This is a genomic window from Mucilaginibacter phenanthrenivorans (genome assembly GCF_024721155.1).
Lineage (GTDB): Bacteria > Bacteroidota > Bacteroidia > Sphingobacteriales > Sphingobacteriaceae > Mucilaginibacter > Mucilaginibacter phenanthrenivorans.
In genome coordinates this window covers 114,300-171,179 of the sequence record NZ_JAHVAP010000003.1, presented here as the reverse complement: position 1 = coordinate 171,179, position 56,880 = coordinate 114,300, and the positions used below count along the sequence as shown (strand labels likewise).

58 protein-coding genes and 1 tRNA gene (2 of these 59 running past the window's edge) are annotated in these 56,880 nt (G+C 43.6%); 38 read left to right on the top strand and 21 right to left on the bottom strand.

The genetic code is table 11. The features are described 5' to 3' along the window. Nucleotides 1-802, bottom strand: the 5' portion of a protein-coding gene (locus KXD93_RS07350; RefSeq protein WP_258136322.1) for a tetratricopeptide repeat protein. It extends 602 nt beyond the left edge of the window; 802 of the gene's 1,404 nt are visible here — the first part of the coding sequence; the start codon lies at nt 800-802; its stop codon lies off the left edge, out of view. Nucleotides 803-1,040: 238 nt separating this feature from the next. On the opposite strand from KXD93_RS07350, the gene amaB reads away from it, so the two are divergent. The 9 genes from amaB to KXD93_RS07305 all read left to right on the top strand — a co-directional run bounded on the left by amaB (nt 1,041) and on the right by KXD93_RS07305 (nt 9,579). Then, the gene (gene amaB, locus KXD93_RS07345) at nt 1,041-2,582 is read left to right on the top strand and encodes an L-piperidine-6-carboxylate dehydrogenase (protein ID WP_258136321.1); all 1,542 of its coding nucleotides are present in this window, start codon (nt 1,041-1,043) and stop codon (nt 2,580-2,582) included. Nucleotides 2,583-2,694: 112 nt separating this feature from the next. Then, complete coding sequence (locus KXD93_RS07340) at nt 2,695-4,329, top strand: S8 family serine peptidase (RefSeq protein ID WP_258136320.1); 1,635 nt, start codon at nt 2,695-2,697, stop codon at nt 4,327-4,329. Nucleotides 4,330-4,509: 180 nt separating this feature from the next. Next, nucleotides 4,510-5,493, top strand: a complete 984-nt coding sequence (locus tag KXD93_RS07335) for a pyruvate dehydrogenase complex E1 component subunit beta (protein ID WP_258136319.1) — start codon at nt 4,510-4,512, stop codon at nt 5,491-5,493. Nucleotides 5,494-5,641: 148 nt separating this feature from the next. Continuing rightward, complete coding sequence (locus tag KXD93_RS07330; protein ID WP_258136317.1) at nt 5,642-6,163, top strand: hypothetical protein; 522 nt, start codon at nt 5,642-5,644, stop codon at nt 6,161-6,163. 6 nt (nt 6,164-6,169) lie between these two features. After that, nucleotides 6,170-6,388, top strand: a complete 219-nt coding sequence (locus tag KXD93_RS07325) for an alkylphosphonate utilization protein (RefSeq protein WP_258136316.1) — start codon at nt 6,170-6,172, stop codon at nt 6,386-6,388. A gap of 1 nt (nt 6,389) precedes the next feature. Then, complete coding sequence (locus KXD93_RS07320) at nt 6,390-6,596, top strand: hypothetical protein (protein ID WP_258136315.1); 207 nt, start codon at nt 6,390-6,392, stop codon at nt 6,594-6,596. 29 nt (nt 6,597-6,625) lie between these two features. Then, nucleotides 6,626-6,853: a hypothetical protein gene (locus KXD93_RS07315; RefSeq protein ID WP_258136314.1), complete on the top strand. Its 228-nt coding sequence runs from the start codon at nt 6,626-6,628 to the stop codon at nt 6,851-6,853. Between the two features lie 10 nt (nt 6,854-6,863). Then, entirely contained in the window at nt 6,864-7,067 is a 204-nt protein-coding gene (locus KXD93_RS07310; RefSeq protein WP_258136313.1) for a hypothetical protein, read from the top strand. Between the two features lie 241 nt (nt 7,068-7,308). Then, the gene (locus KXD93_RS07305) at nt 7,309-9,579 is read left to right on the top strand and encodes a Tex family protein (protein ID WP_258136312.1); all 2,271 of its coding nucleotides are present in this window, start codon (nt 7,309-7,311) and stop codon (nt 9,577-9,579) included. A gap of 211 nt (nt 9,580-9,790) precedes the next feature. Here KXD93_RS07305 and KXD93_RS07300 read toward each other — a convergent pair whose 3' ends face one another. Next, nucleotides 9,791-10,267 (bottom strand): Lrp/AsnC ligand binding domain-containing protein, encoded by a 477-nt coding sequence (locus KXD93_RS07300; protein ID WP_144913134.1) that lies wholly within the window; start codon nt 10,265-10,267, stop codon nt 9,791-9,793. A gap of 152 nt (nt 10,268-10,419) precedes the next feature. Here KXD93_RS07300 and KXD93_RS07295 point away from each other — a divergent pair. Further along, nucleotides 10,420-10,531 (top strand) — tRNA-Asp (locus tag KXD93_RS07295). 372 nt (nt 10,532-10,903) lie between these two features. Here the strand turns inward: KXD93_RS07295 and KXD93_RS07290 are convergent. Further along, nucleotides 10,904-11,473 carry a porin family protein gene (locus KXD93_RS07290; RefSeq protein ID WP_258136311.1) on the bottom strand — a complete coding sequence of 190 codons (570 nt, stop codon included), beginning with the start codon at nt 11,471-11,473 and terminating at the stop codon, nt 10,904-10,906. 187 nt (nt 11,474-11,660) lie between these two features. Between KXD93_RS07290 and KXD93_RS07285 the strand changes: the two genes are divergently transcribed. Both KXD93_RS07285 and KXD93_RS07280 read left to right on the top strand, forming a co-directional pair. Beyond that, nucleotides 11,661-11,876 (top strand): hypothetical protein, encoded by a 216-nt coding sequence (locus KXD93_RS07285; protein ID WP_258136310.1) that lies wholly within the window; start codon nt 11,661-11,663, stop codon nt 11,874-11,876. A gap of 63 nt (nt 11,877-11,939) precedes the next feature. Continuing rightward, nucleotides 11,940-13,688 (top strand): S41 family peptidase, encoded by a 1,749-nt coding sequence (locus KXD93_RS07280; RefSeq protein ID WP_258136309.1) that lies wholly within the window; start codon nt 11,940-11,942, stop codon nt 13,686-13,688. 208 nt (nt 13,689-13,896) lie between these two features. On the opposite strand, the gene KXD93_RS07275 is transcribed toward KXD93_RS07280, so the two are convergent. Beyond that, nucleotides 13,897-14,814, bottom strand: a complete 918-nt coding sequence (locus tag KXD93_RS07275; RefSeq protein WP_258136308.1) for a tetratricopeptide repeat protein — start codon at nt 14,812-14,814, stop codon at nt 13,897-13,899. A 113-nt stretch (nt 14,815-14,927) separates the two neighbouring features. On the opposite strand from KXD93_RS07275, the gene KXD93_RS07270 reads away from it, so the two are divergent. From KXD93_RS07270 to KXD93_RS07260, 3 genes are all read left to right on the top strand, one after another. Beyond that, nucleotides 14,928-16,139 (top strand): serine hydrolase domain-containing protein, encoded by a 1,212-nt coding sequence (locus KXD93_RS07270; protein ID WP_258136307.1) that lies wholly within the window; start codon nt 14,928-14,930, stop codon nt 16,137-16,139. Between the two features lie 83 nt (nt 16,140-16,222). Next, complete coding sequence (locus tag KXD93_RS07265) at nt 16,223-16,573, top strand: YbaB/EbfC family nucleoid-associated protein (RefSeq protein ID WP_258136862.1); 351 nt, start codon at nt 16,223-16,225, stop codon at nt 16,571-16,573. Nucleotides 16,574-16,653: 80 nt separating this feature from the next. Then, complete coding sequence (locus tag KXD93_RS07260; RefSeq protein WP_258136306.1) at nt 16,654-17,331, top strand: metal-dependent hydrolase; 678 nt, start codon at nt 16,654-16,656, stop codon at nt 17,329-17,331. Between the two features lie 98 nt (nt 17,332-17,429). Here KXD93_RS07260 and KXD93_RS07255 read toward each other — a convergent pair whose 3' ends face one another. Both KXD93_RS07255 and KXD93_RS07250 read right to left on the bottom strand, forming a co-directional pair. Next, entirely contained in the window at nt 17,430-18,692 is a 1,263-nt protein-coding gene (locus KXD93_RS07255) for a glucose-1-phosphate adenylyltransferase (RefSeq protein ID WP_258136305.1), read from the bottom strand. Beyond that, nucleotides 18,689-20,110 (bottom strand): glycogen synthase, encoded by a 1,422-nt coding sequence (locus KXD93_RS07250; protein ID WP_258136304.1) that lies wholly within the window; start codon nt 20,108-20,110, stop codon nt 18,689-18,691. Before KXD93_RS07250 ends, KXD93_RS07255 begins: the two co-directional genes overlap by 4 nt. Nucleotides 20,111-20,545: 435 nt before the next feature. On the opposite strand from KXD93_RS07250, the gene KXD93_RS07245 reads away from it, so the two are divergent. Then, nucleotides 20,546-22,117 (top strand): M28 family metallopeptidase, encoded by a 1,572-nt coding sequence (locus KXD93_RS07245; protein WP_258136303.1) that lies wholly within the window; start codon nt 20,546-20,548, stop codon nt 22,115-22,117. A 102-nt stretch (nt 22,118-22,219) separates the two neighbouring features. On the opposite strand, the gene KXD93_RS07240 is transcribed toward KXD93_RS07245, so the two are convergent. The 3 genes from KXD93_RS07240 to KXD93_RS07230 all read right to left on the bottom strand — a co-directional run bounded on the left by KXD93_RS07240 (nt 22,220) and on the right by KXD93_RS07230 (nt 24,761). Beyond that, nucleotides 22,220-22,669, bottom strand: a complete 450-nt coding sequence (locus KXD93_RS07240) for an RES family NAD+ phosphorylase (RefSeq protein ID WP_258136302.1) — start codon at nt 22,667-22,669, stop codon at nt 22,220-22,222. Nucleotides 22,670-22,675: 6 nt separating this feature from the next. Then, nucleotides 22,676-23,173: an Xre family toxin-antitoxin system antitoxin gene (locus tag KXD93_RS07235; protein ID WP_258136301.1), complete on the bottom strand. Its 498-nt coding sequence runs from the start codon at nt 23,171-23,173 to the stop codon at nt 22,676-22,678. A gap of 187 nt (nt 23,174-23,360) precedes the next feature. Beyond that, nucleotides 23,361-24,761, bottom strand: coding sequence for an MBL fold metallo-hydrolase RNA specificity domain-containing protein (locus tag KXD93_RS07230; RefSeq protein ID WP_258136299.1), 1,401 nt, complete (start codon nt 24,759-24,761; stop codon nt 23,361-23,363). Nucleotides 24,762-24,861: 100 nt separating this feature from the next. On the opposite strand from KXD93_RS07230, the gene KXD93_RS07225 reads away from it, so the two are divergent. The 5 genes from KXD93_RS07225 to KXD93_RS07205 all read left to right on the top strand — a co-directional run bounded on the left by KXD93_RS07225 (nt 24,862) and on the right by KXD93_RS07205 (nt 28,473). Further along, nucleotides 24,862-25,326: a hypothetical protein gene (locus tag KXD93_RS07225; RefSeq protein WP_258136298.1), complete on the top strand. Its 465-nt coding sequence runs from the start codon at nt 24,862-24,864 to the stop codon at nt 25,324-25,326. 14 nt (nt 25,327-25,340) lie between these two features. Continuing rightward, on the top strand, nt 25,341-25,712 hold the full coding sequence (locus tag KXD93_RS07220) for a BlaI/MecI/CopY family transcriptional regulator (protein WP_258136297.1): 372 nt from the start codon (nt 25,341-25,343) through the stop codon (nt 25,710-25,712). Nucleotides 25,713-25,714: 2 nt separating this feature from the next. After that, a complete protein-coding gene (locus tag KXD93_RS07215) occupies nt 25,715-27,394 on the top strand; it encodes a M56 family metallopeptidase (RefSeq protein WP_258136296.1) in 1,680 nt (559 codons plus the stop codon). Between the two features lie 115 nt (nt 27,395-27,509). Beyond that, nucleotides 27,510-27,911, top strand: a complete 402-nt coding sequence (locus tag KXD93_RS07210) for a hypothetical protein (protein WP_258136295.1) — start codon at nt 27,510-27,512, stop codon at nt 27,909-27,911. A 154-nt stretch (nt 27,912-28,065) separates the two neighbouring features. Next, a complete protein-coding gene (locus tag KXD93_RS07205; protein WP_258136294.1) occupies nt 28,066-28,473 on the top strand; it encodes an SPW repeat domain-containing protein in 408 nt (135 codons plus the stop codon). A 120-nt stretch (nt 28,474-28,593) separates the two neighbouring features. Here KXD93_RS07205 and KXD93_RS07200 read toward each other — a convergent pair whose 3' ends face one another. The 5 genes from KXD93_RS07200 to KXD93_RS07180 form a co-directional block, all read right to left on the bottom strand. Next, nucleotides 28,594-29,124: a DUF4440 domain-containing protein gene (locus KXD93_RS07200; RefSeq protein WP_258136293.1), complete on the bottom strand. Its 531-nt coding sequence runs from the start codon at nt 29,122-29,124 to the stop codon at nt 28,594-28,596. Nucleotides 29,125-29,363: 239 nt separating this feature from the next. Next, a complete protein-coding gene (locus KXD93_RS07195) occupies nt 29,364-30,176 on the bottom strand; it encodes a DUF3050 domain-containing protein (protein ID WP_258136292.1) in 813 nt (270 codons plus the stop codon). An 89-nt stretch (nt 30,177-30,265) separates the two neighbouring features. Then, complete coding sequence (locus tag KXD93_RS07190) at nt 30,266-31,048, bottom strand: class I SAM-dependent methyltransferase (RefSeq protein WP_258136291.1); 783 nt, start codon at nt 31,046-31,048, stop codon at nt 30,266-30,268. A gap of 133 nt (nt 31,049-31,181) precedes the next feature. Continuing rightward, the gene (gene tnpA / locus KXD93_RS07185; protein WP_258136290.1) at nt 31,182-31,607 is read right to left on the bottom strand and encodes an IS200/IS605 family transposase; all 426 of its coding nucleotides are present in this window, start codon (nt 31,605-31,607) and stop codon (nt 31,182-31,184) included. A gap of 191 nt (nt 31,608-31,798) precedes the next feature. Then, nucleotides 31,799-32,830: an aldo/keto reductase gene (locus KXD93_RS07180; RefSeq protein WP_258136289.1), complete on the bottom strand. Its 1,032-nt coding sequence runs from the start codon at nt 32,828-32,830 to the stop codon at nt 31,799-31,801. Between the two features lie 219 nt (nt 32,831-33,049). Here KXD93_RS07180 and KXD93_RS07175 point away from each other — a divergent pair, with 219 nt between their 5' ends. The 3 genes from KXD93_RS07175 (at nt 33,050) to KXD93_RS07165 (ending at nt 36,906) form a co-directional block, all read left to right on the top strand. After that, nucleotides 33,050-34,237, top strand: coding sequence for a formimidoylglutamase (locus KXD93_RS07175; RefSeq protein ID WP_258136288.1), 1,188 nt, complete (start codon nt 33,050-33,052; stop codon nt 34,235-34,237). A 57-nt stretch (nt 34,238-34,294) separates the two neighbouring features. Next, nucleotides 34,295-35,431, top strand: coding sequence for a TlpA disulfide reductase family protein (locus tag KXD93_RS07170; protein WP_258136287.1), 1,137 nt, complete (start codon nt 34,295-34,297; stop codon nt 35,429-35,431). Nucleotides 35,432-35,778: 347 nt separating this feature from the next. After that, nucleotides 35,779-36,906 (top strand): TlpA disulfide reductase family protein, encoded by a 1,128-nt coding sequence (locus KXD93_RS07165; RefSeq protein WP_258136286.1) that lies wholly within the window; start codon nt 35,779-35,781, stop codon nt 36,904-36,906. 314 nt (nt 36,907-37,220) lie between these two features. Here KXD93_RS07165 and purD read toward each other — a convergent pair whose 3' ends face one another. Then, nucleotides 37,221-38,495, bottom strand: a complete 1,275-nt coding sequence (gene purD / locus KXD93_RS07160) for a phosphoribosylamine--glycine ligase (protein ID WP_258136284.1) — start codon at nt 38,493-38,495, stop codon at nt 37,221-37,223. 203 nt (nt 38,496-38,698) lie between these two features. Here purD and KXD93_RS07155 point away from each other — a divergent pair, with 203 nt between their 5' ends. From KXD93_RS07155 to KXD93_RS07135, 5 genes are all read left to right on the top strand, one after another. Further along, nucleotides 38,699-39,223 carry a hypothetical protein gene (locus tag KXD93_RS07155; RefSeq protein WP_258136283.1) on the top strand — a complete coding sequence of 175 codons (525 nt, stop codon included), beginning with the start codon at nt 38,699-38,701 and terminating at the stop codon, nt 39,221-39,223. Nucleotides 39,224-39,361: 138 nt separating this feature from the next. Continuing rightward, nucleotides 39,362-40,759 (top strand): class II fumarate hydratase, encoded by a 1,398-nt coding sequence (gene fumC, locus KXD93_RS07150; RefSeq protein ID WP_258136282.1) that lies wholly within the window; start codon nt 39,362-39,364, stop codon nt 40,757-40,759. A gap of 47 nt (nt 40,760-40,806) precedes the next feature. Then, nucleotides 40,807-41,334, top strand: a complete 528-nt coding sequence (locus KXD93_RS07145; protein WP_258136280.1) for a fumarate hydratase — start codon at nt 40,807-40,809, stop codon at nt 41,332-41,334. A gap of 13 nt (nt 41,335-41,347) precedes the next feature. Then, a complete protein-coding gene (locus KXD93_RS07140; protein ID WP_258136279.1) occupies nt 41,348-42,142 on the top strand; it encodes a S1/P1 nuclease in 795 nt (264 codons plus the stop codon). A 100-nt stretch (nt 42,143-42,242) separates the two neighbouring features. Further along, nucleotides 42,243-42,677, top strand: coding sequence for a low molecular weight protein-tyrosine-phosphatase (locus tag KXD93_RS07135; protein ID WP_258136278.1), 435 nt, complete (start codon nt 42,243-42,245; stop codon nt 42,675-42,677). Nucleotides 42,678-42,854: 177 nt separating this feature from the next. Here the strand turns inward: KXD93_RS07135 and KXD93_RS07130 are convergent, their stop codons facing one another. Beyond that, nucleotides 42,855-43,709, bottom strand: a complete 855-nt coding sequence (locus KXD93_RS07130; protein ID WP_258136277.1) for an alpha/beta hydrolase family protein — start codon at nt 43,707-43,709, stop codon at nt 42,855-42,857. 99 nt (nt 43,710-43,808) lie between these two features. After that, nucleotides 43,809-44,309 (bottom strand): GNAT family N-acetyltransferase, encoded by a 501-nt coding sequence (locus KXD93_RS07125; RefSeq protein ID WP_258136275.1) that lies wholly within the window; start codon nt 44,307-44,309, stop codon nt 43,809-43,811. A gap of 126 nt (nt 44,310-44,435) precedes the next feature. Here KXD93_RS07125 and hisS point away from each other — a divergent pair, with 126 nt between their 5' ends. After that, entirely contained in the window at nt 44,436-45,812 is a 1,377-nt protein-coding gene (hisS, locus tag KXD93_RS07120) for a histidine--tRNA ligase (RefSeq protein WP_258136274.1), read from the top strand. 1 nt (nt 45,813) lies between these two features. Here hisS and KXD93_RS07115 read toward each other — a convergent pair whose 3' ends face one another. Beyond that, complete coding sequence (locus tag KXD93_RS07115) at nt 45,814-46,794, bottom strand: helix-turn-helix transcriptional regulator (protein WP_258136273.1); 981 nt, start codon at nt 46,792-46,794, stop codon at nt 45,814-45,816. Nucleotides 46,795-46,919: 125 nt separating this feature from the next. Here KXD93_RS07115 and KXD93_RS07110 point away from each other — a divergent pair, with 125 nt between their 5' ends. Continuing rightward, nucleotides 46,920-47,612 carry a head GIN domain-containing protein gene (locus KXD93_RS07110; protein ID WP_258136272.1) on the top strand — a complete coding sequence of 231 codons (693 nt, stop codon included), beginning with the start codon at nt 46,920-46,922 and terminating at the stop codon, nt 47,610-47,612. 12 nt (nt 47,613-47,624) lie between these two features. Next, on the top strand, nt 47,625-47,960 hold the full coding sequence (locus KXD93_RS07105; protein WP_258136271.1) for a DUF4288 domain-containing protein: 336 nt from the start codon (nt 47,625-47,627) through the stop codon (nt 47,958-47,960). 119 nt (nt 47,961-48,079) lie between these two features. On the opposite strand, the gene KXD93_RS07100 is transcribed toward KXD93_RS07105, so the two are convergent. Then, the gene (locus KXD93_RS07100; RefSeq protein ID WP_258136270.1) at nt 48,080-49,015 is read right to left on the bottom strand and encodes a sugar phosphate isomerase/epimerase family protein; all 936 of its coding nucleotides are present in this window, start codon (nt 49,013-49,015) and stop codon (nt 48,080-48,082) included. A 243-nt stretch (nt 49,016-49,258) separates the two neighbouring features. Here KXD93_RS07100 and KXD93_RS07095 point away from each other — a divergent pair, with 243 nt between their 5' ends. Then, on the top strand, nt 49,259-49,765 hold the full coding sequence (locus tag KXD93_RS07095; protein WP_258136269.1) for a GbsR/MarR family transcriptional regulator: 507 nt from the start codon (nt 49,259-49,261) through the stop codon (nt 49,763-49,765). Between the two features lie 201 nt (nt 49,766-49,966). Here KXD93_RS07095 and KXD93_RS07090 read toward each other — a convergent pair whose 3' ends face one another. After that, entirely contained in the window at nt 49,967-52,399 is a 2,433-nt protein-coding gene (locus tag KXD93_RS07090) for an outer membrane beta-barrel protein (protein WP_258136267.1), read from the bottom strand. A 110-nt stretch (nt 52,400-52,509) separates the two neighbouring features. Continuing rightward, on the bottom strand, nt 52,510-52,857 hold the full coding sequence (locus tag KXD93_RS07085; RefSeq protein ID WP_258136266.1) for a hypothetical protein: 348 nt from the start codon (nt 52,855-52,857) through the stop codon (nt 52,510-52,512). Nucleotides 52,858-52,971: 114 nt separating this feature from the next. On the opposite strand from KXD93_RS07085, the gene KXD93_RS07080 reads away from it, so the two are divergent. From KXD93_RS07080 to KXD93_RS07060, 5 genes are all read left to right on the top strand, one after another. Continuing rightward, a complete protein-coding gene (locus KXD93_RS07080) occupies nt 52,972-53,529 on the top strand; it encodes an RNA polymerase sigma factor (RefSeq protein ID WP_258136264.1) in 558 nt (185 codons plus the stop codon). Further along, nucleotides 53,526-53,939 carry a hypothetical protein gene (locus KXD93_RS07075; RefSeq protein ID WP_258136263.1) on the top strand — a complete coding sequence of 138 codons (414 nt, stop codon included), beginning with the start codon at nt 53,526-53,528 and terminating at the stop codon, nt 53,937-53,939. Before KXD93_RS07080 ends, KXD93_RS07075 begins: the two co-directional genes overlap by 4 nt. A gap of 46 nt (nt 53,940-53,985) precedes the next feature. Beyond that, complete coding sequence (locus KXD93_RS07070; RefSeq protein ID WP_258136261.1) at nt 53,986-54,786, top strand: GNAT family N-acetyltransferase; 801 nt, start codon at nt 53,986-53,988, stop codon at nt 54,784-54,786. Between the two features lie 423 nt (nt 54,787-55,209). Continuing rightward, on the top strand, nt 55,210-55,839 hold the full coding sequence (locus KXD93_RS07065; RefSeq protein WP_258136260.1) for a TetR/AcrR family transcriptional regulator: 630 nt from the start codon (nt 55,210-55,212) through the stop codon (nt 55,837-55,839). 2 nt (nt 55,840-55,841) lie between these two features. Continuing rightward, nucleotides 55,842-56,880: the 5' portion of a TolC family protein gene (locus tag KXD93_RS07060; protein WP_258136258.1), read on the top strand. 329 nt of this gene lie beyond the right edge of the window; the window shows 1,039 of its 1,368 coding nt (coding positions 1-1,039); its start codon is at nt 55,842-55,844; the stop codon falls past the right edge of the window.

The following is a 56,880-nucleotide window of genomic DNA, read 5'->3' as shown; positions in this document are numbered from 1 at the left end:
CGTATTCAAAAGTATGACGATAAACCTCAATGGCCTCTGCATATTTCTCCAGGTTCACCAATGCATTGCCCTTATTAAAATAGGCCGATGCGAAGCTGTCCTTTATTAATATAGCGTAGTCATAAGCGTCAATTGCTTTTTCAAACAAGCTCAGCTTGGTAAACGCATTGCCTAAATTATACCACGCGGCATAACTGTAAGGCTCGTTATCAATGTATTGCTGGTAAAACGTAACGCTTTCCTCCTGGTTGTCCAAAACGTCGTAGCAAAAGGCAAGCTCATACAAAGCATCCTGGTTCTCCATATTTTGCTTTAAGCAAAGCTTCAGGTAGGTAATGGATGTTTCATAATCGCCCATATTTTGGTATACGTAGGCAATATGCAGCAGCACTTCGTCGGTTTCTTCTGCAAGGTCAAGCGCTTTTTCGTAGTTCTCCAAAGCTTCGCCATAGCGTTCCATACTCTCGTACATATTACCGCGAATGAGGTAAATGTCCGGGTCCGATGCTTCGAGCATTGCGGCTTTTTCAAGCGCTTCAAATGCTTCGGGCACCTTGTTGGATACCACTAAGAGCTGAGCCTGTTTAATCAGGAAAACTGCGGCAAACGGATGCTGGTTGCGGGCATATTCAGCAACCTGTAGGGCTTTTGGCGGATCGTTCTTTTCGATGTAGTAGTCGATAATGTTCTCAAACGCCTGGGCATCAAAAAAGTACTGATCATGATTACGAATCATCTCTTCGTACCGTTCTACCGAAAATTTTGGGTCCTCGGTAAAACCAAATTCAAATTCTTCTTCCATTCAATTTTGTTTCAGAACATATACTCCGTTGAAGCCTTCAAAATCGCTTTTAGAGCTTTAACCGAGATTAAATTACAAGTAATAAACATCCATAATACAATTTAGTTATCAACATTCAAACATTGTTAACAGGGTTAATTACAAAGCCTTGATAATTAATGCGAATCATTTTGCCGGCAAAGGGTGAGTTGATAATAAATTGCCTTAAAGATTTTTACCTTTGGCAAAAGTAACAATTATGAGCCTCAATATTCCGGATATTCTTAATCGTTTACATATAAACGACATTAACGACGCATTTAGTACAGGCAGCAATTGGGTAAGCAGCCCTGATGCAGCTATAAAAGATATCGTATCGCCAACCGACGGTAAAAAGATCGCTTCGGTAAAATTTGCTACCGCAGATAACTACAATAGCGCAGTTGAACAGGCGCAAAAAGCCTTCATAAACTGGCGCACGGTACCCGCTCCAAAACGTGGAGAAATTGTTCGCGAAATAGGCAATGCCTTGCGTGCAAATAAAGAAAACCTTGGCGCTTTGGTATCCTACGAGATGGGCAAGAGCCTGCAGGAAGGCTACGGCGAAGTGCAGGAAATGATTGATATTGCTGATTTTGCGGTAGGCCTGAGTCGCCAGCTTTATGGCTTAACCATGCACAGCGAGCGCCCGCAGCACCGCATGTATGAACAATACCATCCTTTAGGGATTGTAGGCATTATTTCAGCATTTAATTTCCCTGTGGCGGTATGGAGCTGGAACGCGATGCTGGCCTGGGTTTGCGGCGATGTTTGCATCTGGAAACCATCTGAAAAAACACCTTTAACAGCTATAGCCTGCCAGCATATTGCGCAGGAGGTATTTAAAAAACATAATATTGACGAAGGCGTATCCTGCCTGGTGATAGGCGACAGGGAGATTGGCGAATTAATGGCGAATGATCCCCGCGTGCCGTTGGTTTCTGCTACCGGTTCAACCCGCATGGGTAAATCTATAGGCGCAGCGGTTGGCGCAAGGCTTGGCAGGAGTTTGTTAGAACTTGGCGGTAACAACGCCATTATCATCAGTGAAAATGCCGACCTGGATATGTCATTGATAGGCGCGGTATTTGGTGCGGTGGGAACAGCCGGCCAGCGTTGTACCAGCACCCGCAGGCTCATTATACATGAAAGTGTATATGATGCCTTTAAAGCGAAACTGGTAAAAGCTTATGCCCAAATCCGCATTGGCGATCCGCTGGATGAAAATAACCACATGGGCCCGCTGATCGACAAAGATGCGGTTGCCTTATATCTTGATTCCATTGAAAAATGCAAGGCCGAAGGCGGAAACTTTATTGTTGAAGGAGGCAAGCTGGAAGGCGCTCAATATGCTTCGGGCTGTTACGTAAAACCATGTATCGCCGAGGTTGAAAATCACTATAAAATTGTGCAGCACGAAACCTTTGCACCTATCCTTTATTTGATTAAATACAAGGGGCTTGAAGAAGCACTTGCCCTGCAAAATGGTGTGCCGCAAGGCCTGTCATCAGCCATCATGACGCAAAATTTACGCGAGGCAGAACAATTTCTATCCTATGCTGGTTCTGATTGCGGAATTGCCAATGTGAACATAGGCACGTCCGGCGCAGAAATTGGCGGCGCATTTGGCGGAGAAAAGGAAACGGGCGGTGGTCGTGAATCCGGCTCGGATGCCTGGAAAGTTTACATGCGCAGGCAAACAAATACTATTAATTATTCAAAAACGTTACCCTTAGCTCAAGGAATTAAATTTGATCTTTGATTAAGTTGATGAAAGGTTGTAAGGGTTTTAGTTGTTGTAGAGGGTAAGAAGCCCCCATGCAAAAACAACGACTACAACTCTTACAACATTTACAACTGCTACAACAATAAACATGAACATACTACAAAAATACACTTTAAGCTCCCTCACCTTCGGGGCAATGTTACTAAGCCTTAACTCGTTCGGACAGCAAGCGCCTAAGATGGCACCCGATCCGCCAAAAAACTGGCACGCCATGGATTTAAAAACCGATGGCTTCTATGGCATCAGCCTAAAGCAGGCTTACCTGTTTTTAAAGGGAAAGAAAAGCAAAACGGTAATTGTTACCACTATCGATAGTGGTATTGACACTACGCAAACTGACCTGAAAAGCATTTTGTGGGTAAACCCGAAGGAGATTCCCAACAATGGCAAGGATGATGACGGCGATGGCCTGGTTGATGACGTGCATGGCTGGGATTTTTTGGGCGGCAAAGGCGGCAAGGTTGACTTTACCGAAACTACCGAGGAAGTAAGGCAATATAACAAGCTGAAAGGTAAATATTTGTCAACAACTACCGCACCTGCAGGCCAGGAAAAGGAATTTGCCTTTTGGCAGCAGGTAAAATCCGCTTATGATACCACCATGAGCCACTCGCAAACAGAGCTTAAGGAACTTACCATGGAGGTTAATGTACTTTCGGCTACAAATTTTTATATCAAAAGAGAGCTGAAATTAAAATCAGACCAGACATTTAATATAGCCGACCTTAAAAGAATAACCACTACCAACGACACGATAAGCCAGAGTAAAACCGTTTGGGAATCAGTATTCTCACAGATTGGAGAGGATACCAACAATGCCAAAGTGCTTAAGGACATTACCGAAGAGTACGCCAAGCAAAATAACAATATCACACCAGATTTGGAGGCACGCGCCCGTATAGTGGGCGACGATCCGGATGTGAATGATGGCAAGCCATACGGTAACAACGTGCTTAAAAACCCTGATGCATCACATGGAACCGGTGTTGCCGGTTTAATTGGCGCCGTACGGAACAACGGTTACGGCATTGACGGTGTTGCCGACAATGTGAGGATCATGTCGATAAAGGCAGTGCCAAACGGCGATGAGTATGACAAGGATATTGCTAACGCGATCCGTTATGCTGTTGACCACGGCGCATTGGTGATCAATATGAGCTTTGGTAAAAAGATCTCTCCGCACAAGGAGTGGGTTGATGCGGCTTTTAAATATGCAGCGTCGAAGGATGTATTATTGGTACAGGCATCGGGTAACGACAACCATGATATGGACGCCGCTCCTGAATTTCCCAATGATACCTATCTTGACGGAACCACTACAGACAACGTGATCAGCGTGGGCGCATCGGGCCCGAAACCTGACACCTTGCTGGCAGCAACATTCAGCAACTATGGTCAAAAAAGCGTTGACGTATTCGCACCGGGTGTAAAGGTTACTTCAATAGATACAGACGCCGAATTTAACACGGCGGATGGCACCAGCTTTTCATCGCCTATCGTTTCCGGCATTGCTGCTTTGATATTGGAATATTATCCCGAGTTGAGCGCTAAACAGGTAAAACAGGCAATTTTAGGAAGCGCCGCCCCTGTAACCAACAGACTGGTTAACAAACCGGGCAGCAAGGAAAAAGTTGAATTCACCACACTTTCAAAAACCGGCGGAATTGTAAATGCTCATAAGGCATTGGAGATTGCTTCGAAAATGAAGGGAGAGCGGAAGTAAGTTAGCAGTTTTGAGTGGGCAGTAGGCAGTAAAAATGTCTATTAACTGCGGGTTTATGCTTGCGGAATAACAACTTTTTACCTGTAAACGTAAAAACCTTGCAGTAATGGCGGTACAAATTGCAAATCACACTTTAGTGATTATATTTGCGTTCGCTAAAAAAGCATATTTTATAATACGATGAGAGAAATACAATTCAGAGAAGCGCTTCGCGAAGCAATGAACGAGGAAATGCGCAATGATGATAAAATATACCTGATGGGTGAAGAGGTGGCCGAATATAATGGCGCCTACAAAGTAAGCCAGGGAATGCTGGACGAATTTGGCGCTAAACGCGTTATCGACACTCCGATTTCTGAATGCGGTTTTGCTGGTATCGGCATCGGTTCGGCAATGAACGGCCTGAAACCTATTATCGAGTTCATGACCTTTAACTTCTCGTTGGTTGCTATCGACCAGATCATCAACGGGGCAGCTAAGATCATGTCGATGAGCGGTGGCCAGTTCTCTGTGCCAATCGTGTTCCGCGGCCCAACCGGGAATGCAGGGATGCTTAGCTCGCAGCACAGCCAGTGCTTTGAAAACTGGTATGCCAACTGCCCGGGCTTGAAGGTGGTTGTTCCATCAAACCCTTACGATGCAAAAGGACTTTTAAAATCTGCTATCCTTGATCCGGATCCGGTTATTTTCATGGAGTCGGAATTAATGTATGGCGATAAGGGTGAAGTTCCTGAAGAAACTTATTATATCCCGATCGGAAAAGCAAACGTAACCAAGGAGGGCAGCGATGTTACCCTTGTTGGCTTTGGCAAGATCATGAAGGTGGTTAACGCTGCTGCTGCCGAACTTGAGAAAGAAGGCATCCATGCTGAAGTGATCGATCTGCGTACTGTACGCCCTATCGATTATGATACCGTTATCGCTTCTGTTAAGAAAACAAACCGTTTGATCATTGTTGAAGAAAGCTGGCCATTAGGCTCAATAGCTACCGAAGTTGCCTTTAAGGTACAAAAGGATGCATTTGATTACCTTGATGCTCCGGTATTGCGGATCATGGGCGGCGATGTGCCGTTACCTTACGCACCAACCCTGATCCAGGAATATCTTCCAAACCCTGAACGTGTTATTAAAGCGGTTAAGGAAGTAATGTATGTTACTAAATAAGTTGATTGGGTTGATTAAGTGAGTGGTGGATTGGGTTTAGAGAATTTCTAGCTAAATCCCCTGAATCATGTTATTCAACAAAAAAATAAGCGAAGCCTGCTCAAATAGCAGGCTTTTTTATTTACTTTGAATTTTTAAAACATACACTATGAAACACTTAAACTTAAAACGCTTTTACACCCGTGCATTTTTGGTGGCCGGTATGGTTTTCTGCTGCGCTATGTACACAAAGGCCCAGGAAGCCGCGCCTGCAAAGCCTGCCGCCACTGCCGCTAAACCAGCTGCTGCGCCCGTTGTAAAGGGTGCGGCTGATTTGGTAAATACTTTTTTCAAAAAATATAAAGAAGACGGAACCAGCCTGGCAATAGATTACTTATTCGGCACCAATAAGTATTTTACCAATACAGCCGGGATCAACCAGCTTAAAGCCAAGCTGGATTCATTGCGCCAGGGAATTGGGCTGTTTTTAGGTAAAGACCTGATCACGCAAAAAAATGCTTCAAACAGCCTGGTATTTTATAGCTACCTGGTAAAGCACGAGATCCAGCCGATCAGGTTTACCTTTATATTTTATAAGCCACAGAATGACTGGGTTTTGTACCGCTTTAAGTACGACGACCAGATGGATATTGAACTGGAAGACGCCGGCAAAATCAACTCCAAACACTAACAGGTATTGGAAACATCAAACGTAAAGGATAGCAACGGGAACCCGCTGGCCGATGGCGACTCGGTAACACTGATAAAAAGTTTAAAGGTAAAAGGCTCGACTACCACCCTAAAACAGGGCATCACCATAAAAAAGATCCGGCTTACTGACAACGACGAGGAAGTTGACTGTAAAGTTGATGGGATGAGCGTTGTACTTAAAACCTGCTTTTTGAAAAAGAAATAATATGAAAAACTTAAGAAGTAAAAGAAGCCTGCTGGCTCCTATAGGGTTCTTCACAATATTTATCATAACAGGTAGCTTTAAACTTTTCCGGGCCATAACAGCGCATAATACTTTGTTGATTGTAATGTCGGTAGTTGGTATTACATTCAGTATTATTGGTCTATCGCTGATAATTTCCTATTTGAGAAGAGAAGTAAAAACAGTTTAATTTACATTTTTAATATTTATATTCGTTTTATGGTAAGAGTTACGACGGATCTTCAGAAAAAGAATGTAGCCTTATTGATCCCCTTCATCACCTTCCTGGGGTTTATTGCCATCAGCATCAATAGCCTTTTCTGCGGGATTGATCACCATGAAACCTGGCGGATGGTGCTGGCCGCTGTTGGTGGTCTGTTTTTTGTGGCATTCGCTGCGCTTACCGCCTTTCACCTGGTAAAAAATAATAAAACCATTAAAGCCTGATAACCGCCTTATGAACAAGAATAAAAAAATATATTTATACTGCTTATATATATGCACCGTGGTTATTAACGTAAGCACCTTGCTTGGTGGCATCAAGCACCACGAAACCTGGCGGATAGTTGTCGGCTCAATATCGCTTGCATTAATCATTATTGCCATTGGGTTAACAGTATTGGGGTATAAGAGGAATAAGGTAACGCAGTTTCCTGATTGACCAATCCGTTGTCATTGCTGAGGAACGAAGCAACCTCTACTCAGGGTAATTAAGAAACTTTACGCTTACGGTGACCTCACAGCCGCTTGCTTGTTGTGCAAAAGACTTTATAGTGGACATCAATGCCGTAAAGCAGTCTCTAAAGCTTTCTACGCATAACTGGTTTCCTTTCACCGTCTGTTGAAAACCTCTCCTTGAAAATGCCCGCAATTCTGCTCAACTTCGCAGTCCAAATTTGATTATGAGTATCCATTATAAAAAGATAGCATCTGAGCTTTCCATTGCCGAAAAACAGGTTAGCGCTACCGTTGACTTGCTTGATGAAGGCGCCACTGTTCCGTTTATTTCGCGTTACCGCAAGGAAGTTACCGGCACGTTGGATGAGGTGCAGGTAGCCGCCATCCGCGACCGCGTGCAGCAATTGCGCGACCTGGATAAACGCCGCGAAGCCATCCTGAAATCGCTTACAGAAATGGGTAAACTTACGCCTGAGCTGGAAAAACAGATCAACGAGGCGGAGACAATGGTCTCACTGGAAGACCTGTACCTGCCTTATCGCCCAAAAAGAAAAACGCGCGCCACTACAGCCCGCGAAAAGGGCCTGCAACCACTGGCAGACCTCCTGATGGAGCAAAAACGCATCGACCCGGAAACTGAAGCCGCCAAATATATCGACGAAGAGAAGGGTGTAAAAAGTTTTGAAGAGGCGTTGGCAGGGGCAAGGGATATCATCGCCGAATTCATCAGTGAAAATGCAGAGGTACGCACCCGGATGCGCAGCCTGTTTATTGAAAAAGGCACTTTTCAATCTAAGGTAATAGAGGGTAAGGAACAGGACGGGATAAAATATAAGGACTATTTCGACTGGACGGAGCCTGTAAAATCAGCGCCATCGCACAGGGTGCTGGCCATGCGCCGCGGAGAAAAGGAAGAAATTTTATGGCTGGATATTAAGCCCGTTGAGGAAGAGGCAGTAGCCTTGCTGGAAGATGCTTTTGTGATTGGCAATAATCCAAGTGCCGACCAGGTAAAGCAAGCCATTGCAGATGGCTATAAGCGTTTGTTAAAGCCATCAATGGAAACCGAGGTACGCCTGTTCACCAAGAAACAAGCCGATGAGGAAGCGATTCGCGTTTTTGCAGAGAATGCCCGTCAGTTATTATTGAGCGCACCGCTTGGTCAAAAACGCACCATGGCTATCGACCCGGGCTTCAGGACCGGCTGCAAGGTGGTTTGTTTGGACGAGCAGGGCAAGCTATTGGAATACACTGCTATTTTCCCGCATACAGGCGCAGGCCAGGCAAAAGAGGCAGAAAAAACAACGGAGTTTCTTTACAAAAAATACAACATCGAGGCTATCGCCATCGGCAACGGAACAGCGGGCCGCGAAACAGAAACATTTGTGCGCAACCTGAACCTGCCGGGCGCAGCCATAGTAATGGTTAACGAAAGTGGCGCATCTATCTATTCCGCGTCTGACGTTGCAAGGGAGGAATTTCCGGATAAGGATGTTACGGTCAGAGGTGCGGTATCTATCGGTAGGAGATTGATGGATCCATTGGCCGAGCTGGTGAAGATCGACCCAAAATCAATTGGTGTTGGCCAATACCAGCATGATGTGGATCAAACCAAACTGCAAACCTCGCTTGACGATACAGTAATGAGCTGTGTAAACGCTGTTGGCGTGGAGCTAAACACGGCGTCGAAGCAGATCCTGGCTTATGTATCAGGCCTTGGCCCGCAGCTGGCGCAGAATATTGTTGCCTACCGCGATGCCAACGGAGCCTTTAAGCACCGCAATGAATTAAAGAAAGTGCCGCGTTTGGGCGATAAGGCGTTTGAACAGGCGGCAGGCTTCCTGCGCATCTGCGATGCAAAGGATCCGCTGGATACAAGCGGCGTACACCCGGAAAGGTATGCACTGGTTGAGCAAATGGCAAAGGACTTAAAATGTTCCATAAAAGATTTAATGAGCGATGATAAGCTGCGCAAAAGCATCCCGCTGCAGAAATATATCTCTGCCGATGCCGGCTTGCCAACGCTTAACGATATTATGGCAGAGCTTGCCAAACCCGGACGTGATCCGCGTGAGCAGTTCGAGGCGTTCAGCTTTACAGACGGCGTTAATTCCATCAATGATTTGAAGATCGGCATGAAGCTGCCGGGTATTGTAACCAATATCACCAACTTCGGCGCCTTTGTTGATATCGGTGTACACCAGGATGGCCTGGTGCATTTAAGCCAGATCACCAACCGCTTTATAAAGGATGCCAACGAGATCCTTAAAGTGCAGCAAAAGGTTGAAGTAACCGTTACCGACGTGGACATCAACCGCAAGCGTATTGCCCTATCCATGAAGGAGAACGAGCCAAAACCGGCAGAACGCGAACGCCGCGAACCTGCAAACCAGCAGCGCAATTTTCAAAAGCCCGCGTTTAACAAGAAACCGGAGCCACAGGTGGAAACTGATATCGCCATAAAGCTGGCGGCGTTGAAGGATAAATTTAGGTAGCAGTATCCTATTCCACATGTCATTGCGAACGAGGAACGAGTGAAGCAACCTCGTCGCCACGCCTTCGCCCATACAAGTTTTACACTTTTTTGTTGGCTCTGTATAACGACGAGATTGCCGCGCTATCGCTCGCAATGACATTCTTTAGAAAACAAAAGCGTCCCGAAAATTCGGGACGCTTTTGTAAAATCACAATTATCTATGTAAAATCTTATTCCAAGGTGATCTGTCTCCTTATGCTTTCTTCCAATGAGATAAATGTTTCCGTGCGCTGAATGCCCTTTACGCCCTGGATCTGCTCATTCAAAACCTCGCGCAGGTGCGTGGTATCGTGGCAAACAATTTTGGCAAAAATGCTATAGCTGCCGGTTGTATAATGCAATTCCACTATCTCCTTTACAGTTTTTAATTGCTTAACAGCCTCGTTGTATTGTGAGCCTTTTTCCAGGAAGATCCCCAAAAAGGCAGTAATATCATATCCAAGCTTCTGAGGATCGACCTCTAAACTAGCGCCTTTTATAACACCCATCTCTTCCAACTTTTTCATCCTCACGTGTATAGTTCCGCCGGAAACGATCAATTCCTTAGCGATCTCGGTGTATGGAGTAGTCGCATTCTTCATTAATATCGATAAAATCTGTATATCCAGATTATCAATTTCTAAATTTTGGGCTTTTCTGTGGGACATAAATTTGGAATTCTTTATTAATATACAAGAATAATTAAAATTCGATAAAAATAAAAATATTTCATTGAAATATTTGCAACAAATTGATAGTCCTGTTAGATTTGTAATAAGCAAATGACAATTGCTGATCGTTCTTTTAAAAAATAAAACATTGTTGGGTGGTGAAATTTTAGGCAGACACACCTCCTTGTCCCGGTGGCGGAGATCATGGAAAACCCGAAGCGGGCTAACCACTCTGTGAAGGTTCGAATCCTTCCCCAACAGCTTTTAAGTCCGAAGTCGAAAGTCTTTAGTCCAAAGTCGTAAAAAACTGCAAACTGATGACCGCCAACTGAAAACTTATTACAATCCTGTAGGATGGTGAAATTTTTGGCAGACACACCTCCTTGTCGCGGTGGCGAAGGTCATGGGAAACTCTTAGCAATAAGAATAACCACTTCGTGAAGGTTCGACTCCTTCTCCTACAGCTCTTCTCATAATTTAGGTTTATAATTGGTTAGCAAAGGCCCCTGCCCATCAGGGGCTTTGCTTATATATAGGGTTTTTATTTGTTGAATTGACAAATAAAAAAAGTCCATCTCAATCAAATGAGATGGACTTTTTTATAATCAAGCCAAAAATCTTACAGCCCGTATCTTATAGTATCTTAAACCCTACGCTCAATGCCCATAAGTTTTGGCGCTGGCCGAAGTCGGAATTTATTTTGGTAAGGCCGCCCTCGTAACGCAAATCGGCGGTAATGGCCCCGATGTCAACACCTGCACCGGCCTGGAAACCCAGCGTACTGTTTTTATAATGCCCAAAATCCTGATATGCGTCATTCAGGCTCGACGAAAGGTTTTTACTGAGGATAGAAGTATAAACCGGGCCGGCCATAATCCTGAAGTTCAGGTTTTTTTCGCCAAACGAATGGCCTATCAAAACAGGAACGTTCAAATTAGTGAAATGGGCATTCCCGCTAACAGAATTGTCGCTGGAGTGAAAGTTGCCGCCGGTTCCGCTCAAGTATAGTTCCGGTTGCAAATAAAGATCGCTGCCGAATCGGGCAAAAATACCGGCCTGGTAACCTGTGCGGGTTGATGAGCTTAAATTGTCGGTATTGATCTTTGAAAAATTCACACCGCCTTTTACACCTAACGAGAATTGTGCCTTAGCACTGATGCATACCGCAATCAGCATTGCTGCACTTAATAGAATCTTTTTCATAAGTATTAATTTTAGTTACTGGTTTTGAAACCGGCATTGTAGTATGCGCGGCTTCATTGTTTTTCAATAATTAATTTATCAAACGGATATTATAATAAATAATTACATTGCCTCAACAATAGCCTTGCCAAAAATTTAGTGGCTTGCACGTTGTAATTTTATATTTTTGTTGAAAATAAATTTAAACATGGCTGAGATCAGTATCACCAATAAAGAATGGGAACGCGTTAAAATCAAGATCCAACGTAAATATAACCACCTTACCGACGAACAGTTACAATACAGCGAGGGGCAGGAAGAGAGCCTGATCAGTAAATTGATGCAATTGGTTAACCGCGACAGAAAATATGTACTATTTACCCTGAAAAAGGCGTTAGTTAATATCGATAATAACCGTTTGTAAAACAGCGAAATAGTGAAAGCTATTTTACTTTTTTGTAGTTTTATATTTTAAATAAGTTTTAGGATGAATAAGGGTAAAGTGACCGTGAGTAAATATAAACGACAGCTGTTTTTTGCCGGCCTGGCACTGCTGGCTTTGGGTACATTTAGCTTTAAGGACGATCTCTTCCAGCTGTCAAAAAACCTGGATGTTTTTGCATCTGTATACAAAGAAGTTAATATTAACTACGTTGATGATATCAATTCATCAAAAATGATCAAGACCGGCGTTGACGCTATGCTGGATAATCTTGACCCTTATACCGAGTTTGTTCCAGAATCGGAAATTGAAGACTATAAGCTACACTATGTTAGCACACAATACGGCGGCATAGGCGCAGGTATATTTTCGCGCAGCGGAAAAGTATTTGTTTCGGATGTATTTGCCGGTTTTCCTGCACAAAAGGCTGACATTCGCCCCGGCGACCAGCTGGTTAAGATAAACGACATCCCGCTTGACGGGAAAAACAACGACCAGGTAAGCCTGTTGCTGAAGGGCTCAAAGGGGGCTACCATCAGGTTGCTTGTTAAACGCGAAAGTGACCCCAAGCCTGTTGAAAAGAACCTGGTACGTGACGAGATCAAACAGCCAAACGTATCCTATTCGGGTATGGTTGATGGCAATATGGGCTACATAAAGCTGGATAAATTTTTAGAAAACTCGGCCGACGAGGTTACCAATGCCCTTGTAGCCATCAAAAAAAACAATCCTAATGGCATCATCCTCGATCTGCGCTCAAATGGCGGCGGGATCTTACAGGAAGCCGTGAAAATTGTTAACCTGTTTGTGCAAAAGGATGTTGAGGTAGTATCGCAAAAAGGCAAAATAAAGGAAAAGAACTTTACCTATAATACGGTTAGCAATCCACTTGAGCCAAACTTACCCCTGGTTGTGCTGGTAAATAGCCACTCCGCTTCGGCGTCCGAAATTGTAGCCGGGGCATTACAGGACCTGGATCGCGCCATTATCATCGGTCAGCGGAGCTATGGCAAGGGGCTGGTTCAGCAAACTTTCAATCTCCCGTACAACAGCCTTGTAAAAATCACCATCGCTAAATATTATGTGCCATCGGGCCGTTGTATCCAGGAGATCGACTACACCCACCGCAAGGATGACGGAACCGTAGTAAAGGTTGCCGATTCCCTGATCCACGAATTTAAAACAAAGAATGGCCGCTCTGTTTATGACGGCAGCGGCATCTACCCTGATATTTTTGTAAAGCAGGATCGCTTTGCCAATATCACCCAGGCGCTGGTGGGCAAACTGCTTGTTTTTGATTACGCCAACCGTTACCGCGATACGCATCCAAGCATTGATGACAGCAAGAAATACACTTTTAGCGACGCGGACTACGCAGATTTTGTAAAATATCTTGATGGCAAAAACTACAGCTATAATACTGCGTCAGAAAAAATGCTGGCATCGTTAAAAACAGAGGCAACTAAAGAAAAGCAGTTCGGCGAAATCCAATCGGAGTATGATGCGCTAAAAGCCAAAATGGCGGCCAGCAAAAAGAACGACCTGCAACTACACAAGGACGAAATAAAGCAAGTGCTTGAAAACGAAATTACCGCACGCTATTATTACGAAAAAGGCCGCTACGAATCGAACTTTAAGTACGACAAGGAATTGGCGCAGGCCGTAAAGGTGATGCAGGATAAGGAGATGATGGCCTCAATTCTTAAAGGCGAGGGCAATTATAAGGTGATTGGCAAACCCGTATTGGCAATGGCTGCAAAAAAAGCGGTGGATGCAGATTCTGACGACCAATAGGCATTTTCAGCATTGCTAAATCAATGACCCAGCGGGTCTACCGCTTTGTAGAAGAAATTTAATTGGGATTTATTGCCTCGTAGAGGTTACCCATCTTCTTCACTTAGCCCGTTTGCAAAATCAAAAAATGTAGCGGGGGTAACCTCTACGAGGCAAAAAAAGATTTTTCCGGTTTTCTACAAAGCGGTAGACCCTATGGGTCAAAGAATCAAAATCCCCTTTCCGTCCCTTTCACCCAATTATCCAGATCAGTCATTTGTTGCGGGTTGTCCTTTATCCATTTGGCACTTTCAGGAACACTTGAGCCCACCATCCTTGCAAGTGCCGGTACATTTGGCGATTGCGCCATTTGAAAAAAATAAGCCGCCATATATTTTCTGAAAAAATCATTCCCCGTTTGCTTTTCTGCTAACTGGCCCATATTTGTAAATATGGCCTTTAGCTCGGCAGCTAACAGATCACCCTGACTGGCGTATCTTCTTTTGCTAAAGCCGGCTACAGCCTGTGTTATGGCCTGGTTAAGTGCATTTACATTAACTTCAATAGCATGTGATACCATTTCGCCCGGCTCGGGTTTTAGTGTGCCGCCCTGTAAAATATGCTGGATGTTGCCATAAGCTTCAGCACTACGGGGGGTATTCGGCTCCAGCAAAATAAAGCTGCAAAAGCCAAGCAAAGCCTGCGCCCGTTTATTTTGGTGGAAACTAACCAGGGCATACATCCGTTGTGAGCTGGCATGTTTGGGATCGAGCTTTATGGCTTCAATAGCTGCCGATTCCGCTTCAGCATATTGCTTGTTTTTAAAATAGATCAGCCCTAAGAGATCATAGGCCGCCGCATTTAATTTGGTATCACCTTTAACTACCTTTTGCAGGTATGGAATACCATCTGCTCCCTTACCCGATAAAAACAGGGAATTTGCCAGTTGGTAATCAGCAAACAAATTGCCGGTATCTATTTTTAACGCCTGGTTATACTTTTCAATGGCCCCTGCATAATTCTTTTCATCGTTTAACTTTACACCTTCTTTAACCAGCGCGCGTGCCTCGTCGGTATTTTGAGCAGATGCTTTGCTGCATGCTGTAAATATAATAAGGCTTATGAACAGATATCTTAAATATTTCATGCCTAAAATTATAAAGACTATTAACTAATAGAAAAAATAATTAAAACATTGCTTTATTCCTGCTGTATAATTTCTGACTTTTGCCACGTTTACCATGTGAGAGATTTTTATTTATGAGATTATTGTTCAAGCCACTTCTATTATCCGCATATTTCCTGTTTATTTTATCATCCTGTTCATCTAAGCAAAACGATAAAACTGTAAAACTTCCCGGCCCGGATGCTCCCTTTGACGCCAATGCATTTTTGGCTTATAATCCTAAGAATGCCGATAAGAAAATTGATGAGGTAATGCAGCAACTGCATAAAACCCGCGGCTTTAACGGCAACGTGCTGGTTGCCAAACATGGCAAAATAATATACGAAAAAGCAATTGGCTGGGCCGATTACCTGCACCGCGACAGCCTGAAGATAAGCTCGAAATTTGAGCTGGCATCCGTAACTAAAACCATAACCAGCACCGCCATTTTAATGCTGATGGAGCAGGGAAAGTTGAAGCTTGACGACGACGTAAAAAAATACTTCCCTGATTTTCCGTATGACGGGGTTACTATCAGGCTGCTGCTTACCCACCGCTCAGGGATGATGAATTATGTTTATTTCACCGACGACCTTTACCGCAGCCAGCACCTGAACCAAAAAAAGGGCATCACTAACGCTGAGGAAATGGCTTTGATAGCGCAATATAAACCCCGCCCGTTTAATAAACCCAACGCCAGGTTTTTGTACAACAACTCCAACTTTATGGTGCTGGGTTCGATTATTGAAAAAATAACCGGACAGTCATATGCCGATTTTGTGCAGGCTCATATTTTTAAACCGGCAAAAATGTTGAATACCGCAGTATATTCAAAGGCGGTTTATGACAAGATCCCGGTGGATGTAGTTGGGCACGACAGAGGGCAATGGCGATACTCAGTTGTACAGAATTTTTTGGATGGGCCGGTTGGCGACAAAGGAGTTTATAGTACCGTTGGCGATCTTTGGCTGTATGACAGGGCGCTGCGCAGTGGACGGCTATTAAAACAAGCCACTATGGACTCGGCTTATGTGCCCCGCAATCCAATGATTCATGGGCATTTCAGCTATGGCTACGGTTGGCGGATCTTTGAGGCGCCGGGCAAACAGGTTATATACCACACCGGCTGGTGGCACGGATTTCGCCACATCTACCTGCGCGATATTAAAGATGACATTACCATTGTACTGCTCACAAACCTTTCAAACGGGAGCTTGTTAAAACTGGATGATCTGTTTAAAGTTACCGGCATGCCTTTAGTGCGCAAAAGTGCTTATAATGGTAATGGCGATACGAGTGATGATTAGTGTGGGTTGAAAAGGTTGTAGTTGTTGTAAGTGTTAAAGACGTTGAATTGAAAAGATCATATCAACTTTATACATTTGCTCACATTTACAACAACTCCAACGTCTACAACTTTTACAACAATAACCAACCAGCTATGTTCGATAAACTAATGCAGGCCCAGCAAAAGGCGGGCGAAGTAAAACAAAGGCTTGATGCCATTACAGTAACCGGCAGTGCCGAGGGTGGTAAAATCACTGTTAGCGCTAATGCCAATAAAGTGATCCAGTCGGTGACTATTGATGACGACTTTTTTAAGGATGCTGATAAGGAACAATTGGAAGAGCTTTTAGTTATAGCCATAAACAAGGCTATGGAGCAGGCAGACAATGTAAGCCAAAGCGAAATGGCTGCCATGACCAAAGATATGTTTGGCGGACTTGGCGGATTGTTTTAAACAAATTGGCGTGGCAACCTTGCAGGGAATTTCAAGGTATCCTGTTATTGAAAAAGTTTTATATTTAATATAAATATTCTATGAAAACTACCTTTTACGGACAGTCGACCTTTATGCTTGAGGCAGGAGGAAAAAAACTGTTATTCGATCCGTTTATTACCCCAAACCCAGCGGCTAAGGATATTGATATCCACAGCTTAAAACCCGATTACATTTTAGTATCGCATGGCCATGGCGATCATGTGGCTGATTTGATTGAAATTCAAAAAAGCAGCGGCGCGGTGATCATCTGCATTGCCGAAATTGCAAACTGGCTGGGCAAGCATGGCATAAACAACGCCCATGGTATGAACATTGGCGGTGGCTTTGATTTTGATTTCGGCCGGGTGAAAATGGTAAATGCCATCCATTCAAGCACCATGCCTGACGGTTCGCCGGGTGGCAATCCTGCAGGGTTTGTGCTATATCTGGACGGAAAAACCATTTATTATGCGGGCGACACAGCCCTTACTTACGACATGAAGCTACTTGCCGACGAAAACCTGGATTGGGCTTACCTGCCTATCGGCGATAACTATACCATGGGTGTAGACGATGCCATAAAAGCTACCGGCTTTATCAATTGCAAAAATGTTATCGGTATGCATTATGACACGTTCCCGGTAATAGTAATTGATAAAAAGGAAGCAGAGGCAAAATTTATTAAAGCCGGCATCAATATAAAAATGCCGGAACTTGGCGAAAGCGTAGATCTGTAACAACAGCTAAAAACGAGAAAGCCAGGAATAAACATCCTGGCTTTTTCATCTATAATACTTCTCGTCTTTCGGACTTTACTGACTTTCCGACTTCCGGACTAGATTATCGTTCCGTTTGGAATAATCGCCCGCTTCTTCACTATCACAATTCCATCCTGGACTACATAAGCGCCGTAGTCGCCGTTTTCCAGTTTTTCACCGCAGTTAATCTGCACATCATCCCCTATGCTCGCATTTTTGTCGATAATGGCGTTTTTGATATGACACCTGTCGCCAATACCCATTATAGGCGACTGGCTTTCATGCGATTCGGTAATTTGCTCCAATGTTTGATAATTATCATTGCCCATTACGTAGCAATTCTCAATAATCGATTCAAAGCCTATGCGCGTACGGATCCCTATTAACGAACGGGTAATCTGGCTGGCATTAATGATACATCCGTCGGCGACAATAACCTTATCCACATGTGTACCCGACATTTTCGACGGCGGCAGCATGCGTGCGCGGGTATAAATAGGGTGCTTATCAAACAGGTTAAACTGCGGGATATCATCAGTTAAACCAATATTGGCTTCAAAAAATGATGGTATGGTACCAATATCAGTCCAGTAACCTTCGTATTGGTAGCTCAATACCTTATGGTCGGTTATTGATTGCGGGATAATTTCCTTACCAAAATCGGTACGATCATTACCTTCCAGCAATTCATATAAAAGTTTCTTGTTAAAGATATAAATCCCCATTGATGCCAGGTAAACCCTTCCCTCAGCTTCCATTTGCGGGCTTACATCTGATGCCCAGCTTTCAAAATTGGTTTTTGGCTTTTCGATGAACGAAGTTACAAGGCTGTTTTCATCAGTTTTCAGGATGCCGAAGCCAGGCACATCGTTAGCGTGTACAGGGATAGTTGCAATTGATATATCGGCATTTGCCTTTATATGCTCCTCTATCATATGCTCAAAGTCCATCTGGTACAGTTGGTCGCCCGATAGGATCAGCACATACTCAAAATCATGCACAGCCAGGTGGTGTAAGCTTTGCCTTACCGCGTCGGCAGTGCCCTGGTACCAGCCTACGTTAGTAGGGGTCTGTTCGGCAGCCAGGATATCAACAAAGGCCTCGCTGAAATTGCTGAAATGGTAGGTGTTTTTTATGTGCTTGTTAAGCGACGCAGAGTTAAACTGCGTTAACACATAAATACGGTGGATGCCGGAATGCAGGCAGTTGGAAATAGGAATATCCACAAGACGATATTTTCCGGCAATTGGTACCGCCGGTTTTGAACGTGTTGTGGTTAACGGAGCCAACCGGCTACCCTGGCCACCGCCAAGAACAATGCAAATTACTTTAGAGGTCATATAGTTGGTTTTAAACTTTCGTAAAGGGTGATATATTCAGCTGCCGAACGATCCCAGGAGAAATCGAGCGCCATCATTATTTTTCTTAGCGCCAGCAGGTGCTTCTCATTGGCATAAAGCGAAACTGCACGCGTAACAGAGTGACAGATATCTTCAACACTAGCATGGTTATAGCGGATGCCGTAGCCGCCTTCATCGCCAAAATCAATCACGGTATCATGCAATCCGCCGGTGTTCCTCACCATAGGCAGCGTTCCGTAACGCAATGAATACAGTTGGTTAAGGCCGCACGGCTCAACCCGCGACGGCATCAGCAAAAAATCGGCCCCGGCATAAATCAAATGTGCCAGCGCCTCATCATAACCGATAAACACGTTGCATTGTTCAGGATAAAAATCCCGAAGCCCCAGCAAGTCGGCTTCCATCTCTTTATCGCCCGCGCCTAAAACCAAAAAGTTGAACTGGCCCGGGTGCTCGTTAAAGCTCTCCTCCATCGCTGTGGCAATAAGGTCGGCACCCTTTTCAACAACCAGGCGGCCTATAAATGCCACCAATGGTTTTTCGGGCGATAAATTAAATCTTTCGCAAAGTTTCTCCTTATTAGTCTGTTTGCCCTTAAGCGATTTCAGGGAAAATTTATTAGGGATCATCGGGTCCTTATTCGGGTCCCAAATTGAAGTATCGATGCCATTGATAATACCAACCCCTTTTGCCTGTTCCAAATAAAATAAAAACTCAAGCCCGTTGGAATTAATAGTAAGCTCCTGCAAGTAAGTAGGCGAAACAGTAGTATACTTCCAGCAGCATTTTACAGCACATGCCAATGGATTTATGGCCCCGGCCCAATCAAGCAAGCCCGTTTTCGACAGGTCGATCTCAGGGAGATAGGACAATTTATCCCAACCGAAGGCCCCGTGGTATTGGCCGTTGTGAATGGTAAATACAGTTGCCGTAGCCGCAAGGCGGGTATAAAGTTTGGAGTGTTGTAACAGGAACGGAACCAGGCCCGAATGATGGTCATGACAATGGATCAGGTCAGGCGATTGCTGCGAGTAGCTTATCCAGTCTAAAAATGCGATCTGGAATGCAATAAATTGTTCGGTTTCATCCGGGTAGCTATAAATTTCTTCACGATCTATCAAACCGGGAATTTTCACCAAAAACAGCTCGAAGCCAAGCTTGTCGGTTTTCTCCTTTAATATTTCAAAGTATAAACGGCGCGTGCCCAGTAAGGTTGAGCTTTGAAAAACGGTATCAAACTCATTTTCCTGCACAAACTTCCGGTTATAGTATGGCATTACCACTGCCGCCTGCAATCCGGACTGGTTTTGATATTTGGGAAGTGCGCCAACAACATCGGCGAGGCCGCCAACTTTGGCAACAGGGTAACATTCAGCGCTTAGGTGAAAAACTCTCATAGGGGAATTTATTGGCTCAATTTAAGCAAACAATTGTTTAAATATAGAACCCCAGGACCCATAATCTGTTTAAAAAAATAATTTTTATTATTTGTTTACCCGATACCGTCATTCCTTTATAAAATACAATGCTTAAAGCTCGTTTTTTATAAAATTGATATTTTTCCGACTATTTTTAATTGAGATTTTATGGAAATGACAATGCCTCAAGCGGGTTTTGATCAGCTAATCGCCGATTTAATATGCGAGGTTAAGATGATTTTGGCAGATAGTCGGGTTCCCTAAAATATTTAACACTTGTAACAACTTTGTTAACGGGCAATTTAAGTTTTGCAAGTTTTAATAAATAAGTTTGTTAGCAACTGACAACATTATTAACCAGGCTATTAAGGGCACAGCTAGTTTGTTAACCTTTGATAGCCAAAAACTGATCGAATGAAAATAAAATTACTTTACTCCTGCCTGCTTGTAGCAGCTACTGCGGGCACAGCATTTGCCCAGGACACGCCCGACCCGGCCATGGTGCAAAAAATTCGCGAAGAAGGCCTAAACCATTCAAAAGTGATGGATATCGCCTTTCATTTAACCGATGCTTCCGGTCCCCGTTTATCTGGTTCGCCGGGCTTAAAACGTGCACAGGATTGGGCGGTAAGTGAGCTAAAAACCTGGGGCATGGTAAATGCCAAGCGCGAAGCATGGGGTAAGTTTGGCAAGGGCTGGGAAGTTCAAAAGAACTATGTAGCCATGACGGTTCCATACTACCACGCTTTAATTGCTATTCCTAAAGCCTGGACCCCTTCAACAAACGGCGCTATTAAAGGCGATGTGGTTTTAGTTAAGGCCGATACCACTACCGATCTTGATAAATATAAAGGCACATTAGCCGGTAAAATCGTGATCTTTGATACCAAGCCGGGTGTTGAAAGAACATTTAAGGCCGATGGCGTTCGCTATACCGATGCTGAACTTGACGAAATGGCTAAAGCTACTTCACAACCAGCAGCCGGTCGCCGGGGTGGCGCATTTGACCGTAACTCACCACAATTTTTAGCGCGGCAAAAAGCGATGGCCATGCGCACCGCAATCAACAAATTTTTGCTCGAAGAAAAAGCCGGTTTGGTATTAACCCAAGCCCGCGGCAGCGACGGCACTGTATTTACAACAAATGGCGCATCGTATGCAGATACTGCGAAAGCTGTATCGCCTGAACTGGAAACCAGCGGCGAGGACTTTCAGCGGATCTTACGTTTGGTTAAAGCAGGTATTAAAGTAACGGTAGAAGCCGATATAAAAACACAGTTCTTTACTGATGACCTACAGGGTTATGACGTAGTAGGAGAAATTCCAGGAACAGACAAGACATTAAAGGACCAGATCGTAATGGTTGGCGGTCACCTCGATTCATGGCATGGCGCTACAGGCGCCACCGATAATGGAGCCGGAAGTGCAGTAATGCTTGAAGTGATGCGTATTTTAAAGGCCGTTAACTTTCAGCCGCGCCGCACCATCCGCATAGCATTGTGGAGTTCTGAAGAGCAGGGTTTGTTCGGTTCGCGCGGATACGTGCTCAACCACTTTGGCGATCCTAAAACAATGCAGTTAAAACCTGAACAGGCAAAAGTTTCTGCCTATTATAATTTGGATAATGGCAGCGGAAAACTACGCGGCATCTACTTACAAGGCGATTCGCTTGCCGGGCCTATATTTAAGGCTTGGCTTGAGCCGTTCAAAGACCTTGGCGCTACAACCGTTACCATCAGGAACACCGGCAGCACCGACCATGTTTCGTTCGACGCAGTGGGTATTCCGGGCTTCCAGTTTATACAGGACGCGCTTGACTATGGCTCACGTACCCATCACAGCAACCAGGACACCTATGATAAGCTAAGCGAAGATGATTTGAAACAAGCAGCAACCATCGTAGCGTCGTTTGTTTATAACACTTCGCAACGTAATGAAATGATTCCCCGTAAGGAATTGCCTAAGCCGCAACCAGCAAGGAACTAAGGGGAGTATTTTAAATATCGAATATTGAACGCCCAATATCGAATGATGAAGTGAAAACCTTCATCATTCGATATTCAAAATTCGGTGTTCGATATTTTCTTTTTATAATTTTATCCTGCTATCAAACACAAAGGGCTGTGCTTTCACGATTTTTATCAGCTTAAAATCCGTATGTTTTGGATTGATAAGGTAGTTTACTTCTTCGCTTACTATCGACGAGGGCACCTGTAATATAGCCGATTCGTTATCCTTTACCCACTTCTCACCTATACGTTGGGTTATTGTCATTTGGTCATAATCGATCCAGTTTACAGACAGATCTTTTAAACTAATGGTTTTAATTTTTAAGGATGACGGGCATTCAATAGTTAAAATACTAAATACCATGCTTAAGCCAAGCTTATCCCGGTGAACAACATTCTCCAGGCAGGCCAATGAGCGCGATGATGCGGTGTAGATCATCTCTACGTCGTTGGGGTTCCAGCGCGCGGCACGCCCGGAGGCAACAAGTTGATTGGCGTATTTGGTTAATGTTATCCTGTAAACAAGCATATCGGCTTAGGCCAGATCACCAAATTCAATGCGGATAAGTTCTTCTTCGATGAGCTGGATGCCGGTAATGGTATCCATGAGTTCAAAGGGCAATTGATTACCAAGCCCATAAGCCGGCGTATTTAGCCATTGATGAAAGCTATGAGCCGAACCGAATATTTCAGTGCCTTTATCAAAAAGCGAGAATGACTTTAAGAGCTTCTCGCTAAGAGCTGCATCAAGGGTTAACTCGCGGGTTACGTGGTTTTGGATGGTTTTAACCGTAGTTTTAAATGTTTCCTGGAATTCATCCTGGGTAAAGCCTGATAGGGAAAGAAAATCAAGAGCGGCTTTTGCGCTTAACCCCTTTTTGGAACGGGCCAGCAGACTGATATCATCAGCATAAAACTGCTTGTAAACATTATATGGCACTTCAAAATCATTAACTACAGATATAATTGGCGCATCCGGGTACGGCTTGTGCTCACCGGTTTTTGACTTAACTGATGTTTTCTTTGCTGACATAACATTTATCCCCCACACAAATATAGAAAATTTTCCTGAATAAAAAGAAATTTTTCCGTTTTTAACTTTTGCCGCGCAAGTCAGTGTCCGCTGCGCCACTCTTTGAAGCCTCGTGGTAAAATTAAACACAGAGGCCGCTGAGGACACACAGAGATCACTGAATAATAAAATTAAATTTCCCGGAATTTTAGATCTCTATCTTTTCATGCTGATAAGGAATCTCCACTTTGGCAAACCCTTTATCCAAAATCCTTTGCCTGAAATGCTGCTGAACCTCATATTCGCCATGCACCAGGAAAACTTCTTTTACCTTTTTGGGGTCCTGGCAACTGATAAAATGCAGCAAATCTTCATAATCCCCATGCGCGCTCATTGATTTTATGGATTGTACTTCTGCCTTTACTTCATATTTATCACCAAAAATTAAAACCTCGTGATCGCCGCGCAGCAAATGGCCTCCCAACGAGTTTGGCTCACAATAGCCAACCATTAATATGGTATTCTTTTGATTATTGATGTTATTTTTGATGTGGTGCTTTACCCGACCTGCCTCGGCCATACCTGATGAAGATATAATAACACAGGGGGTAGGATCATCATTCAAAGCTTTTGATTCTTCTGTCGATTCGATAAACTTCATCCCCTTAAAGCCGAATGGATTGGCATCAATCTTTAACACCTCAGTTACCTCCTTGTTGTATACCTCCGGATGATCCATCAGCACCCTCGTAGCTTTTTCAGATAATGGGCTGTCAACATAATAATGCAGATCAGGCAGTATGCCCTTTAGCTCCAATGCATTTAACGCATACAGGATCTCTTGTGTACGGCCAACGCTGAAAGCGGGAATAATCAGCTTGCCCTTCTTAATTTCACAGGTTTGTTTTACAACTTCCAATAAGGCGTCTTCAATAGCCCCTACATCTTTGTGAAGCGAGTCGCCATAGGTCGATTCCAATATGATGTAATCCGCCTGAGGAAATGGCTGCGGGCTCTTAAGCAGCATATCGCCGTAGCGGCCAACATCGCCGCTGAAGGTAATAACGGTTTGTTTGCCATCCTCGGTAATTGTTAAATGCACAGCCGCACTGCCTACCAGGTGCCCGGCATCGGTAAAGCTAAATTTAACCGATGGCGTAATGACATATTCCTCGTTATAATCAACAATTTTGAACAGGCGCAATGCTTCCATGGCCTGGTCCTCATTGTATAAAGCCTCCAATAATGGCAAGCCGTTTTTCCTGCGGTGTTTATTGCTGTATTCCACATCCTGTTCCTGGATGCGCGCCGAATCCATCAACAGGATTTTCGCAAGATCCATAGTGGGAGCGGTACAAAATATCTGGCCATTAAAACCCTCAGCAACCAGGCGCGGAATAAGGCCGCAATGATCAATATGAGCGTGGGACAAGATCATGTAATCAACTTTATTGGGGTTGAATCCGAAATGCTCATTCAATTCTTCGGTATGTTCGCCCATCCCCTGGAACATACCACAATCAAGCAAAATAGAAGTGCCATCATTTAGGCGGATTAAATGCTTGCTGCCGGTTACATTACGGGCGGCGCCGTGGAAGGTTATATTCATTTATATACTGGTATAGTAAATAGGTTGAAAAGGAAAATAAATATATGCAAACACTTGCAAAACTAATATTTTAGTTATAATTTTAGTTCTCGTTTAAATTATGAAGGTAATAATATTAACAGCATTATTGTTTTTGGGCGTTGCAGTTAATGCACAGGAACGTGCGGCTACCTTCCAAAATGCCGCCAAAAACAACCTCACCGTTGATATTTTAAACAAGCAATACAAAAACGCGCTCGACGCTGATAGCAATAAAAGTGCATTTAAGGGTGCCGGTCAGCAGAAATTTTATGCCGCTTACGTTGCGTTGCTTACGGATTTGAATACTTATCTGCACAAACATGATTATACGTGGCAAAAACCTACCCGCATTATTCACCGCATATATTTTGAGGCCGACGGAACCATTGACCATTATTTGCTTAACATGGATGGGGCAGGAATGAGTGCCTTAAAACAAACGCAATTTATTACCTTGCTAAACCAGTTTGTAAATAACTATAAATTAAAGATAATTGCAGATACAAAGTTCGCCCAATGCGGGCCTGCTATTTACCAGGACTAAAAAACACCAAGTGTATGGAAATTAAAGAGTTAACACGCGCCGAAGAACAGATAATGCAGGTGCTGTGGAATTTAAAAAAAGGTTTTGTAAAAGAGGTGATTGACGTACTCCCCGAACCCAAGCCAGCTTACAACACTGTATCCACCATTATCAGGATATTGGAGGCCAAGGGTTTTGTTGGGCACACTGCATTTGGCAAAAGCCATGAATATCACCCTATAATCAGCAAGGAGCAATACCAGAATTTTGCTACCGATAAGCTAATGAACGGCTATTTCGACAACTCGGTAAAGCGGATGTTCTCGTATTTTGTGAAAAAGGAAAAAATTGATTTGAAGGAAGCCGATGAGATAATGAAACTGATTGAAAAACTAAAAGAAAAATAATTATGACCGGGTGGCATTATTTATTGCTGGTAAATATTTACCTGCTGCTGTTTTACGGCTTTTATGTTTTGCTTCTGCGAAAGGAAACCTTTTTCCAGCTCAACCGGGTTTACCTGGTGGCGGCATCATTGCTATCGTTTTTTATCCCAATGATCCAGTCAAATTGGGTAAAGAACTTATTCATCACCAAAGAAGTTCAGCTCAGAATATATAATAGCCCCCTGGTGGTTTACCAGTTTAAACCCATTCAGCACAGCGAGGTGACCATAGGCCAGTTTGTGGCAGCTATTTATTTAGCGGGAATGATTTTTTTAATTGGCCGGTTTATATGGCAGATGGTAGTTTTAAACAAACTGATCAATCAACCCGATTCTGCAATAGCCTATTCATTCTTTAAGAAAATCAGGCTTGCCAAGGACCAGGCGGATAACAAGGTAATAGCAGCCCATGAGCACGTGCACGCTAAGCAATGGCATAGCGCCGATGTGCTGTTGATTGAAGCCGTGATGATCATTAATTGGTTCAACCCGGTGGTTTATCTCTATCGCTTTTCTATCAAACACATTCACGAATATATCGCCGACAGGCAGGCGCTTAAGTGCGGCACCAATAAAACTGACTATGCCTTATTATTGTTGAGCCAAACTTTTAATACACCTGTACACAGCCTGGTAAACCCGTTTTATAACCACAGCCTGTTAAAACAACGCATCAGGATGCTGCAAAAAAATAAATCAAAGCACGTAGCGCTGATCAAATATGGCCTGTCGGTACCATTATTTATCCTAATGCTGGTTTTATCATCGGCTACTGTAAATAATAGCCAAACAGTTGGCTTTGTAAGTAAGAAAGTTAGCCAGGTGCTGTTAACGCCGGCATCGGCCATACAGCCCAATATCATATTGGACAGCACCACAATGGTTCATGACGATACCGTGGAAACGCAATCAGTTATGCATAATGCTCCCGAGCATATAACTATTGAAGAGGCCCCCAAAAGGGACGCTACCGGCGAATCAAGCAATAGCCCGGTTTTTACTTCCGTTGAAATGGTACCGCAATTTCGGGGAGGATTGGATGGGTTTGGGCAATATCTTTCAAAAAACATCAGGTATCCCGCTGCAATGCGCGAACAGGGCGTACAGGGGAAAGTGATTGTTGGTTTTATTGTTGAAAAGGATGGCTCATTATCAAACATCCAGGTAAGACGTGGTGTGGCTGACGAAATAGACAAGGAAGCGCTGCGGGTAATCTCTGAATCGCCGAAGTGGACCCCAGGCATACAGAACGGCAAGCCGGTAAGGGTACAATACTCCGTGCCTATTTCGTTCACTCTTGTTGACGATGATAAACCAAACAAATCAGGAACAGCACCCTTGGTTACAGAAAACAGGGTGTCGTTAAAGGGCGTGGCCATGAACCCCAGAACAGATACCAGCAAGCTGGACAAAGCCCTTAAAATGAAGAATCTAATGACCAACCCGCTTTACGTGGTGGATGGGAAGGTAGTTGATAATATCACCGGTTTAAGCCCGGACGATATCGAGAGCATATCAGTATTGCCAAAAGCCGCCGGAAAGGCAGTATATGGGACTAAAGGCGAAAACGGAGTAGTGGCAATTGCAACAAAAAAAAATACAGCAAAGCCGAGCCCTGTTAAATCTCCGGATATAAAGCATTAATTAGATATTAAACCGTAAACCTTAGGGCGGCTGAATAAAATTGGCTGCCTTTTTTATTTTCAAGTGCCGGGTAAGCTGATTATTTATATATTTATTTAATCAAATCTCCTTCACAATGAACTGGAAAATTATCTTTCAATTATCAGTTTTCGGATTGATAATAGCCTTCGGCACAGTGTCTCTTATCCCCCAAAACGTTGAGCCCGTATTTTGGGTGCTGATATTTGCCTTTTGTTCGTTTGTTATTGCCAAAACATGTAACGGCAAATATTTTTTACATGGGCTGTTAACCGGCCTGGTTAATTGTATTTGGATCACCGTTGTACACGTATTCTTCTTTAAAACCTATCTTGAAAACCATAAACAAATAGATGCCATGCTGGTGGATATGCCCGCCTCGTTTGCTATGCATCCCCGAGTAGCGTTAGCCCTCGCTGGACTGGGCCTTGGGGTACTGTCGGCAATTGTTTTTGGTTTATTTGCGTTTGTAGCTTCCAAAATCAGCAGAAAAAAATAGACCTTCGACTGAATTCTGTAAAAATTCGTTTGTTTAGGTGAATAAATGCAAATAAAGGGTTTTAGATAAATGCAAAATTTATACCTTTGAAAACAAATACCATTTGTGTGGTATTCAATCAAAAGAAAACTATTAAATAGTATAAATTAAAAATATGAAGCCCTTTATTTCAACCGCTGTATACGGAGTTTTAAATTACATTGTCGCCCTTACATTAATTGCATCTCCATGGCTGTTTGATGTGGTACATGTATCAAATGCTGCATTATTGTTACCTATTTATATTGGCTGGCTACAGTTGATCATGGCTATCTTCAGCAGAAGCGAAACGGGCTTTATCAAACAATTCCCTTTAACCATTCACAATGTGCTTGACGTGTTAATGGGATTTATTTTAATGGTATCGCCGTGGTTATATGTTTATTCTCCAAAAGTTTGGCCACAAGTTATATTGGGCGCTATTTTATTCTTAATGGGCTTATTCACTAAAAAATCGCCTTTTACAACCAAAAACAAACACAACCACCACGTTGGCTTTTTAGCATCTACCGATTCAAACTAATCGCGTAAGCAAATCAACTTAAAATATATAAAGGGGAATAAACCATGGTTTATTCCCCTTTACTTTTTGTGATCTGATGAGTCTTTCTTTTTCTCTCTTCTTGACTCTTGTCTCTTAATTCTACAACCCTTTCTCCCTCATCCAAACCTGGCTTTTTATCAGCCATTTATTATTTATCTGTCTTAATACAAAAGTAAAAGCGCCGCGTACGCTAAAAGGATCACCGCCGGGCAGGTCGCCGGTGTAAGTTACTGGTACAACCACGTAAACATTGTCGTTAGTTTGCTGGTAAATACTTGGCTGCTCAATCTCTGCCTTAAATTTCCTGATCCGGTTTTCCTTTACCGCCCGTTCGACGGCATTGATCCATTGGATTCCGGCAGTAGGGCCGTTCCATGAGTACGGTGGCTCGTCGTCTGCAACAACTGCATTGGGGGTATATAAATCAGCCACTGCCTGTTCGTTAAAACTATTTGAAGCATGAATGGCGGCCTTTACAACATCCATTACGTCTTTATGAGGAATCGTGTCGGCAAGGCCCCTCGAAGCTATTTTAAGGAGAAAGGGATTATCCGCAATATTGGCATAGCAAGCATACCCACTTAGCGTAAGCAAGCTACAAGCCGAAACAAGCAGAACCTTTTTTATCATGATTTTATCGATAGCTATCCGCTTTTTCTAAATTTAAATAAGTTGCAGGGATACTCAATACGTTGCCCGTCAAATTTTGCCGGTTAAGAATATTTATCAGCCGAATATAAAAAAAGCATTTGATGTCTAAAAGGATAACGCAAATCTAAAGGAAAGATAGGATAATTATTCGAATCATACATAAACTCAAGTTATCTATGGTGAAGTATGATAAACAATGGCCCGGCTTAACAATTTCCCTATGCCATTACCCTCGCATTCATAATCTCTTCATAAACACCATCCCATAACCCTATCCGTTTTTGTAATGCAACAATTGATCCGGCTGTTATCTCTTCCCATTTCTGCTCATCGTCGCCACAAAGCTCAGCGGTCATTTCCAATGCCAGGTGGCTATGATGGTCGCCGTCTACTTCTATATGGCGGTCAAGGTAATATTTGAATTGAGAAACCTGCCCGGGAAATTTGGCATTCAGGTCGTTAACGATAGATAAGAACATATTTGGGATCAGATCCTCGCGGCCAAAAGTAAAAACGGCCGCTTGTAACCAGGCCTTGCCGCTGTTGATCACTTCAAAAGTGTGGTTTACGAATGCACTTGCCATGGCAGGCGTTTCAGCATGTTTTAATGCCGACTTCAAATCGCCGTCATTTTGTAGCTGAGCTATAAATTTTAGAAAATCACCGGCATCAGCGTTGCATTGCTGCATTGCCTCCAGGTACATTTCGTAATGACTTTTGCGATTCCCGTCGCCATCAATATCCGATTCTTCACCCGCTACTATCTCATTTATTAAATACCTGGTATTTGCCGAACCAACCGGAAACCAGGGTACATTGGTACAGGTTAAATTCTGCTGCAGCGCTTTTAATAACGACATAAAGTCCCACACCGCATAAATGTGATGGTTCATGAAAACAGCAAGATCGTCAATGCTGGTTATTAGTCCGTAAACTTTGTGATTAATTATTTGCTGTCTTAATGGCTCAATGGCCTGCTGTAATTTTTCTATCTGCGCGTTCATCCAAAAATCATGCTTTTGCGGCTGCAAAGGTATGTTTTTGGTGGATAAGATGGATTTGTAATGAAAAGATAAGCACTACTTTAAGGAATTATGAAAAACGAGTGACAGGCGGTATGCTACCGTTCGCTGATTACTATCCTGAACTTGTTGTGATAAACTACATGGCCATTATCCCGGATATAAGGTTCGAAGGATTTTGTCACCGTCTCCTGAACTTTTTCTAAACCGCTGTTTGCAATTGCCCGGGCGGCGGGTCCGGAAGATAAGAGGCCCTTTAATGCAATTGAAGTATCGGGGTAATCCCAAACCGTGCTGATATCTTCATTGCTGAGAATTTTAAATCCAATAGCTTCAAGTGTTTTTTCCAGCAATTGGTTTTCCGACAAGGCGAATGGCCCGGGAGCTCCGGGTGGCGGTGGCGGCAATAAGCTGCCTATGGCGGCCAAATTACTTACTGCTTCACAATCTTCCTTATTGCCCCAAATCATTACTACCAGTTTGCCGCCAGGCTTTAATACGCGGCGGACTTCGGTAAATGCATTGTTAATATTTGCTGCGTACTGAAAAGAATTGAAGCCGCAAACCGCGTCGAACGTGTTGCCGGCAAAGGGGAGTTCTTCCATCTCGCCGGTAGTAAATTTTGCTGTTGTGCCGCGTTGTTGTGCTTTTTCAATCAGGGCCTCGCTGGCGTCAATACCGGTTACGTAGGCGCCGGTAGCGCTTGCCAGGCTGCTGAATACGCCCGATCCGCAGCCAACATCCAACAATTGTGTAGCAGGATTTAAGTTTAAAAAATTGAGGGCATAAACATAACCTGCATTGCCGGTTTGTTCCTGTATAGTAGCCCAGTTTTCAGATTGTTTGCCCCAAAGCGGCCCCTGGATAGCGGCTGATCCCATGATTGTTTAGATTTTGAGCAAGTTAGAAATAATTTTGGAATAGGGGGAAGAGACAGCGGGTTCAAACATAGACGCGACATTTTCATAGCGATGGGTTTGAAACCCATCGCTATAGATACTTTTGTGTTAAAACCTACCCATGTAGCTTTGTACTTTGCTTTATTTCCTTCAATTCATCACCAAATGATTTATCGCGATGATGCTTTTCCTGGTTATAAATATAGCTTCGCACTCTTTTCAAATGAGACGGGCTAACGCTAAATGCGGCAAAGCCATCCTGCCAGCTAACGTATTTCTCAGGATCGTCTTTGAAATAATCCCATGAATTACCCTTTATTGTTTTTACAATATCTGCGACCGATTGATCCGTGCGCAAACGGACCAATAAATGAACATGATCTTCAACACCATTTATACAGTCAAGATAAATTTCATGATCGTTGACAATGTTATTTATCACAGCATAAACTTCATGTTTTAATAGTGGTGTTAATATATGTTCGCGGTTTTTGGTAGACCAGACGAGGTGTACCCACAAGGCAGAATAACTGTGAGGCATAGGGTTTAATTTATACCTAAGATATTAAAAATATAACATCCAAGAAAAACCAAAATGTTTCCCCATAGCGATGGGTTTGAAACCCATCGCTATAACTTCGTCAACACATTTCGTACAGATGAAACATGTTAACCAGTTGTTTTTTCTATAGCGATGGGTTTAAAACCCATCGCTATAGAAAAGCCGCCTCCTCAATAAAATTTCGGCAATGGATTCAACCTCACATTCTGCCTTTGGTGCCAGTATGGATAAATAGGATCAACCTCGCTGGCGGCATCAAGCTTTTTAACCTGGTCGGTTGTGAGGTTCCAGCCAACAGCGCCAAGGTTTTGCTGCAATTGGTCCTCGTTACGGGCACCTATGATTATATTAGCTACGGTTGGCCGCTGCAATACCCAGTTAAGTGCTACCTGCGCAACAGATTTATTGGTTTCTTCAGCAACTTTATCCAATGCATCAACAATATTATACAAATGTTCATAATTGGTTGCCGGACCGTGACTGCCGCCTTGTTGGGTACGGTTATCCTTTGGCAACGGCTCCCCGCGACGGAATTTCCCGCCCAACTGCCCTGAAGCCAGCGGACTCCAAACTATTGTGCTTACATTTTGATCTATCCCGGCAGGCATCAGTTCCCATTCAAATTCGCGATTAAGTAATGAGTAATAAGCCTGGTGCGCGATGTATTTAGCCCAACCATAACGTTCAGAAACAGAAAGCGACTTCATTAGCGCCCAGCCGGAAAAGTTTGAACAGGCAATGTAGCGTACCTTTCCGCTGCTGATCAGGTCATCAAGCGCGCGCAAAGTTTCTTCCACAGGCGTGTTACCGTCGAAGCCGTGCATGTGGTAGATATCAACGTAATCGGTATTTAAGCGGCGCAGGCTATCCTCTAATGAGCGGATCAAGTGAAACCGCGATGAGCCGAAATCATTCGGACCGTCGCCCATAGTAAAGGTTGCTTTGGTGGAGATCAGCACCTGGTTACGCAGGCCCTCTAATGCCCGCCCTAAGATCTCTTCGGACAATCCGCGCGAATAAACATTAGCGGTATCAAAAAAGTTAACACCGGCGTCAATACACAGGTTAACCATTCGTTTGGCCTCGTCAAGCTGGGTCTCGCCCCATGCTTTAAAAAATTCGTTGCCGCCGCCAAAGGTTGCCGTTCCGAAACTTAGCACCGGCACCTGCAGGCCGGATGCGCCTAATTGTCTGTATTCCATAGTTGATGTATTGTTAATGATAAAACCCAAAGTAACGGCGAATGGGCTAAATGTATGTCAGCGAAGTTTCAAGAAAGCAGCCCGGGGGGAAACAAACTGAAGCTCATTAATCTAAAACACCGGCATCCTTAATTCCCTTAAATCCTATGAATCTTAGTCAAAAAACTGCACATTTGCATATCACTTCCCGATAGCTATCGGGATCGCACATCAACAAAAATGTCACTATCCGATTTCTTTACACCTATCGATCAGAAACAGATCATCCCGGCAAAGGGATACTATACCAGTCAGTTAGGCAGCAAGATAGACTATTACGCAGTTGATTTTCCATTGATGGCCGACAAGACGGACATTGCTATCATAGGCGTGCAGGAGGACAGGAACGCCATCAATAATCCCGGCTGTGCATTAGGGCCTGATTACGTGCGCGAGAAATTATACCGGCTAAATGAGGGTAATTACAATACGAAGATCGTCGACCTCGGCAACATTCGCCAGGGGGCAACAGTAACTGATACTTATGTTGCCCTTAAAACCCTGGTGAGCGAATTAGTAAAAAAAGACATCATCCCTATTATTATAGGCGGCGGGCAGGATCTAACTTATGCGCAATACCTGGCCTACGAAGACTTGGAGCAAAAGGTAGACCTGGTAATCATCGACTCGCACTTCGACCTGGATGAAGATGATGACAGCACATCGGAAAACATTGAAACTACTTCAGAATCTTATCTCAATAAAATATTCCTGCACGAGCCAAATTACCTGTTCAACTACAGCAACCTTGGTTATCAAACATATTTTGCCAGCCAGGATAGCCTGCGTGTAATGGACAAATTATACTTTGATGTGCACCGCCTTGGTGCATTAAGCGGCAATATTGCCGTTGCAGAGCCGGTTATCCGCAATGCCAGCATGATTAGCTTTGATATGGGAGCCATCAGATCATCTGATGCCTGCGGTAATGCCAATGCAACACCAAACGGCTTCTATGGCGAGGAGGCTTGCCAGATAGCGCGCTATGCCGGCTTTAATGATAAGCTGAGCTCCATCGGTTTTTACGAGTTTAACCCGGCGTACGATAATAACGGGCAAACCGCAACCTTGCTGGCCCAGATGATCTGGTATTTTATGGACGGGGTTTATAACCGTAAACGCGATTTTCCGCTCAACCCGAAATCACAATACCTTATTTACAAAACCAGTTTAAGGCACGAGGAGCACGAAGTGGTGTTTGTAAAAAGCAAAAAATCCGACCGTTGGTGGATGCAGGTTCCCTATCCAACAGGCGGCTCAAAGAACGAGCGGTTCCATTTAGTACCCTGTCAATATGACGATTACAAGACCGCTGTATCCGGCGAATTACCCGACCTTTGGTGGCGCACTTATCAAAAATTAATCTGACCGGGATAATTCAAACCATATTTTAACGTTATTGCAGCTTACGCGCTGATAAAACAGATGAAGAAAATATTTCTTTTTATAATAACATTGCTGCCTTTTTTTGCATTGGCACAAACCGAAGAAACCTTTGTAATAAAAGGCAAAGTGGGCAGTTTAAACACCCCTGCCAGAGCTTATTTAATGTACCAACTTGGCGCCAACCGGGTTATCGATTCTGCAATTATAACTGCGGGCGCCTTTGATTTTAGCGGTAAACTTTTCAACCCCTCAGATGCTGTGTTAGTTATAGATCACAAAGGTGTAGGTTTTGAAAAGTTGGACAGTACCGCGGATGTGCTGCATTTTTATATAGATAAGGGCGAGTTTTCATTAACCAGCCCGGATTCTGTTTCAAAGGCGCAGATAACTGGGTCAAAAATAAACGATGACGACAAAAAACTTAAGGCACAGCTGTCGCCTGTAAAAGTAAAAGCGCTGCAACTCGCCGCAGAAAGAAGAGCCGCAACCGGCGCGCTGAATACGCCGCAGGTAAGAAGTGCCCTGCAAGCTAAAGGCAAGGCGTTACAGGCTGAACAAAAGACCATCATCAAAAAATTTATTTTATCAAATCCCGATAGCTATTTAAGCCTGCTGGCGTTGTATTCTGTGGATGGCCCCTCGCCGAATCCTATAGAGCTCGACTCGCTTTACAATACCTTATCCCCTGCTTTAAAAGCTACTGAAACTGCAAGTAACTTCCAGAAGGCACTCGAGCCATTAAAGCATGTTGCCCCGGGCACCATGGCACCTGATTTTACGCAAAACGATGTGAACGGTGTACCGGTAAAACTATCCTCGTTCAGGGGCAAGTATGTTTTGATTGATTTTTGGGCATCATGGTGCGGACCCTGCCGTCAGGAAAACCCTAACGTGGTACGGGTATACAATAAATATAAAGACAAAAACTTTACTATCCTTGGCGTTTCGCTCGACAAAGCCGAGGGCAGGGCCGACTGGCTGGCGGCAATCAAATCAGATGGCTTAACATGGACAGAAGTATCTGACCTTAAATTTTGGAGCAACGCAGCCGCCGGCTTGTATTATGTGTCATCCATCCCGTCAAACTTTTTGATTGACCCAAACGGAAAAATTATCGCCAGGGATTTACGCGGTGATGATTTGGATGAGAAGTTAAAAGAAGTGCTGGGGAAATAGGAAGCGATACCCGAAATCGCAAAATATTAGGCGCCAGCGGTGCCCAATATCGGTAGAAAAAACGTCCCAAGAAGTTAAGCGTGCCAGAGGTACGCAACTTGTATAAGCGAAAGGCTGGCAAAATAGATTTTCCGTCCCCTAATACAATGCAGCGGTGTTACGCACCTACGGCGCGGATTTCCCGTTTATATTCTTCTACCAATATTGGCCCCCGATTGGGGGCAGCGAAGCCATTTTTATGGTAATGTGATTGGTTTTTTCCTCCGCGTATCCGATTTTTGACATTACAATCGCATTAATCATAAATAAAAATTTTTAAGTTTACCTTTCAAACAAAAAAGTAACTGATGAAAAAAATTGTTTTAATGGCGATTGTAAGCTTGCCTGCGCTTGCTTTTGCACAAACCGGTAAATATATCGTGCAAGGCACCATAGGCAATCTGAATGCGCCTGCTAAGATATACCTGCAGTCGCGCCAGGCTGGAAAAGTTCAAACAGATTCGGCTGTGCTGGTGAATGGTAAGTTTCAGTTTAGTGGAAACGCTGCTGCATCGCCTACAATGGCCTATCTTCAGCTAAACCAAAAGGGAACAGGTCCTGGTTACCACGATTACAAAGCCATCTACCTTGAAAACGGTACCATTAACGTAAATAGTAAAGACACCCTTGCCAGTGCAACCGTTGATGGCACAAAAACCAACGTCGAAAATGCAAAATTCGACCTGGCACACAAACCAATTGATGCTGCCTATGCCGCTTTAGAAGCAAAGCAAAAGGCAGCTTCCCCGGAAGAGCAGAAAACAGAAGCATTTGAAAAAGCAAGCCATAAAGCAGAAAAAGAGATTGATGCCCAGGATGCTGCTATAAACAAACAATTCATAAAAGATAATCCTGATTCGTTCATCAGCCTGAACGCATTGGAAAGCTTTGCTTATAGTGCAGACTATGTGGACATCGCTCCGTTATATAACGGCTTAACACCAGCCATTAAAGAATCAGAAGCAGGAAAGAAATTTGGTGAAAGATTACCTAAGCTAAAAGCTGTTGCCCTTGGTGCAGTGGCTCCGGAGTTTGCTGAAGCGGATACTGCGGGTAAAATAGTTAATCTTTCTTCGTTCCGCGGCAAATATGTGCTGATCGATTTTTGGGCATCATGGTGCGGCCCTTGCCGTCATGAAAACCCGAATGTTGTGAAGGCATTTAATCATTATAAAGGCCAGAAGTTTACCATCGTAGGTGTGTCGTTAGACAGGCCGGGAGCAAAAGACAAATGGCTGGCAGCGATTCATAAAGATGGCTTAGCCTGGACTCAATTGTCGGATCTTAAATTCTGGGACAGCAAAACCGCTGGCTTATACGCTGTACGTGGCATCCCACAAAACTTTTTGCTTGATCCGGACGGAAAGATCATCGGTAAAAACCTAAGGGGGGATGATCTTGAAGATAAATTAGCCGAGATTTTCGGGAAGATATAATTCGGAGTCCGAAAGTCGGTAAAGACGGAAAGTCCGGAAGAAAGAGTTTTAGATTCTTTCTTCCGGACTTTTTATTTGAGTGTTTTGCACGGAAAATTTTTTCAGGACGATACGCCTGCAAAGTGTTCCATTTTTGTAAGTGGAACACCCGGAACGCAGTGAAACATGCTCATTATCAGTTATTTCAAATTTAACCCGGTGAGTAGTAAACTTTATTCAGGATTAATCGCTAAAAGTGTAGACTTTAGCCCGATACAACGCGACAAACCGCAGCGTCTTTCGGACTTTACTGACTTCCGGACTTTCCGACTCTCCTACAACAAATCAAACCCAATATCCTTGCGGAAATACATGCCATCGTAATAAATACGGCTGGCATCGGCAGTAGCTTGCTGAAGTGCATCAAACATGTTATCCTGTAAAGAGGTAATGGCCAATACCCGGCCGCCTGATGTTTTTACATCCTCGCCATCCAGGTAGGTACCGGCATGAAACACCTGCGAGTCACGCACGTTTTCCATCCCCGTTATGGTCTTGTCCTTTAAATATTCACCGGGATAACCGCCGGCAACCATAACAACGGTTGCGGCTACCTTATCAGATATAACTAATTCCTTCTCGTCCAGTGTGCCCTCGGCAACGCCCTGCAGCAGATCAACCAGGTCGCTTTCAATGCGCATCATTACGCTTTCGGTTTCCGGATCGCCCATGCGGCAGTTGTATTCAATCATGTATGGGTCGCCGCCGCAGTTCATCAACCCTATAAAAATAAATCCTTTGTAAGGGATGCCTTCTTGTTTTAAACCATTAATAGTTGGGATGATAACGCGCTGCTCAACTTTCTGTAAAAACTCCCCGCTGGCAAAAGGCACCGGCGAAACAGAGCCCATGCCACCGGTATTTAACCCGGTATCGCCCTCGCCAATCCGTTTATAATCTTTGGCTGATGGTAATACCTTGTAGTTATTGCCGTCGCTCAATACAAACACCGAAAGCTCAATCCCCTGCAAAAATTGTTCAACTACCACCTTCGAGCTGGCTTCGCCAAACTTGGCCTCGGTAAGCATTTCTATCAATTCCTGCTGGGCTTCAACAACGCTCATGCAGATCAATACGCCTTTACCAGCTGCAAGTCCATCGGCCTTCAGAACAATGGGCAAACCGATAGTGGCAAGATATTCGAACCCTTCCTGCATGGTTTCGCGGGTAAAGGTTTTTGATGCCGCTGCCGGGATGTCGTTCCGCTCCATAAACTGCTTGGAGAAGTCCTTGCTGCCTTCAAGCTGTGCACCTTCACGCTGCGGACCGATAACAGGTACGCCCCTCAGCAAATCATCCGCCAGGAAAAAATCATGAATGCCCTTTACAAGCGGCTCCTCGGGCCCAACCAAAACAAGGTCGATCTTATTGTTCAAGACCGCCTGTTTGATACCTTCAAAGTCGTTAACCTTAACATTTAAATTAGTGCCATACTGGCCGGTACCGGCATTACCGGGCGCTATAAATAGCTGGGAGCATTTTGGACTTTGAGCTAATTTCCAGGCGAAGGCGCTTTCCCTTCCGCCCGAACCGAGGATCAGGATGTTCATGTGGGCAAAGATATGTAAATGTGCGGATGTGCGGATGAAGAATGTGCGGATGAAAGACAATGCCCGAATATCTGAATTGATTTAATGTTAGAATGATTTTAGATTTTGCCTACCTTAGTAATTGTGGAAAGCAAAACAGGCTTTTCATTTATACATTTAAAGTCATTCGCACATCCGCACATCCATAATTCGCACATCAACTCATGTCCCGCCGATTAGATAAATATGAAAAACTACCCGTGTATCAGAAAGCACAGGAATTATTCGACCTTGCTGAGGTGATTGCCGATGCCTTAAAGGAGGATGAGATGAAGGAGCACCTGGCTACCCAGATGTTCAGCAATGCTGCATTGATCCAGGCCAAGATAGCCGGAGCAGAGGGAGGTGGTTTATACACCCTGCGCATGCAGAATGCTGTTTTGATAAAACTGGCTACACAGGATATGTTCAACGCCATATCGTTTGCATCGATGGTGGAGATCAACGAGGAAGATTATGTAGACCTGATGCGTGATAAGATCGACGAGTTCCGGCTGGTTTTTAACGACTGGGTCCGGGGGTTCGACAAAAGTTACGACATCCCTGATAACTGGGCGATCCGCTTTGATACCAGCACCCCTGAACAGGAAAAACTAGAGGAGCTAATGTTTGATGAGGACCGCTTTTTTAGCGATTTTGATGATGGTGATATAGAGGGAGAGGACGACGATATAGAAGAGGGGGATTAAATGTACGCAGTAACTGCAACTTGTTTAGTTGAATAATGCCTTAACTTATTATGGTTTTTGTACCAAAAAGTTTACCTGTACAGGCTTACAAACATTAGATAAAACCCTACCTTTGCCCCTGCAAAAAACACAAATTCCATGAGTTTCAGAACCGAACACGATACCATGGGCGAGGTACAGGTACCTGCCGATAAATACTGGGGAGCACAAACCGAACGATCACGCAATAACTTCAAAATTGGCCCCGAGGCATCAATGCCAAAGGAAATTATTGCGGCATTTGCCTATCTTAAAAAGGCAGCTGCGTATACCAATACCGATTGCGGCGTATTGCCTGCCGAAAAACGCGACCAGATTGCACAGGTTTGCGACGAGATTCTTAAAGGCGAGTTAGCCGGCGAATTTCCGCTGGTGATCTGGCAAACAGGCTCGGGCACGCAATCAAACATGAACGTGAACGAAGTTATTGCCAACCGCGCACACGTGGTAGCAGGTAACAAATTAGGCGAGGGTAAAACCTTCATCCACCCTAACGATGACGTAAATAAATCGCAATCATCAAACGATACTTACCCAACCGCAATGCACATTGCCGCCTATAAAATGGTTACCGATGTAACCATTCCGGGGATTGAAAAATTGCGCGATACGCTAAAGGTAAAATCAGAAGCTTTTAAAAGCGTGGTTAAAATTGGCCGCACCCACCTGATGGACGCTACGCCGCTTACTTTAGGCCAGGAATTCTCGGGTTATGTATCGCAGTTAGATCATGGATTAAAAGCACTAAGAAATACACTTGACCACTTGTCTGAATTGGCACTTGGCGGTACCGCCGTTGGTACCGGCATCAATACGCCAAAAGGCTATGACGTTAAAGTCGCAGAATATATTGCTCAATTTACAGGTTTGCCATTCCGCACAGCCGAAAATAAATTTGAGGCGCTTGCTGCACACGATGCCATTGTTGAAAGCCATGGCGCTTTAAAACAAATTGCCGTATCATTAATGAAGATTGCCAACGATATCCGCATGCTGGCTTCTGGTCCGCGTTCAGGTATTGGCGAAATTCACATTCCTGATAACGAGCCGGGATCATCAATTATGCCGGGCAAGGTTAACCCAACCCAGAATGAGGCGGTTACCATGGTGGCTGCACAGGTTATGGGTAATGATGTTACCATTTCCATCGGAGGCTCAAACGGGCATTATGAACTGAACGTATTTAAGCCGGTTATGGCAGCTAACTTTTTACAGTCGGCCCGCCTGATTGGGGATGCCTGTACTTCATTTAATGACCATTGCGCAGCAGGCATTGAGCCAAACTACGCCGGCATCAAAAAGCACCTGGAGAACTCATTAATGCTGGTAACAGCGTTAAATCCGCATATCGGTTACGAAAACGCGGCCAAAATAGCTAAGAAGGCGCTGAAAGAAAACCTGTCGCTGCGTGAAGCTGCCCTCGGCCTTGGTTTACTAACCAATGAGCAATTTGACGAGTGGGTTCGCCCGGAAGATATGATTGGCAGCTTAAAATAAGCCTCACCCCAACCCCTCTCCTAAAGGAGAGGGGCTTTAATAGAACTATGCAAAAGCCCTTTCGCCTTTCCCCTTTTACCTTTTGCCTAATTGCCTTTGGCTTTCTGCTTTTAGCTTTCTGCTCCGCCTGCAGTTTCAACCCCGACAAACAAACAGTCGGTCAAGTCTACCTGCAGGGCGAGTGGCAGCAAGACTCATTGCCGGCGCAAAAGCAATTGCTCAGCTATTCATCCTATCATTTTAAATTTACCTGCGATTCATTCTTTGTGGCGATTAAATCCTACAGTAAAATAAACACTGGAGCCGATTCCTGCATGAGCTCCGGCCATTGGACGGAATATTGCCGTGGCACTTATGAACAACGGCACGACACGCTGCACATGAAGGGCTTGTTTTGCAATGCCGATATGAGCCTTAAGGATGATAAGGGCTGTTTCCGTTCAGGCGACTATGAAGAGTATTTCAAAATCACCAAAAAAACGGATTCACTTATCCAATTTGCAGGCATCTCCAGCGTTATCCCTATTAATGCGCGCTTAATAAAACGAACATCTTGTATTCCAAAACCCTTATAGAAAACATTTTGCAATGAAAACAACATTTTTAAAGAAGCTGGCAATAGGTATCGCCATTATTTATGCGCCGGTACAGTCAATGGCCTGGGGAACCCAGGGACACCGTATTTGCGGCCAGATTGCCGAAAGCTATTTAACCCCGCAGGCCCGCAAAGCCATTAAGGAAATTTTAGGTAACGAGTCGATAGCAATGGCCAGCAACTGGGCTGATTTTATAAAATCAGATCCCGATTACAGTTATCTGTCTTCATGGCATTATATCGATTTTGACAAGGCCTACACCCTGCCCGAAATGCAGGATTTTTTGGCGAAGGATACTAAAGTTGATGCTTACACCAAACTGAACTTCCTGATTGGTGAGCTGAAAAAGAAGGACATCAGCAAACAGAACAAATTGCTTTACCTGCGGATGCTGATCCATATCATCGAGGATGTTCACCAACCAATGCACACTGCCCACACTGATGACAAAGGCGGAAATGATTTTAAAGTAAACTGGTTTAATACGCCAACAAACCTGCATTCTGTTTGGGATTCGCAGCTGATAGATTTTCAGCAATTGAGCTATACCGAGTACGCTTCAAACATTAATCACACCACCCTTGAGGAACGCCGGGAATGGCAAAAAGCGCCGATAAGCCAGTGGCTTTATGAATCGAACCAGATTGCTGAAAAGATATACACCGAAATAAAACCGGGTGATACCCTGAATTATAAATACAATTTTACCCATCTTGAAACCCTTAACCAGCAATTGCTGAAGGCTGGGGTTAGGTTAGCAGGGGTGTTGAATCAATTGTTTAGTTAGTAAAAGTTGTAAGGGTTGTAAATGTTGTTGTAGAGGTTGAAAGCTCTTTCAACAACATTTACAACCCTTACAACAACTACAACCTTTACAACCCCAAACAATGAAACTACTAATGGTATGCCTCGGCAATATCTGCCGGTCGCCGCTGGCGCATGGGATAATGGAGCATTTGGCTAAAGAGCAAGGCCTCGACTGGGAGGTTGATTCTGCAGGCACAGGTAACTGGCACGTGGGGGAAGGCCCGGACCGCCGGTCAGTGCGCACCGCCCGTAACCATGGCATCGACATCAGTGACCAAATCTGTCGTTTGTTCCGCATCAGCGATTTTGACGAATACGACCACATTTTTGTTATGGATAAAAGCAACCTGAGCGATATCCTTGCCCTTGCCCGTAACGACGAAGACCGGAAAAAAGTAAGGCTATTATTGGGCGATAACATTGTCCCCGATCCGTATTATGACGATGCGCAATTTGAACCCGTTTTTTTGATGGTTGAGAAGGGGTGTAAAGAGATAATTAAGGCGTTAAGTTGATGCTCTTCGCGTTTTAAATACAGCATCAAAAAGAAACAAAAGGAGGCTGTCATGCTGAGGCACTCGAAGCATGCGGGCAAAGGCCTCTGCTCCATACTTAGCAAGCGGAAGGGCCACTGCGCTCATCCTTCGAGTGCCTCAGGATGACACCCCGTTGGAGTGAAGGTTTCTTAAGTTTTACTTATCCAAAAACCACAAAACCAACTTCATTAACGAAACCCGCTTATTGGTAAAGGGGTGATCGGTTTTCCAAACCTGGTAATCAAAGTAGGCTTTGTTATGCGATTTTATATCTTCAGCAAGCACTTTATTGGCATTCATTTCATCCAGCATAATCACTTGCTTTTTTGATAAAGCTGCAGCGCTGTTGTGCAGGTTAAAATAACCAGGATCAGCAATAACCGGGTTATAAATTTCAGCGGTGCTGGCGTTTAATACAAAGTAGTTCCCGTTTGCCTGTTCTATTCGTTTTTCAAAATCCTTGCCCTTAAACCTTTGTACATCTGCATAAATATCCCATGCCGAAAGCGCAAATCCTTTTTTAACGCCCGGTAGGTAAGTAAGCGCCTTTAAACATACAAAACCACCCATGCTATGGCCAAACAGCGTAATGTTTGCGGTGTCAATCTTAAACTTTGCTGCATTTGTTTTGCACCAGGCAACTGCATTCACCACATCTTCCACACAGTTTTTGAAGCTGAATTTTCCCTGGCTTCCCCACGACCCGCGGTAATCAAAATAAATAACATTCCACCCATGCGACCGCACTACCTGTGCCAAATCAAGGTTCCGCTCGTTACCCGGGTAACCATGCAGCATTAAAAGCGTTGGATGTTTGCCCGCACCATTGGCAGTCAGGATAAAGCCCTGCAATAAACTACCGCCTGATGGGATATTAAGCTCTGCAAAGGATGCCGGCGATTTAGGATCCCATTGCAAATCCTTTATTACCAAACTATCGTTTGTTGACTGTGCGAATAAACGGCATGTAAAAAACACCGAGAACGTAAAAAGCAGCAGGGATTTCTTCATTTTGTGAATGGAGTTGAGACAACTAATATAAGGGTTTTATATAGAGAGAGCCTCGTTCAATTCAAACAAAATCGAATCAAAATCAACGAAATCATTCCATCACAAAAAATCAGCGGTCCTGAAATACGCCAGCTCCTCACCACCCCTTACGTAATTTGCCGCCCTTTTTAAACCTGCCTTTTCAAGCACCTTTTGGGAAGGGATATTGTCAAGATCAGTTACGGCAACAAACGTGGTACCGGGCTTTAAGGTTAGCATATGTACCAATAGCGCCTGCGCCATTTCAGAAGCAGCGCCCTGCCCCCAATAGTCATAATGCAGCACATAGCCCAACTCAATATCCTCGCTGCCATCATCAAACGGACGAAGCAAGCAAAGACCTATAAAATCACCATTCGCCTTATCGAAAATACCCCATCTGCCGGTAACTGTTCCGCTATCTGCCAGGTTTTCTCTAAATACGGCAATCAGATCTTGTTGGGTGCGAAAGGGCAGGTATTTCATCACCCGCCTGTCATCAAAAAGTTTAAGGTATATTTCTTCTTCTTCGGCCTTAAACAGGCGGATTATAAAGCGCGGCGTTTCAGTCAGGATGTTCATTGTTCAAATCTACTCAACAAAACCTTCTATTTTATCTTCACAGATCATGATAATATAACATTTTCAACTACTACAACATTTTCAACTACTACAACTTTTCAACTATAAAAAGTACCTTTGCCCTCTATGGCATCCATCAAACCATCTGTACCAAAAGGCACCCGCGATTTTTCACCCACCGAAATGGTGAAGCGTAATTTTATTTTCGATACCATTAAAAGCGTGTTCCGCAAATATGGCTACCAGCAGATAGAAACACCGACGATGGAGAAGATGTCGACCTTAACCGGAAAGTATGGTGAGGAAGGCGATAAGCTGATCTTCAAGATCCTGAACAATGGCGATTTTTTAGCTGATGCCGGAATCAACGAGGCGAACGTAGAAATGGACAGTAAAAAGCTTTCGTTCCTGATTGCAGAAAAAGCCCTTCGCTACGATCTCACAGTTCCTTTCGCCCGTTACGTAGTGCAGCACCAAAACGAGATCACCTTCCCCTTTAAACGATTCCAGGTGCAACCGGTTTGGCGCGCCGACAGGCCGCAAAAGGGTCGCTACCGCGAGTTTTACCAGTGTGATGCCGATGTGGTTGGGTCCGATTCTTTACTAAATGAGGCTGAATTTATATTGATCTATGACGAGGCCCTAAGCAAGCTTGGCTTAAAAGATTTTACCATAAAATTAAATAATAGAAAAATACTATCAGGAATAGCCGAACTTATAGATAAAGCTGATAACATCATTGATTTAACCGTAGCGATAGATAAACTGGATAAAATTGGCCTTGATGGTGTCATCAAAGAGCTGATGGATCGCGGTTTTTCTGCTGATGATATCGAAAAGATAAAACCGGTTATTTTACTGGAGGGATCGAACATTGAAAAACTGGCAAGCCTGCGCACTGCACTTGCAAGTTCCCCAACGGGATTAAAGGGTTGTGACGAAATTGAAACTGTATTTAATTACATCGCCAATTGCCAGCTAATAACTGCCACCTTAGAATTAGATATTACCCTGGCCCGCGGCTTAAACTACTACACCGGTGCTATCTTCGAGGTAAAAACCAACGAGGTGGCCATGGGCAGCATAGGCGGCGGCGGCAGGTATGATGACCTGACCGGCATGTTCGGACTAAAAGGACTAACCGGCGTAGGGATTTCCTTTGGAGCAGATCGCATTTATGATGTGATGGATGAGCTTAACCTGTTCCCCACAACATCAAATCAAACAACCCAATTGCTCATCTGCTGCTTTGATAAGGAGGGCGAGGCATTTGCCTTACCAATCCTCCAAAAGCTGCGCAGCCAAAATGTAAATGCGGAGCTGTATCCGGCAGGCGCCAAGCTGAAAAAGCAATTGGATTATGCCAACAGTAAACACATCCCGTTCACCATCATCATCGGCAGCGATGAGATAGAAAGCGGCCTGTTAACCATTAAAAATATGGCGAGCGGTCTGCAGGAAAAATGCAGTGCAGCGCAAATTTTGGAGGTGATAAACAAATAGGTTAACTGCATTTAGTTGGCGATACTCCAAATTTCTTCTTAAACGCGGAGCTAAAATGCTGCACCGAACTGTAGCCCAATTCAAAGGCAATTTCGCTGACAGGTTTTTTATGTTCCAGCAGGTCGGTTTTGGCAAGTTCAAGGCGCGTGTCAGCAAGGTATCCAAATACGGTATTGCCAAACATTTCCTTAAAGCCCCGTTTCAGCTTGTATTCGTTTATCCCTGCGGCGCGGGCAAGATCGACAAGGCTGGGCGGCATGTCCAGGCGCTGGATCAAATATTCGCGGGCATAAATAATTCGTTCTTTATCATACTCTGTTTTCAGGTAATTGCCGGGCCGGGCTTGCAAATTATTATAAGCTTCGGCCTGTAATACCAATAGCTCGATAGACTTGGAGTGCAGGAACATCTTTTTCAATTCGTCCTGGTAGTTGCAGGATACAATAGCGTTTATTGCGTTTAGCATATTGATATCCATATACAAGCTATCATCGCTTAATGACACGTTTTTACCTGCTATCACATTCACTCCAAAACGCTTCAACACATCATTTGCTTCCGCTGTAAGCCGCTGAAATGCATCGGTGTTAAACTGGATCGTGAACGTTTCCATGTACAACTCATCATTTGTAAGAGTGCCTTCGCATGTTTGTGAATAGAACAGGTTGTGCTGATATTTACCGAGCTCAAAAGGCTTACCGGTAGCTTTATTTTCGATTGTTGTTTTGCCCCGCATATTAAAACAAAGGGTTACCACATCAAGATCGCCCTTCCATGCCAACTCCAGGCGTTCCTTATAGTGCCAATTTTGGTGTACCATCCTGATGCCATTAAAGATCCATTCCCTCAAACGGCATTCGGCCCCGGGTAAATTAAATTGTACGGTATTTTCAATCAGCTTATCACTCTTAAAATCGGCTGCCGACAAGTCATCGGCGTGCAGTACCCGGTCATCAGCTGTGTTTTTTATTTCAAAGGGCATTGCTCCGTATTTTATAACTATTGCTCCGTTTGATGTAACTTGTGAAGGCACATCTGTTAACACCTTTGTATTAATAATTAAACGCCCGATATACCTGTTCGTTACAACAGGGGGTAAATTTTAAAATGAACTTTAAAAAACTACGACAAATGATTGAAATAAAGGGAAGCGGAAACATCGTTTCCGCAGAGAGAAGTGTAAGCTCTTTTATTCGCCTGCATACGAGCATTGGCGGAACTGTTGAATTGATCCAGGCCGACGAGGAGAAGGTAATTGTTGAAACCGATGAAAATTTGCAGGAATATTTCGAGGTAACTAACTCCGGGCGTACTTTATATATTACCGCCGAAGGAAAATGGCGTACACCGGCATTTAGTTCACTTAACATTAAGGTATACTATCGCCAGCTATATAATTTATACAATGCCAGCACAAAGGGAACATTAATATGCGGCAACCCGCTTAGATCTGCCGAACCTGTTGAGGTGAAGATCTACAGCGACAAAAGCAGCAGCAAGCTGAATATAAACGCGCCTGCTATAAAGCTAATAACCGCTTGCGTTGGCGATGTGGAAATTGAGGGCTCGTGCAATATCCTGGAGATAAACGCCAAATCGCAGGGAAATCTTTACGCCCGCAATATGATAGCAAAAAATGTAAGCCTTAAGAATTATTCTGCCGGAGATTTGGAGATACATGCGGATGAATCACTTACCATAAGTAACTATGGCGATGGCAGTATCAGCTATTGGGGTGACGGCATACTTAAGGACATTAAGCAATACGGTAGTGGTGAAGTAAAGCATAAAAGAGATTAAATTGAAGAAAACATGAACTGGTATACAGCAAAAATTATATTCAGAATAATAAGCGGCGACGGCAATCATTGCGCACAATTTGATGAACAATTAAGGTTAATTGAAGCTGATTGCGAAGCCTCGGCCATAACAAAGGCTAATAGCATTGGCGTAGCTGCACAGGATAGCTTTTTAAACGCAAAAAAGGAAACCGTTCGCTGGGAATTTATCGCTGTAACTGAAGTAAACGGGATTGCTGATTTGGCTGATGGGAATGAAGTTTATTACAGGCTTTATGAAACCCCGGAACCGGAAGTATACATCGCCATGGCAAGGAATAAATCTGCACTACTGGGTTGTTCTGCATAAAAGTGTGCCAAAATGCAGCCAGGAGAGTTCTATCTTGAATAAATCAATCTATACGCCATGCATCTCATGGGTATAGATTGATTCATATTCTGACGGAAGCCGGAATGAGGTTATTAAATTTAAACTGCGCTCAATGTATTTTTAGCATACTCGCGGCATTTAATAACTTCCTTTACTGCATCTGAACCCGCCGGGATATCATATTCCAGTTCGATAGTGGCAGGGAACTTAAATTTCCTTTTCTTCATTAATGCCAGCACCTCTTTTATCGGTGTGTCGCCTTGTCCCCATGGCATGTTAACCCCGTCGTGATATTTGCGGTCCTTAATGTGCATGCTTACAATGCGGTCGCTGTTTTTAGTGATAAAGTCGATCGGGCTGGTGCTGGTACCTGCCACATAGTGCCCGATATCAAGATTAATAGCGTTATATTCTGATTGCCCTAAAGCTACGTTCCATAATTCAGGGGTAGCCTGTGTATGTGCATGATAGCCCACATAAATTTTATGCTCTGTTGCTTTGTCGCCCAGGCGTTGCGTTTGCTCCTGGTCGTCGGGCAGCTCAACGGTTACGTGCGTACAGCCAAGCGCCTTGGCGGCATTAAAGGCATAGTTAATTTCCGCATCGGTATTTTTTGAACCCAGCGCATCGGGCTTCCATGCGTAAATTTTAACGCCGGCATCATTGTACATTTTGCGTAACTCAACAAATTTATCCATCGACGCATTCATGCGCCAGTCCGCAATTTTGGTGGCATAGTCGGCACCGCTTTCCCATTTTGGCGCACCGGCATAAGCCTCTGCGGCATCGCCCATAAGTTCAATGGCATTAATGTTACAGGCTTTGCAATATTGAAGCAGTTGTTCGGCACTGCCCGGCATACTCCTGAACGAATAGGTAATTACACCTATTTGCACACCGTTTATCATTGAATTGGGTTTATCGTCGGCAAGTATTGAACTTGCGAACGAAGCTTTTGAAGCCAGGGCCATACCTGCAGCTGCAAGTATCCCGGTACCGATGAACCGGCGCCTGGAAACGTTTTGTTCTTCCATGATGATTAATAACTTAGGTTATGAAAAAAATTGGTTTGATATAATTGGTAATCAAATGTAATGTATTTATTACCATACAGCAAAATATACCGGGGTAACGATTGCATGTTAGTGACGCCCTGGAATATTAAATAGTTACAGCGAAAAAATATAATTTCTTAGGAAATGTATCGAAAGTCAAAATCAAACCGAATAAACTTTCATAATATTTTGAAAGTTCGATAACATTATTACCTTTGTACTATGGAATTACCAGAGGCGCGGCAAAAATTTATCGAGGCATGGGGCAAGTTAGGCTCGGAATGGGGCATCAACCGCACTATGGCGCAGGTACACGCATTGTTGCTGCTTACCCCGGATGCCCTGACTACCGAAGAGATAATGGAGCAGCTCAGCATTTCGCGCGGGAACGCCAACATGACCCTCCGCGACCTGATTGGCTGGGGCCTGATTGAAAAGCAGCACCGCCCGGGCGAACGCAAGGAATATTTTTATGCCGATAAGGATGTTTGGAACATTGCCCGCCAGGTAGCGAAGGAGCGCCGTAAGCGCGAACTTGACCCGGTGATTAAGATTCTTGACGAATTATCGAAGGTAAAGGGCGAAGCCAAGGACCCTGCATTTAAAACTTTTAATAAAACAGTTACCGATATCAACAAATTGGCAAAGAACGTAGATAAAACATTTGAAACCATGATCAAAGCCGACGAAAGCTGGTTTTGGGGATCAATTTTGAAGATCTTCAAATAGATGTTTTTACACCATCCGAATAAATAGCATTATTTATATATTTGCACCCTGAATACCAAATTCCCTTATGGTGTAATGGTAGCACTTCTGATTCTGGTTCAGCCTGTCGTGGTTCGAGTCCATGTAAGGGAACAAAAAAAAGCAAAAACGGATTGATAGCTATCAATCCGTTTTTGTTTCTAACCAAATTATTTTTCAACCTCAATTTGACAAATCATCATTCCTGATCTCGCTCTTACTTTTATTTATTCCATCCCGTAACCCGCCAAAACTGTAGTTAAGGCTGATACTGAACGAACGGTAATAATCTCTGCTGGTGCTGAATTGTGAAAAGTTGGGGCCAAAGGTTTGATTTTGATTGTTCCGGTATTTGGTTACCGGATTCTTGATTGTTGCTGCAAAGCCCAATTTGTTTTTAATCAACTCTTTGTTTACACCGAAGGCTGTGCTGACCATCCCGTTTGATGTTCCCTGTAAACCGTTAGGGTTGCGGCTGATGACGTTAAGATCAGCATTGATACGCCAGCCTTCTCCTACCTGGAAGCCGTTCGACAAGGCTGCAAAATATATGTAACGGTTATTGCTGATAACAACGCCATCGCCGGGGCCGGCTAACCACAGGTACATCAGGTTTCCGTTTAAACTCACGTTATACCATTTAGCAACCGGGTAACCTATATTCACATTAGCACCGAGGCTTTTTGCCTTGCCAACATTGGCGTAGCTGGTTGTGCTGATCTGGCTTGCAGGATCAAAATGGGTAACTTTCAGGTCAAGATTGTTCATAAAGGAGTAATCGAGGCCGATGTTTACCGATAGTTTCTTGTTGCTGCTGTAGCCTGCCTGGATATCGTTTAACAAAACCGGGCGAAGAGCAGGATTGCCTGTTGACTGGATATTAGGATTTGAACGATCGATATAAGGGTTCAGCCTGTTGATGCCCGGCCGCCTGATTCTTTGCGAAAAGCCGAAGTTAATGCTGCTTTGATCGGCAAAATTCTTACCAACGGCCGCCGATGGAATAACGTTCAGGTAATTTTGATCAGCAACAGATGCGGAGGAAACAAAGTTGGCACGGATAGCGGTCTGCTCAAGGCGAACGCCGGCGGTGATATTCCAGCTGTTTAATGACAGTTGATAGGAGTTGTAAGCGCTGAATACATTTTGGCTGTTATAATAGTTATCAGACAAAGCGGGATCAAACTCAAAATCGCCGGTACTACTATTAAAGCCGTTATATCGAAAGTCGCTGCTATTTTTCCTGAAAATACCCTTTACGCCGGCTTCCATGTTCACCATTTTTAAAGGTGTTACAAAATCAACCTGCACGGTTTGTTCCGAAAACTTCTGGTTATCCTTTTGCCTGTAATCGTTAGCCGCCATGTTAACCAGGTTTGAAAAACCAATGTTTGCATTTTGATTTCCCGGGTTAGTGCTGTACATGTAAGAGAAGGTCAGGAAGCGGTTTTTTACCGCTTTAAAACCTAACTGGTAATTAATAGCGGCATCAATTCCGTAGGAACTACCGCTGTTATTATTCATCAGGTTGTACCCCTGTGAAGCAATGTCAGATCCGGTTAAAAAGGATTTCAAACTATTGCTCCCATTTGAACGATTGCCATTGATGTTAAACTGGCCCGAAATAAGGTTAAGCGAATCAATCTCGTAACTCAACTGCGAGCCCAGATAGCCATTTTTTGTATTCGATTTTGTGAGGCCGCTCTGCTCAAGGTTTGTTGCAGCCGAACCTGAGCTAATAACGCTGTTTGAAAAATTTGTTTGCGGATTATTGTAGATGCTGCCCCCGCCAAAAGCGGAGAGGCCAAACTTACCAGCCTTAGCGGTAAAAGATCCACCCACACCGGGCCCGCCTGCCGGGAAGCTTTCATTAATGTTTAATGTGCCGTTGTAGCCGTCGTTAACTTTTTTATTGGTGATGATGTTGATGATCCCGGCAAGGCCCTCTGCATCATATTTGGCAGGCGGTACAGTTATCACTTCAATTTTTTGAATGGTTGAAGCAGGCATACTCCTCAATATCGCAGTTAAATTTCCGTTCACCATGCTGGATGGCTTACCATTGATCAGCACTTTATAGCTTGAATTTCCTTTAACCAAAATGTTATCATTGCCATCTAACGAGATAAACGGAACCTTTCGCATCATCCCCAAAACGCTGGTGCCCTTGCTTTCAGGGTCGGCATGTAAATCATATACTATGCGATCGGCCTTTTGGCTGATCATAGGCCTGTCGGCCATTATGGTAACCTCTTTTAGCGACGTTTGCTGTTCCTTAAGATAGATATCACCAAGATTGATGTTTCCTGACAGGTTAACGTCAATGTTTTTAGGTTGATACCCGATAGCAACTATTGATAACCCATAGTGCGCGCCATTCAGCGCCGAAAAAGCAAACGTGCCACTATCCCGGGTTACCATCGCCCTTGCCGGCTCGCCTTTGTTGTCCTTTAGCCGGATAGTGATAAGGGATAATAATTGATGGGTTACGGAGTCGACAATTTTACCGGAAAGTTGGTAGGTTGTGGCCACTGTTTGTGCCCGGGAAGTATTGACAATCATTAATAATACAGCGAGAATTAAGATTATGCTGGTGGGTTTAAATTTAATTTTCATGGTGATAAAATTTGAAGTATTAAAATTTAGGGTGTAGCTATCCATTAAGGGCTATTACCCTTTTTAAAAATCAGGTGTTAAAGAATTAAATGGTGAGGGTTTTAGTTGCCTTAATTATCCTGCTTATTCCTTTTGTTTTGAATAATTAAATAATAGGTGATGAAGCCGGCAGCAACGAATATCATTTCAACGCCATACGGCAAGGGCGAATCTTCGGCGCTGTAAGGGATATATTGCATGATCATTAAACCAAGCCCTCCGAAGAATAATATAAGCCCCCATTTTAACGATTCAGAGCTCACGGTTGAAAGCTGCGACAGGAACTTAAAGGATGTTTGGTCTAATGGACCGGAATTGATAATTCTTTTCCTTAACCGGTAATTAAGCAGGCCTAATATCAAAACTGCGATGATTATAAAAAATACAATCACGATTATAAAGGGAAGTAACTGTTTCATAATGTTGTTATTTAAAGTAATTTGATACAGTAGTCAGCAAAAGATGTTACCCGGTTGCAAATATTTTTTATTAATTTTTGCAACCGATTATCGGCACCGGTTGACTAATATAGTATGTTAAATGAAAAGGAGATTGTTTCCAGGATAATTAAGGGAGATTTCCGTGCTTTTGAGCTATTAGTAAAGGAATACGAGCGGCTTGTATTCTTTGTAATTAACCGCCTGGTGCACGATGTGCAGGATAAGGAGGATATTTGCCAGGAAGTTTTTATTAAGGTGCATAAAAGCCTGCCTAAATTTAAATTTGAATCGAAGCTCTCAACCTGGATTGCGCGCATTGCCTATTTAACAGCTATTAATTACCTTAAAAAATACAGGAACGACCGGCAAACAGACTATCCTGAAAACATAGATAATTACCATTTTACCGACGATAACCCGGAACAGGTTTTAACCCGAAAAAACGCGTCGGAATATTTAAACGGCCTGATTGCACAAATGCCTCTGGCTTACCGAACGGCATTAACGTTATACCATTTAAACGAGTTCAGTTGCCAGGAGATAGAACAAATTACCGGAACGCCGGAGGGCACAATTAAAAGTAATCTCTTCAGGGCGCGGAAATTATTGAAGGAAAAAATAGAAAAGGATCAAAAAAACGAGCAAATATGAAAAAGTTAAATGACGAGGAAATTCAGTCGCTGCTGGAGGGCGGGTTAAACCTGCCCGGCGAACCAACATCCGCCGAAGAAAAGAAGGAACTGGAACAATATCGCTTTCTGTTTGAGAAACTGAAAGAGGAACCAAAGGAGGGCCTGCCATTTAACTTTGCTGCAAAGGTTAAAAACCGACTGCAGGCACAGCTTAACCGTAAAAGGGATATCAGGTTTTACTTGATAACATTTGTTGCGCTTATTTTGGGTTTTGCCGCCTTTTACCAGGTATTGGTTGTTGTTAATGAAAATGCAGGCGTTCAGTTTATGGCTGTATTATACAAATTTAAATGGGTGATATTTTTAGGTGCCGCTATATTTATGAGCATACTTTATTTAGATCAGAAACTGGTAAAGGAGAGCGCCTGAGTTCGATAAATTGATTTAATTATCTTGCTGATCAAAGAAACCATAAGTGGAAATTAAAGGATTAGATCATGGTGATGCCGGCATACTAATTAACCTTCAGCCAGAGGGATGGCCCGACATAATACCAAGTTTCGATTTTTATACAAATGCACCTTTCTGCTTCCCGATTAAGGTGGTTGCAGACAATGCAATTGCAGGTATAGGAGCGGCAATTATTCACAATGATGTCGCCTGGCTTGGACATATTATTGTTCATCCGAATCATAGGGGTAAGGGAATTGGGCGACTTATTACACAAACCCTGGTAGATATATCAAATCAAAATAAGTGCGAAACCATTTATTTAATCGCCACCGACCTGGGATCTCCGGTTTACCAAAAAGTCGGCTTTATTACGGAAACTGAATATTTATTTTTCAAAGACATTGGTTTAGGAGAACTATCCGGCGCCTCAACTTATATTGAACCATACCGGGATGAGTTTAGGGAGCAGGTCTCCATATTGGACAAGTTAACTTCCGGCGAGGACAGGATGTTTCACCTGGCAAATCACCTTGAACACGGGTCCTTATATCGCAGAAACAATATTGTTGAAGGATTTTATTTACCAACCTGGGGCGAAGGCTTAATAATTGCAAACACAGAATCAGCGGGACTTGAGCTTCTGAAACAGCACCTCAGCATTGAAGACAAAGCAGCATTTCCAAAAGAAAACCTGGCGGCAACAGCCTTTTTACACGAAAAAGGTTTTAAAGAAATCCGTACCGCAAAACGAATGAGACTAGGTAAATACAGAAACGTAAACCTGGCGAATATTTACAATAGAATTGCGGGAAACATTGGCTGACAGAAAAATATACTTAATTCCCCCCACACACTTGAAATCAGGATGGCTTTTGTTTAAAGAGTAAACAATCCAACCTATTACTGATTATTAATAAGCTTCTCACCAACCTTTTTTGCCTTTTTTCCTTTTCCGACAGCTTCGCACTAAAAAAGATTGTTCGTTATGATATGAAATAGGATCCACCTGCTTCCACTTTTCATATTCCCCTGGTGCCAAAACACTGTCGGCAACCAGTTGCCGATCACGCCTAAACGATTATTATCGGCTCTTTATTATTATAATATTATCTCAAAAACAATATTTTCCATCAATTGTTAATCGATTGATTAATGTTTTACGGTTGATAATCAGACATTTAAATAAACATTACAAAAATATGATATAATCAATCAATCGTTTGATTAATTTTGTCCTGTTAAAGTTATGGAAAAAGAGAAAATAGATAAAAAAGACCACATACTTGATGTTGCCGAAAAAGTGTTTTCGGAACTCGGGTTTGACGGCGCTTCAACCAGGATGATTTCGGGTGAAGCGGGTGTGAACATGGCCATGCTGAATTACTATTTCGGCTCGAAGGAGGGTTTGTTTATTGCTGTTTTTGAACGAAAAATAACTTCCTTCCAGGACATCCTCCAAAATATAGGAAACGATGAGAGCATGAGCTCATGGGATAAGATGGATGCCTATATCGAGATCTATGGAAACAAGGTAGTTAGTAACAACTGCTTTCAGAAGCTGCTTTACCAGGAGATGGGAATGAACAGGCGCACAGATATATCCGACAAATTGCGGAGTATCCTAATGATAAATGTAGGCGAGGTGAAGAAGATCTTACTGGAAGGAATTGCCAAAGGTGAGTTTAAAAAGGATATTGATGTGGAAATGGCCATTGCAACGATATATGGCACCAAAAACTTTATTATCAATACGCCGCTCATGTCAACCCCAATGCTTGGATACGACATCCAGGACGAAAAAGTGATGGATGAGCAACTGAAACCCAGGATAAAGGCCTATATGAAGAACCTGTTAAAAGCATACATACTGAACTGAAAATGACAACACAAAATAATAACACAGACCTACACCCTTTAAGAAGCACGTTTAAGAACTTCGTGCGTATTCTTATCCCGGCCATTTTGCTCACGCTCTTGCTTGGCGCAGCGGCAAAAGCTCAGGACCGGACCATCACCCTGGACGAAGCCATTAAACTCGGCCTTGATAACAGTAAGGTGCTGAAGCTGTCGAAATCAAAAATTGACCAGGCGGTATCGCAATACAACCAGGCTAAAGATCAGGCATTACCAACAGGAAGTGCAAGCTTTGACTACAACCGTGCGCAAATACCTGCAAATAAGTTAACCTTAGGTACCCAAAGCTTATCGTTACCTAGTAGTGCTAATGCCTATCTGGGTATTATTTCGCTTAACGAGACAATTTTTGGTGGCCATAAATTAAGGTATGCCAAGCAATCAACCGAACTGCTAACCCAGGTTGCACGTTTAGATGGCGACAATGATAAGGACCAGATAACTTACGACATTATTAATGCCTATTATAATCTGTACAAGGTTTTACAAAGCAAAAAGGTAGTTGAGCAAAATTTGAGCTCTATTGATCAGCAGATTAAACAATCACAACGCTTTTTTGAACAAGGTTTAGTTACGAAAAATGATGTTTTGCGTTTTCAATTACAAAGGTCAAATATCGAACTTAATGGCATCGACCTTGAAACCAATCGTAAGATCATCAACTACGACCTTAATATCCTGCTTGGCTTAAACGAAGGCACCCAGTTAACAATAGCCGAAATTACCAATGCTGATAAGCCGGTTGCGCCACTATCCGCCTATATTGATACCGCCATGAGCAACCGTATTGAGGTGAGGCAGCTTGATTTACGCACAAAGGTATCTGAAGTAAATATCAAGAACATCGAGGCTAATTCAGTGCCTACACTTGGCGCTTCGGTAGCCGGCTATTATGTTGACGTATCTTCAAATCCGATCCCCAAAAGCGGTAGCTATATAACACCCATTACTATAGGCCTGGGTTTAAAATGGAACTTCAGCTCGTTATGGACCAACAAGAATA

What these genes read in the sequence shown, in the direction of transcription:
- KXD93_RS07280 (WP_258136309.1), top strand. Translation starts at nt 11,940, where the DNA reads ATGAATAAGGGTAAAGTGACCGTGAGTAAATATAAACGACAGCTGTTT.
- KXD93_RS07290 (WP_258136311.1), bottom strand. Translation starts at nt 11,473, where the DNA reads ATGAAAAAGATTCTATTAAGTGCAGCAATGCTGATTGCGGTATGCATC.
- KXD93_RS07300 (WP_144913134.1), bottom strand. Translation starts at nt 10,267, where the DNA reads ATGTCCCACAGAAAAGCCCAAAATTTAGAAATTGATAATCTGGATATA.
- KXD93_RS07175 (WP_258136288.1), top strand. Translation starts at nt 33,050, where the DNA reads ATGTCACTATCCGATTTCTTTACACCTATCGATCAGAAACAGATCATC.
- KXD93_RS07240 (WP_258136302.1), bottom strand. Translation starts at nt 22,669, where the DNA reads ATGCTTGTTTACAGGATAACATTAACCAAATACGCCAATCAACTTGTT.
- KXD93_RS07205 (WP_258136294.1), top strand. Translation starts at nt 28,066, where the DNA reads ATGAAGCCCTTTATTTCAACCGCTGTATACGGAGTTTTAAATTACATT.
- KXD93_RS07180 (WP_258136289.1), bottom strand. Translation starts at nt 32,830, where the DNA reads ATGGAATACAGACAATTAGGCGCATCCGGCCTGCAGGTGCCGGTGCTA.
- KXD93_RS07315 (WP_258136314.1), top strand. Translation starts at nt 6,626, where the DNA reads ATGGTAAGAGTTACGACGGATCTTCAGAAAAAGAATGTAGCCTTATTG.
- KXD93_RS07110 (WP_258136272.1), top strand. Translation starts at nt 46,920, where the DNA reads ATGAACTTTAAAAAACTACGACAAATGATTGAAATAAAGGGAAGCGGA.
- KXD93_RS07105 (WP_258136271.1), top strand. Translation starts at nt 47,625, where the DNA reads ATGAACTGGTATACAGCAAAAATTATATTCAGAATAATAAGCGGCGAC.
- KXD93_RS07190 (WP_258136291.1), bottom strand. Translation starts at nt 31,048, where the DNA reads ATGGGATCAGCCGCTATCCAGGGGCCGCTTTGGGGCAAACAATCTGAA.
- KXD93_RS07220 (WP_258136297.1), top strand. Translation starts at nt 25,341, where the DNA reads ATGGAAATTAAAGAGTTAACACGCGCCGAAGAACAGATAATGCAGGTG.
- KXD93_RS07130 (WP_258136277.1), bottom strand. Translation starts at nt 43,709, where the DNA reads ATGAAGAAATCCCTGCTGCTTTTTACGTTCTCGGTGTTTTTTACATGC.
- KXD93_RS07275 (WP_258136308.1), bottom strand. Translation starts at nt 14,814, where the DNA reads ATGAAATATTTAAGATATCTGTTCATAAGCCTTATTATATTTACAGCA.
- KXD93_RS07260 (WP_258136306.1), top strand. Translation starts at nt 16,654, where the DNA reads ATGAAAACTACCTTTTACGGACAGTCGACCTTTATGCTTGAGGCAGGA.
- KXD93_RS07170 (WP_258136287.1), top strand. Translation starts at nt 34,295, where the DNA reads ATGAAGAAAATATTTCTTTTTATAATAACATTGCTGCCTTTTTTTGCA.
- KXD93_RS07225 (WP_258136298.1), top strand. Translation starts at nt 24,862, where the DNA reads ATGAAGGTAATAATATTAACAGCATTATTGTTTTTGGGCGTTGCAGTT.
- KXD93_RS07165 (WP_258136286.1), top strand. Translation starts at nt 35,779, where the DNA reads ATGAAAAAAATTGTTTTAATGGCGATTGTAAGCTTGCCTGCGCTTGCT.
- KXD93_RS07140 (WP_258136279.1), top strand. Translation starts at nt 41,348, where the DNA reads ATGAAAACAACATTTTTAAAGAAGCTGGCAATAGGTATCGCCATTATT.
- KXD93_RS07230 (WP_258136299.1), bottom strand. Translation starts at nt 24,761, where the DNA reads ATGAATATAACCTTCCACGGCGCCGCCCGTAATGTAACCGGCAGCAAG.
- KXD93_RS07095 (WP_258136269.1), top strand. Translation starts at nt 49,259, where the DNA reads ATGGAATTACCAGAGGCGCGGCAAAAATTTATCGAGGCATGGGGCAAG.
- KXD93_RS07100 (WP_258136270.1), bottom strand. Translation starts at nt 49,015, where the DNA reads ATGGAAGAACAAAACGTTTCCAGGCGCCGGTTCATCGGTACCGGGATA.
- KXD93_RS07155 (WP_258136283.1), top strand. Translation starts at nt 38,699, where the DNA reads ATGTCCCGCCGATTAGATAAATATGAAAAACTACCCGTGTATCAGAAA.
- purD (WP_258136284.1), bottom strand. Translation starts at nt 38,495, where the DNA reads ATGAACATCCTGATCCTCGGTTCGGGCGGAAGGGAAAGCGCCTTCGCC.
- KXD93_RS07310 (WP_258136313.1), top strand. Translation starts at nt 6,864, where the DNA reads ATGAACAAGAATAAAAAAATATATTTATACTGCTTATATATATGCACC.
- KXD93_RS07335 (WP_258136319.1), top strand. Translation starts at nt 4,510, where the DNA reads ATGAGAGAAATACAATTCAGAGAAGCGCTTCGCGAAGCAATGAACGAG.
- KXD93_RS07115 (WP_258136273.1), bottom strand. Translation starts at nt 46,794, where the DNA reads ATGCCCTTTGAAATAAAAAACACAGCTGATGACCGGGTACTGCACGCC.
- amaB (WP_258136321.1), top strand. Translation starts at nt 1,041, where the DNA reads ATGAGCCTCAATATTCCGGATATTCTTAATCGTTTACATATAAACGAC.
- KXD93_RS07255 (WP_258136305.1), bottom strand. Translation starts at nt 18,692, where the DNA reads ATGACCTCTAAAGTAATTTGCATTGTTCTTGGCGGTGGCCAGGGTAGC.
- KXD93_RS07135 (WP_258136278.1), top strand. Translation starts at nt 42,243, where the DNA reads ATGAAACTACTAATGGTATGCCTCGGCAATATCTGCCGGTCGCCGCTG.
- fumC (WP_258136282.1), top strand. Translation starts at nt 39,362, where the DNA reads ATGAGTTTCAGAACCGAACACGATACCATGGGCGAGGTACAGGTACCT.
- KXD93_RS07320 (WP_258136315.1), top strand. Translation starts at nt 6,390, where the DNA reads ATGAAAAACTTAAGAAGTAAAAGAAGCCTGCTGGCTCCTATAGGGTTC.
- KXD93_RS07340 (WP_258136320.1), top strand. Translation starts at nt 2,695, where the DNA reads ATGAACATACTACAAAAATACACTTTAAGCTCCCTCACCTTCGGGGCA.
- KXD93_RS07270 (WP_258136307.1), top strand. Translation starts at nt 14,928, where the DNA reads ATGAGATTATTGTTCAAGCCACTTCTATTATCCGCATATTTCCTGTTT.
- KXD93_RS07285 (WP_258136310.1), top strand. Translation starts at nt 11,661, where the DNA reads ATGGCTGAGATCAGTATCACCAATAAAGAATGGGAACGCGTTAAAATC.
- tnpA (WP_258136290.1), bottom strand. Translation starts at nt 31,607, where the DNA reads ATGCCTCACAGTTATTCTGCCTTGTGGGTACACCTCGTCTGGTCTACC.
- KXD93_RS07245 (WP_258136303.1), top strand. Translation starts at nt 20,546, where the DNA reads ATGAAAATAAAATTACTTTACTCCTGCCTGCTTGTAGCAGCTACTGCG.
- hisS (WP_258136274.1), top strand. Translation starts at nt 44,436, where the DNA reads ATGGCATCCATCAAACCATCTGTACCAAAAGGCACCCGCGATTTTTCA.
- KXD93_RS07080 (WP_258136264.1), top strand. Translation starts at nt 52,972, where the DNA reads ATGTTAAATGAAAAGGAGATTGTTTCCAGGATAATTAAGGGAGATTTC.
- KXD93_RS07210 (WP_258136295.1), top strand. Translation starts at nt 27,510, where the DNA reads ATGAACTGGAAAATTATCTTTCAATTATCAGTTTTCGGATTGATAATA.
- KXD93_RS07330 (WP_258136317.1), top strand. Translation starts at nt 5,642, where the DNA reads ATGAAACACTTAAACTTAAAACGCTTTTACACCCGTGCATTTTTGGTG.
- KXD93_RS07145 (WP_258136280.1), top strand. Translation starts at nt 40,807, where the DNA reads ATGCAAAAGCCCTTTCGCCTTTCCCCTTTTACCTTTTGCCTAATTGCC.
- KXD93_RS07090 (WP_258136267.1), bottom strand. Translation starts at nt 52,399, where the DNA reads ATGAAAATTAAATTTAAACCCACCAGCATAATCTTAATTCTCGCTGTA.
- KXD93_RS07215 (WP_258136296.1), top strand. Translation starts at nt 25,715, where the DNA reads ATGACCGGGTGGCATTATTTATTGCTGGTAAATATTTACCTGCTGCTG.
- KXD93_RS07125 (WP_258136275.1), bottom strand. Translation starts at nt 44,309, where the DNA reads ATGAACATCCTGACTGAAACGCCGCGCTTTATAATCCGCCTGTTTAAG.
- KXD93_RS07200 (WP_258136293.1), bottom strand. Translation starts at nt 29,124, where the DNA reads ATGATAAAAAAGGTTCTGCTTGTTTCGGCTTGTAGCTTGCTTACGCTA.
- KXD93_RS07305 (WP_258136312.1), top strand. Translation starts at nt 7,309, where the DNA reads ATGAGTATCCATTATAAAAAGATAGCATCTGAGCTTTCCATTGCCGAA.
- KXD93_RS07065 (WP_258136260.1), top strand. Translation starts at nt 55,210, where the DNA reads ATGGAAAAAGAGAAAATAGATAAAAAAGACCACATACTTGATGTTGCC.
- KXD93_RS07085 (WP_258136266.1), bottom strand. Translation starts at nt 52,857, where the DNA reads ATGAAACAGTTACTTCCCTTTATAATCGTGATTGTATTTTTTATAATC.
- KXD93_RS07250 (WP_258136304.1), bottom strand. Translation starts at nt 20,110, where the DNA reads ATGAGAGTTTTTCACCTAAGCGCTGAATGTTACCCTGTTGCCAAAGTT.
- KXD93_RS07075 (WP_258136263.1), top strand. Translation starts at nt 53,526, where the DNA reads ATGAAAAAGTTAAATGACGAGGAAATTCAGTCGCTGCTGGAGGGCGGG.
- KXD93_RS07235 (WP_258136301.1), bottom strand. Translation starts at nt 23,173, where the DNA reads ATGTCAGCAAAGAAAACATCAGTTAAGTCAAAAACCGGTGAGCACAAG.